This is a genomic window from Amycolatopsis sp. NPDC051102 (genome assembly GCF_040682815.1).
In the GTDB taxonomy this organism is placed as follows: Bacteria; Actinomycetota; Actinomycetes; order Mycobacteriales; family Pseudonocardiaceae; genus Amycolatopsis.
This window is the reverse complement of the sequence record NZ_JBFBBT010000010.1, coordinates 4,255-59,007: the sequence shown is the minus strand read 5'-3', so window position 1 is coordinate 59,007 and position 54,753 is coordinate 4,255. Positions and strand designations below refer to the sequence as shown.

59 protein-coding genes (1 of these 59 only partly in view) are annotated in these 54,753 nt (G+C 73.4%); 31 read left to right on the top strand and 28 right to left on the bottom strand.

From position 1 onward, the window contains the following. Positions 1-1,250, top strand: the 3' end of a protein-coding gene (locus AB0M93_RS26435; protein WP_364277266.1) for a hypothetical protein. 1,330 nt of this gene lie to the left of the window's left edge; only the last 1,250 of its 2,580 coding nucleotides appear in the window; its start codon lies off the left edge, out of view; it ends in the stop codon at positions 1,248-1,250. Between the two features lie 10 nt (positions 1,251-1,260). Next, positions 1,261-1,683: a hypothetical protein gene (locus tag AB0M93_RS26430; protein WP_364277263.1), complete on the top strand. Its 423-nt coding sequence runs from the start codon at positions 1,261-1,263 to the stop codon at positions 1,681-1,683. On the opposite strand, the gene AB0M93_RS26425 is transcribed toward AB0M93_RS26430, so the two are convergent. After that, entirely contained in the window at positions 1,665-3,110 is a 1,446-nt protein-coding gene (locus AB0M93_RS26425; protein WP_364277260.1) for a phenylacetate--CoA ligase family protein, read from the bottom strand. The two genes, AB0M93_RS26430 and AB0M93_RS26425, sit on opposite strands and share 19 nt — an antisense overlap. Positions 3,111-3,138: 28 nt before the next feature. Here AB0M93_RS26425 and AB0M93_RS26420 point away from each other — a divergent pair, with 28 nt between their 5' ends. The 9 genes from AB0M93_RS26420 (at position 3,139) to AB0M93_RS26380 (ending at position 12,296) form a co-directional block, all read left to right on the top strand. After that, positions 3,139-3,627, top strand: a complete 489-nt coding sequence (locus tag AB0M93_RS26420; RefSeq protein ID WP_364277258.1) for a MarR family transcriptional regulator — start codon at positions 3,139-3,141, stop codon at positions 3,625-3,627. A gap of 904 nt (positions 3,628-4,531) precedes the next feature. Beyond that, positions 4,532-5,227: a hypothetical protein gene (locus AB0M93_RS26415; RefSeq protein WP_364277255.1), complete on the top strand. Its 696-nt coding sequence runs from the start codon at positions 4,532-4,534 to the stop codon at positions 5,225-5,227. A gap of 96 nt (positions 5,228-5,323) precedes the next feature. Beyond that, positions 5,324-5,629 (top strand): DUF1883 domain-containing protein, encoded by a 306-nt coding sequence (locus tag AB0M93_RS26410; RefSeq protein ID WP_364277252.1) that lies wholly within the window; start codon positions 5,324-5,326, stop codon positions 5,627-5,629. A gap of 92 nt (positions 5,630-5,721) precedes the next feature. Continuing rightward, positions 5,722-6,198: an MSMEG_6728 family protein gene (locus tag AB0M93_RS26405; protein WP_364278014.1), complete on the top strand. Its 477-nt coding sequence runs from the start codon at positions 5,722-5,724 to the stop codon at positions 6,196-6,198. Between the two features lie 354 nt (positions 6,199-6,552). Beyond that, positions 6,553-9,087, top strand: coding sequence for a DUF5127 domain-containing protein (locus AB0M93_RS26400; protein ID WP_364277249.1), 2,535 nt, complete (start codon positions 6,553-6,555; stop codon positions 9,085-9,087). Positions 9,088-9,111: 24 nt separating this feature from the next. Continuing rightward, on the top strand, positions 9,112-10,260 hold the full coding sequence (locus AB0M93_RS26395; protein WP_364277246.1) for a type III PLP-dependent enzyme: 1,149 nt from the start codon (positions 9,112-9,114) through the stop codon (positions 10,258-10,260). Then, positions 10,253-10,612, top strand: a complete 360-nt coding sequence (speD, locus tag AB0M93_RS26390; RefSeq protein WP_364277243.1) for an adenosylmethionine decarboxylase — start codon at positions 10,253-10,255, stop codon at positions 10,610-10,612. The genes AB0M93_RS26395 and speD overlap by 8 nt, the downstream gene beginning before the upstream one ends. Further along, the gene (locus AB0M93_RS26385; RefSeq protein ID WP_364277240.1) at positions 10,612-11,484 is read left to right on the top strand and encodes a spermidine synthase; all 873 of its coding nucleotides are present in this window, start codon (positions 10,612-10,614) and stop codon (positions 11,482-11,484) included. The genes speD and AB0M93_RS26385 overlap by 1 nt, the downstream gene beginning before the upstream one ends. 185 nt (positions 11,485-11,669) lie before the next feature. Continuing rightward, the gene (locus AB0M93_RS26380; protein ID WP_364277237.1) at positions 11,670-12,296 is read left to right on the top strand and encodes a DUF4360 domain-containing protein; all 627 of its coding nucleotides are present in this window, start codon (positions 11,670-11,672) and stop codon (positions 12,294-12,296) included. A 67-nt stretch (positions 12,297-12,363) separates the two neighbouring features. Here AB0M93_RS26380 and AB0M93_RS26375 read toward each other — a convergent pair whose 3' ends face one another. The 3 genes from AB0M93_RS26375 to AB0M93_RS26365 form a co-directional block, all read right to left on the bottom strand. After that, a complete protein-coding gene (locus AB0M93_RS26375) occupies positions 12,364-12,789 on the bottom strand; it encodes a hypothetical protein (protein WP_364277235.1) in 426 nt (141 codons plus the stop codon). Between the two features lie 116 nt (positions 12,790-12,905). Beyond that, on the bottom strand, positions 12,906-13,028 hold the full coding sequence (locus AB0M93_RS26370) for a hypothetical protein (protein ID WP_364277232.1): 123 nt from the start codon (positions 13,026-13,028) through the stop codon (positions 12,906-12,908). 30 nt (positions 13,029-13,058) lie between these two features. Continuing rightward, positions 13,059-13,493 carry a MarR family transcriptional regulator gene (locus AB0M93_RS26365; RefSeq protein WP_364277229.1) on the bottom strand — a complete coding sequence of 145 codons (435 nt, stop codon included), beginning with the start codon at positions 13,491-13,493 and terminating at the stop codon, positions 13,059-13,061. A gap of 74 nt (positions 13,494-13,567) precedes the next feature. On the opposite strand from AB0M93_RS26365, the gene AB0M93_RS26360 reads away from it, so the two are divergent. After that, positions 13,568-15,631, top strand: coding sequence for an MMPL family transporter (locus AB0M93_RS26360; protein WP_364277227.1), 2,064 nt, complete (start codon positions 13,568-13,570; stop codon positions 15,629-15,631). 48 nt (positions 15,632-15,679) lie between these two features. Here the strand turns inward: AB0M93_RS26360 and AB0M93_RS26355 are convergent, their stop codons facing one another. From AB0M93_RS26355 to AB0M93_RS26325, 7 genes are all read right to left on the bottom strand, one after another. Then, a complete protein-coding gene (locus AB0M93_RS26355; RefSeq protein ID WP_364277224.1) occupies positions 15,680-16,033 on the bottom strand; it encodes an STAS domain-containing protein in 354 nt (117 codons plus the stop codon). Next, the gene (locus AB0M93_RS26350; protein ID WP_364277223.1) at positions 16,030-17,100 is read right to left on the bottom strand and encodes a cobalamin-dependent protein; all 1,071 of its coding nucleotides are present in this window, start codon (positions 17,098-17,100) and stop codon (positions 16,030-16,032) included. Before AB0M93_RS26350 ends, AB0M93_RS26355 begins: the two co-directional genes overlap by 4 nt. Then, a complete protein-coding gene (locus AB0M93_RS26345) occupies positions 17,097-18,725 on the bottom strand; it encodes a PP2C family protein-serine/threonine phosphatase (RefSeq protein WP_364277220.1) in 1,629 nt (542 codons plus the stop codon). The genes AB0M93_RS26350 and AB0M93_RS26345 overlap by 4 nt, the downstream gene beginning before the upstream one ends. Beyond that, complete coding sequence (locus tag AB0M93_RS26340; protein WP_364277217.1) at positions 18,718-19,116, bottom strand: ATP-binding protein; 399 nt, start codon at positions 19,114-19,116, stop codon at positions 18,718-18,720. Before AB0M93_RS26340 ends, AB0M93_RS26345 begins: the two co-directional genes overlap by 8 nt. Positions 19,117-19,208: 92 nt before the next feature. Further along, the gene (locus AB0M93_RS26335; RefSeq protein WP_364277214.1) at positions 19,209-19,592 is read right to left on the bottom strand and encodes an STAS domain-containing protein; all 384 of its coding nucleotides are present in this window, start codon (positions 19,590-19,592) and stop codon (positions 19,209-19,211) included. Between the two features lie 100 nt (positions 19,593-19,692). Then, positions 19,693-20,877, bottom strand: a complete 1,185-nt coding sequence (locus AB0M93_RS26330; protein ID WP_364277211.1) for a VanZ family protein — start codon at positions 20,875-20,877, stop codon at positions 19,693-19,695. Positions 20,878-20,952: 75 nt separating this feature from the next. After that, positions 20,953-21,147: an antitoxin gene (locus AB0M93_RS26325; RefSeq protein WP_364277208.1), complete on the bottom strand. Its 195-nt coding sequence runs from the start codon at positions 21,145-21,147 to the stop codon at positions 20,953-20,955. Between the two features lie 355 nt (positions 21,148-21,502). On the opposite strand from AB0M93_RS26325, the gene AB0M93_RS26320 reads away from it, so the two are divergent. From AB0M93_RS26320 to AB0M93_RS26305, 4 genes are all read left to right on the top strand, one after another. Next, on the top strand, positions 21,503-23,182 hold the full coding sequence (locus AB0M93_RS26320; RefSeq protein ID WP_364277205.1) for a sulfatase: 1,680 nt from the start codon (positions 21,503-21,505) through the stop codon (positions 23,180-23,182). A 129-nt stretch (positions 23,183-23,311) separates the two neighbouring features. Continuing rightward, complete coding sequence (locus AB0M93_RS26315; RefSeq protein WP_364277202.1) at positions 23,312-24,550, top strand: diguanylate cyclase; 1,239 nt, start codon at positions 23,312-23,314, stop codon at positions 24,548-24,550. 338 nt (positions 24,551-24,888) lie between these two features. After that, positions 24,889-26,016 (top strand): S1 family peptidase, encoded by a 1,128-nt coding sequence (locus tag AB0M93_RS26310; protein ID WP_364277200.1) that lies wholly within the window; start codon positions 24,889-24,891, stop codon positions 26,014-26,016. 98 nt (positions 26,017-26,114) lie between these two features. Then, on the top strand, positions 26,115-26,666 hold the full coding sequence (locus tag AB0M93_RS26305; RefSeq protein WP_364277197.1) for a dihydrofolate reductase family protein: 552 nt from the start codon (positions 26,115-26,117) through the stop codon (positions 26,664-26,666). A 3-nt stretch (positions 26,667-26,669) separates the two neighbouring features. On the opposite strand, the gene AB0M93_RS26300 is transcribed toward AB0M93_RS26305, so the two are convergent. Next, on the bottom strand, positions 26,670-27,944 hold the full coding sequence (locus AB0M93_RS26300) for a vanadium-dependent haloperoxidase (RefSeq protein WP_364277195.1): 1,275 nt from the start codon (positions 27,942-27,944) through the stop codon (positions 26,670-26,672). Between the two features lie 117 nt (positions 27,945-28,061). Between AB0M93_RS26300 and AB0M93_RS26295 the strand changes: the two genes are divergently transcribed. The 5 genes from AB0M93_RS26295 to AB0M93_RS26275 are packed head-to-tail and all read left to right on the top strand — an operon-like array spanning position 28,062 to position 31,078. Then, positions 28,062-28,658: a sigma-70 family RNA polymerase sigma factor gene (locus AB0M93_RS26295; RefSeq protein WP_364277192.1), complete on the top strand. Its 597-nt coding sequence runs from the start codon at positions 28,062-28,064 to the stop codon at positions 28,656-28,658. Beyond that, positions 28,655-29,338, top strand: coding sequence for a Rieske (2Fe-2S) protein (locus tag AB0M93_RS26290; protein ID WP_364277190.1), 684 nt, complete (start codon positions 28,655-28,657; stop codon positions 29,336-29,338). Before AB0M93_RS26295 ends, AB0M93_RS26290 begins: the two co-directional genes overlap by 4 nt. A 56-nt stretch (positions 29,339-29,394) precedes the next feature. After that, positions 29,395-29,775: a cupredoxin domain-containing protein gene (locus tag AB0M93_RS26285; RefSeq protein ID WP_364277187.1), complete on the top strand. Its 381-nt coding sequence runs from the start codon at positions 29,395-29,397 to the stop codon at positions 29,773-29,775. Then, positions 29,772-30,710: a metallophosphoesterase gene (locus tag AB0M93_RS26280; RefSeq protein ID WP_364277185.1), complete on the top strand. Its 939-nt coding sequence runs from the start codon at positions 29,772-29,774 to the stop codon at positions 30,708-30,710. The genes AB0M93_RS26285 and AB0M93_RS26280 overlap by 4 nt, the downstream gene beginning before the upstream one ends. Then, the gene (locus tag AB0M93_RS26275) at positions 30,707-31,078 is read left to right on the top strand and encodes a hypothetical protein (protein WP_364277182.1); all 372 of its coding nucleotides are present in this window, start codon (positions 30,707-30,709) and stop codon (positions 31,076-31,078) included. Before AB0M93_RS26280 ends, AB0M93_RS26275 begins: the two co-directional genes overlap by 4 nt. Positions 31,079-31,087: 9 nt before the next feature. Here the strand turns inward: AB0M93_RS26275 and AB0M93_RS26270 are convergent, their stop codons facing one another. Further along, the gene (locus AB0M93_RS26270) at positions 31,088-31,870 is read right to left on the bottom strand and encodes a crotonase/enoyl-CoA hydratase family protein (RefSeq protein WP_364277180.1); all 783 of its coding nucleotides are present in this window, start codon (positions 31,868-31,870) and stop codon (positions 31,088-31,090) included. A 119-nt stretch (positions 31,871-31,989) separates the two neighbouring features. Between AB0M93_RS26270 and AB0M93_RS26265 the strand changes: the two genes are divergently transcribed. Genes AB0M93_RS26265 through AB0M93_RS26255 form a run of 3 tightly spaced genes read left to right on the top strand, consistent with a single transcriptional unit; the run spans position 31,990 to position 33,931 of the window. Then, the gene (locus tag AB0M93_RS26265; protein ID WP_364277177.1) at positions 31,990-32,361 is read left to right on the top strand and encodes a GntR family transcriptional regulator; all 372 of its coding nucleotides are present in this window, start codon (positions 31,990-31,992) and stop codon (positions 32,359-32,361) included. After that, a complete protein-coding gene (locus AB0M93_RS26260) occupies positions 32,358-33,239 on the top strand; it encodes an ABC transporter ATP-binding protein (RefSeq protein WP_364277174.1) in 882 nt (293 codons plus the stop codon). The genes AB0M93_RS26265 and AB0M93_RS26260 overlap by 4 nt, the downstream gene beginning before the upstream one ends. Further along, positions 33,236-33,931, top strand: a complete 696-nt coding sequence (locus tag AB0M93_RS26255) for a hypothetical protein (RefSeq protein ID WP_364277171.1) — start codon at positions 33,236-33,238, stop codon at positions 33,929-33,931. The genes AB0M93_RS26260 and AB0M93_RS26255 overlap by 4 nt, the downstream gene beginning before the upstream one ends. A gap of 55 nt (positions 33,932-33,986) precedes the next feature. Here the strand turns inward: AB0M93_RS26255 and AB0M93_RS26250 are convergent, their stop codons facing one another. Further along, complete coding sequence (locus AB0M93_RS26250) at positions 33,987-34,529, bottom strand: CGNR zinc finger domain-containing protein (RefSeq protein WP_364277169.1); 543 nt, start codon at positions 34,527-34,529, stop codon at positions 33,987-33,989. Between the two features lie 146 nt (positions 34,530-34,675). Between AB0M93_RS26250 and AB0M93_RS26245 the strand changes: the two genes are divergently transcribed. The 3 genes from AB0M93_RS26245 (at position 34,676) to AB0M93_RS26235 (ending at position 37,194) form a co-directional block, all read left to right on the top strand. Continuing rightward, entirely contained in the window at positions 34,676-35,350 is a 675-nt protein-coding gene (locus AB0M93_RS26245; protein ID WP_364277166.1) for an AzlC family ABC transporter permease, read from the top strand. Next, the gene (locus AB0M93_RS26240) at positions 35,347-35,667 is read left to right on the top strand and encodes an AzlD domain-containing protein (RefSeq protein WP_364277163.1); all 321 of its coding nucleotides are present in this window, start codon (positions 35,347-35,349) and stop codon (positions 35,665-35,667) included. The genes AB0M93_RS26245 and AB0M93_RS26240 overlap by 4 nt, the downstream gene beginning before the upstream one ends. Positions 35,668-36,270: 603 nt before the next feature. Continuing rightward, entirely contained in the window at positions 36,271-37,194 is a 924-nt protein-coding gene (locus tag AB0M93_RS26235; RefSeq protein ID WP_364277160.1) for a LysR family transcriptional regulator, read from the top strand. 149 nt (positions 37,195-37,343) lie between these two features. Here the strand turns inward: AB0M93_RS26235 and AB0M93_RS26230 are convergent, their stop codons facing one another. From AB0M93_RS26230 to AB0M93_RS26165, 14 genes are read right to left on the bottom strand one after another with little or no spacing between them, the layout of a single operon-like run. After that, positions 37,344-37,856: a flavin reductase family protein gene (locus AB0M93_RS26230; protein WP_364277157.1), complete on the bottom strand. Its 513-nt coding sequence runs from the start codon at positions 37,854-37,856 to the stop codon at positions 37,344-37,346. A gap of 26 nt (positions 37,857-37,882) precedes the next feature. Then, positions 37,883-39,397 carry an AMP-binding protein gene (locus AB0M93_RS26225; RefSeq protein ID WP_364277155.1) on the bottom strand — a complete coding sequence of 505 codons (1,515 nt, stop codon included), beginning with the start codon at positions 39,395-39,397 and terminating at the stop codon, positions 37,883-37,885. 5 nt (positions 39,398-39,402) lie between these two features. Continuing rightward, entirely contained in the window at positions 39,403-40,335 is a 933-nt protein-coding gene (locus AB0M93_RS26220; protein WP_364277152.1) for a hypothetical protein, read from the bottom strand. Then, the gene (locus tag AB0M93_RS26215) at positions 40,308-40,988 is read right to left on the bottom strand and encodes a 4'-phosphopantetheinyl transferase superfamily protein (protein WP_364277149.1); all 681 of its coding nucleotides are present in this window, start codon (positions 40,986-40,988) and stop codon (positions 40,308-40,310) included. The genes AB0M93_RS26220 and AB0M93_RS26215 overlap by 28 nt, the downstream gene beginning before the upstream one ends. Further along, positions 40,985-42,079, bottom strand: a complete 1,095-nt coding sequence (locus AB0M93_RS26210; protein WP_364277146.1) for an acyl-CoA dehydrogenase family protein — start codon at positions 42,077-42,079, stop codon at positions 40,985-40,987. The genes AB0M93_RS26215 and AB0M93_RS26210 overlap by 4 nt, the downstream gene beginning before the upstream one ends. Beyond that, positions 42,072-43,223, bottom strand: a complete 1,152-nt coding sequence (locus AB0M93_RS26205) for an acyl-CoA dehydrogenase family protein (protein ID WP_364277143.1) — start codon at positions 43,221-43,223, stop codon at positions 42,072-42,074. Before AB0M93_RS26205 ends, AB0M93_RS26210 begins: the two co-directional genes overlap by 8 nt. Next, on the bottom strand, positions 43,220-43,459 hold the full coding sequence (locus tag AB0M93_RS26200; RefSeq protein ID WP_364277141.1) for a phosphopantetheine-binding protein: 240 nt from the start codon (positions 43,457-43,459) through the stop codon (positions 43,220-43,222). Before AB0M93_RS26200 ends, AB0M93_RS26205 begins: the two co-directional genes overlap by 4 nt. A 17-nt stretch (positions 43,460-43,476) precedes the next feature. Continuing rightward, the gene (locus tag AB0M93_RS26195; RefSeq protein WP_364277138.1) at positions 43,477-44,754 is read right to left on the bottom strand and encodes a type III PLP-dependent enzyme; all 1,278 of its coding nucleotides are present in this window, start codon (positions 44,752-44,754) and stop codon (positions 43,477-43,479) included. Beyond that, positions 44,738-46,240: a class I adenylate-forming enzyme family protein gene (locus AB0M93_RS26190; RefSeq protein WP_364277135.1), complete on the bottom strand. Its 1,503-nt coding sequence runs from the start codon at positions 46,238-46,240 to the stop codon at positions 44,738-44,740. The genes AB0M93_RS26195 and AB0M93_RS26190 overlap by 17 nt, the downstream gene beginning before the upstream one ends. Further along, positions 46,237-47,337: an acyl carrier protein gene (locus AB0M93_RS26185; protein WP_364277132.1), complete on the bottom strand. Its 1,101-nt coding sequence runs from the start codon at positions 47,335-47,337 to the stop codon at positions 46,237-46,239. The genes AB0M93_RS26190 and AB0M93_RS26185 overlap by 4 nt, the downstream gene beginning before the upstream one ends. Next, the gene (locus AB0M93_RS26180) at positions 47,330-48,682 is read right to left on the bottom strand and encodes a TrpB-like pyridoxal phosphate-dependent enzyme (protein WP_364277129.1); all 1,353 of its coding nucleotides are present in this window, start codon (positions 48,680-48,682) and stop codon (positions 47,330-47,332) included. Before AB0M93_RS26180 ends, AB0M93_RS26185 begins: the two co-directional genes overlap by 8 nt. After that, positions 48,679-48,966, bottom strand: coding sequence for an acyl carrier protein (locus AB0M93_RS26175; RefSeq protein WP_364277126.1), 288 nt, complete (start codon positions 48,964-48,966; stop codon positions 48,679-48,681). Before AB0M93_RS26175 ends, AB0M93_RS26180 begins: the two co-directional genes overlap by 4 nt. Then, positions 48,963-49,691 carry an alpha/beta fold hydrolase gene (locus AB0M93_RS26170; RefSeq protein WP_364277124.1) on the bottom strand — a complete coding sequence of 243 codons (729 nt, stop codon included), beginning with the start codon at positions 49,689-49,691 and terminating at the stop codon, positions 48,963-48,965. The genes AB0M93_RS26175 and AB0M93_RS26170 overlap by 4 nt, the downstream gene beginning before the upstream one ends. Then, positions 49,691-50,956 carry a glutamate-5-semialdehyde dehydrogenase gene (locus AB0M93_RS26165; RefSeq protein ID WP_364277121.1) on the bottom strand — a complete coding sequence of 422 codons (1,266 nt, stop codon included), beginning with the start codon at positions 50,954-50,956 and terminating at the stop codon, positions 49,691-49,693. Before AB0M93_RS26165 ends, AB0M93_RS26170 begins: the two co-directional genes overlap by 1 nt. Positions 50,957-51,139: 183 nt before the next feature. Here AB0M93_RS26165 and AB0M93_RS26160 point away from each other — a divergent pair, with 183 nt between their 5' ends. From AB0M93_RS26160 to AB0M93_RS26145, 4 genes are read left to right on the top strand one after another with little or no spacing between them, the layout of a single operon-like run. Next, a complete protein-coding gene (locus tag AB0M93_RS26160) occupies positions 51,140-52,141 on the top strand; it encodes an aldo/keto reductase family protein (protein WP_364277118.1) in 1,002 nt (333 codons plus the stop codon). Then, a complete protein-coding gene (locus tag AB0M93_RS26155) occupies positions 52,141-53,196 on the top strand; it encodes a fatty acid desaturase family protein (protein WP_364277116.1) in 1,056 nt (351 codons plus the stop codon). The genes AB0M93_RS26160 and AB0M93_RS26155 overlap by 1 nt, the downstream gene beginning before the upstream one ends. After that, positions 53,183-54,508, top strand: a complete 1,326-nt coding sequence (locus tag AB0M93_RS26150) for an O-acetylhomoserine aminocarboxypropyltransferase/cysteine synthase family protein (protein WP_364277113.1) — start codon at positions 53,183-53,185, stop codon at positions 54,506-54,508. The genes AB0M93_RS26155 and AB0M93_RS26150 overlap by 14 nt, the downstream gene beginning before the upstream one ends. Next, a complete protein-coding gene (locus AB0M93_RS26145) occupies positions 54,505-54,702 on the top strand; it encodes a hypothetical protein (protein ID WP_364277111.1) in 198 nt (65 codons plus the stop codon). Before AB0M93_RS26150 ends, AB0M93_RS26145 begins: the two co-directional genes overlap by 4 nt. Positions 54,703-54,753: the final 51 nt, after the last annotated feature.

Here is a 54,753-nt window from a genome sequence, read left to right as displayed (position 1 = left end):
ACCAGGCGACCCCGGCGCAGCTGGCCGAGTACAACCAGCGCGCCGCGGAGATGCGCTCGTACTTCTGCGCGCTGTCGCAGTACGAAATCGAGCGGCTCGTCGAGGACTACCGCCGCTTCGGCAGGCGCTGGCGGCGCAGCTGGCGGCAGCTGACCAACCGGGCGCTGGACCTTTCCCTGGTCTGGGCGGTGCTGCGGCGCGCGATGGCGGACGTCGAGCCGGAGACCGGGGCCGTGCCCGAGCCCCGGCCCGCCTACCCCGGCAGCCGGGTGCGGCTGGCCGACGTCTGCCCGGACCGCCACTGGCCGCCGGACCCGCGGGCGCTCGACGCCACCGTCGAAGCCGCCGGGCCGCGCCGGTCGTGGGAGGAGTGCTACAACGCGGCGAGCGTGTACGCCGTCGCGATGCTCGAAGTCGGCCCGCGCGGCGAACGCGACCTGCGCGACCGTGCCCGCAACCCCCGCCTCGAAGGCGAATCGCGGGACGAGGTGGCCCGCCGGGCGGTCCGCGAGCTGTACCACGCGGCGACGATCAGCCACAGCGGACGGCTGCCCGAGCGCCGGTCCTGGGTGATGGGGGAGGACCCCGACCTGGCCGCCCTGCGCGGCCACGAGCTGTTCCGCGTCTTCGAGATGGTGACGTTCTCGCCGGACCGCGCCGCACCGCTGCGCCCGCAGCGCGCCCACGTCTGGGAGCAGGTCAGCTACGTCCGCCGGCTCGTCGCCGAGATCGCGGGCTGCCGGGCGCACTTCTGGCGGGTCCGCGCGCTCGACACCGGGCCGCCGCCGGACGGCCGCACCCTCGACCGCTGGCGCGCGGCCGACCGCGACGCCTGGCGCCGGCTCGCGCGGCTGGCCGCGGGGAAACAGGACTGGTACACGCGTTACCAGGCGATCTGCGCGTTCCGCGAGTGGGCGGCCGAGTCCGGGTACCCGGGTTCGATCTCCGGATTCCCGTTGTACTGCGAGGAAAGCCTGCACGCCCAGCTGCGCGGGGCGGCGGGCCCGCGCGCGAAAACCGGCCTCGACGCCAACATCGTGGTCCGCGAGTACGTCCGGCTCTGCGACCGCCGCCTGGACCACCTGGTCGCCGACATCGGCGAACTCGAGCAGCTCCCGGTGCGGGCCGAGGACTTCACCGCCCGCGCCGAACTGTGGGCGGCGCTGTGTTCGTGGTTCGACGACGACATCGCCGACGGCTCGTCCGCCGACGAACGCCGGGAACGGTTCCGCAAGCTGGCCCGGCCGTAGGCTGGCCGGTGTGCGAAGGCGGTTGCGGACGTTGCGCGTCGGGGAACGGGACTACACCTGGCGGGCCACCATCGGCCACGTGGCCGGGGACGGCGACGAGGTCCACCGGTGCATCCGGGTGCGTGTCTGGGGCGCGGGCAAGAACAGCCGCGCGCTGGAGGCCGACCTGCTCTCGAAGGCCGTGGGCGACGGCTGGCCCGCGGTCGCGACCGACGGCTCCTACCCGGCGCCCGCGGATGTCCGGTGCCTCGTTGCGCACGCGTTGACCGCCGGCTGGGAGCCGGCCGCGCCCGGCGGGGTCTTCCGGCTCACCGAGGCGCACGGGCTGGAGCTCCCGGGCTTCCTGATCACCGATCGGGTGCGCGACCCGGCGGCGGCGGACCCGACCGGGCGGGTCATCCGGGCGTTCGGACGTCAGGACGGCCGCGTGTAGCGGTGCTTCACGCCCACCGGGAAGTACTCGGGATCGCCGGCCGGGCGCAGGACGACGTCGGGGAGCTGCCGCTCCGGCGGGACGTAGTGCGCGAACTCGCTGTTGAGCCGCACCAGCTGCGCCTGCACCGCCGCCGCGATCCGGCCGGCGTCGGCGGTCGTGCCCGGCGCCGTTTCGACGGTGATCCGCAGCCGCCGGTCCCGGTCGGCGTCCTCGATCGCCTCGATGACGAACTTGCCGGTCACGGTGTCGCTGATGCCGGGCTGTTCCAGGCCGACGGTGACGTTCTCCGGGTAGACGTTCGCGCCGAAGAACGACACCGTGAACAGCGACCGGCCGAAGACGTACACGAACGGCAGCTCGGGGCCGGGCGGGGGCGTGAAGCCGTGGCGGGCGCAGAAGGCGAGCAGCTCGGCGTGCGGCAGGATCCCGCCGTCGTCGGCGATGTGGTAGCGGATCAGCGGGATGCCGCCGTCGGCGGTGAAGACGAGCGTGCCCTCGTGCACCTCGAAGAACCGGCTGGCCGGGTCGTACTGCACCAGCGTCGGCAGCCGCGCGTCGCCGAACAGCTCACGCGCCAGGTCCGGGCGGCCGGCGAGGAACCGCCGGATGCCCGCCGACACCGGGGTTTCGGTGCCGAGCACGCCGGCATCGGCCGTGCCGTACAGCGACGCGATGTCGCGGACCGGGTCGGCGATCCCGGCGCGGCGGGCCACCAGGTCGCGCCACTGCTCGCTGAACACCTCGCCGGCCAGCACCAGCTTGAGCGCGTACGCGGGCCAGTCGGTGCCCGCGGCGAGCCCGGTGTCGACGACGTCCTTGACGAACGGCGGGTAGCCGAGCAGCACGACCTGGTCGAAGTGCGGCGCGAGCTCGGGCAGCACCCGCAGGATTTCGGCCTTGTTGTTGCCCGGCGCCACGACGGTGATCGGGCAGCCCTTGGCGGCGAGGTGGCGCACGCACGCGGTGGTGAACAGCCCGCCCACCCAGGTGCCGAGCGGGAAGCAGACGACGGCGAGCGTGCTGCGCCGTCCGGCGTCGAAGGCGTCCACGAGCACCTGCTCGAACCGCCGGGCCACGTGCAGTTCGTCCTCCAGCGACCGCGGCCACACGGTGGGGTGGCCGCTGGAGCCGGAGGAGACGGCGATCATGTCGTTGCCCGCGAAGGTGCCGCCGCGGCACAGCTCGGGCAGCGGGTACTTCCGGTGGTAGGACGCCTTGCCGGTGAGCGGGAGCTGCCGGAAGGCGGCCATCGTCGTGACGCCCGCCGGGTCGATCCCGTGCTCGCCGAGGAACTTCCGGTAGGCCGGAACGGTTTCCGCGGTGCGGTGGAAGAGCTCCAGGACGTGCTCGGGTTCCGGTGGCCGGGACGGGCCGAAGAAGGTGTCGAACGCCTGCCGCACGCGGGTCTGCCGGCCGAGGTCCATGATCGGAGCATAGCGGCCGGTCCGTGCCATGATGGGCGCCGTGAGCACCTCCGCGGAGCAGCAGGCCGCCGGCCCGCCGTTGACCCTGTACCTGGTCAAACGGCTCGAGCTGGTGATCAGGGCGCTGCTCGACGACGCGCTGCGGCCACTCGGGCTCACCACGCTGCAGTACACGGCGCTGACGGTGCTCGAAGCGAGCGGCGCGCTTTCTTCGGCGCAGCTGGCGCGCCGGTCGTTCCTGCGCCCGCAGACGATGCACGAAATGGTGCTGACGCTGGAAAAGCGCGGCCTGATCGCGCGGACCCCGAAGGCGGACAACAAGCGAGTCCTGCTGGCGGGCCTCACCGACGCGGGCCGTGAACTTCTGGCGGGCTGCGCCCCGGCGGTCACGGAGCTGGAGCACGCGCTGCTGGCGGACATGAGCCCGGGCCGGCGCGCGACGTTCCGCGAGGGCCTGCAACACGGCGTCACGGTTCTCGGCGCGTTGTCGGGTCAGAGACGTGCGCAGGAAGCCTGACGGCGGCGGAGGAACCGCGGATCGGACGACCGGTCCAGCGACCTCACCCGGCTGGAGCCTCGAGCGAGGCGCGAGAGTGGGAAATCGCTAGTCCGGACGAGTGGAAGCGCCGAGCGGCCCGTAGCAGGGGTGTCGCCGACGGCGTTGAGGGGTAAAGACCCAGTCCCGCAACATCAGGAGGTTCGCCGAAGTGACCAGGGCCGGCAAGGTGCGCGACGCAACCGTCGCAGCACGGCGGCTGCTGGTGCTGGCGGGAGCGGTGGCGGGCCTCTGGCTGGTGTCGTGGCTGCTGTCCGGAAACGCCGACGCGGCCCCGGCCCCACCGACCCTCCCGAACGGCGCACTGGCTTCGGCTCAGGCGGACGTGCCGTCGGTGCCGCACGAGGCGGCGAGCTTGGTGAAGAGCGCAACCCGGCCGGCGGTGGGATCGCGGAGTCCGGGGCCGGTGCCGATCGTGGCTGGTGTAGCGACGCGGGCGTTGGGTGCCGCAACGCCGATCGCCGAGCCGGTGGCTCGCGCGTCTGCGGCTGCTGTGTCCCCGGTGGTCGGAGGCGTTGGCGCGGTTGCGGGGCCGGTCTCGCGGACGGTTGCGGCGGCTGTGTCGCCGGTGGCCAGCGGCGCTTCCGCGGTGGTTGATCCGGTGTCGCGGGCGGTGGGGGCTGCCGCGTCGCCGGTGGCGCGGGCTGTTGGTGTCGTTGTGGAGCCGGTGTCGCCGGTGGCCAGGAGTGCCGCCGCGGTGGTCGAACCGGTGTCCCGGACGGCTGGAGCCGCCGCATCGCCGGTGGCCGGGAGCGTGGGCGCAGTTGCGACGTCGGTGGCGCGTGCCGCGGTGTCGCCGGTGGCCGGAAGCGCCGGGCTCGTTGTCGCGCCCGTGGCGCGGACCGTCGGGACCGTTGTGTCGCCCGTGACCCGAACCGCCGGTGCGGTGGTGGCGGCTCTGGGACCCGCCGTCTCGCCCGTGGCCCGGGCCGTCGGTGCGATGGCCGAGCCGGTCTCCCCGGTGGTTCGGGCGGTCGTGGCTCCGCTCACCGGGATCGCCGCCGCGGTGGTCGAACCCGTGTTGCGTCCCCTCGAACCGGTTGTCTCGGCCGTCACCCGGCCAGTGGACGGCATCGTCCGCCCGGTCACCGGCGTCGTGCAGCCCGTGACCGCTCCCATCCTCGGCGCTCCGCCACCCGTGCGCAGCACCCATCTCACCCTCGTCACCAGCCGTGCCGGGCAGCTCGTCCTCGCGGAAGTCTCCCAGGCCGTCGCCCTGCCCGTCGCCGAGCCCGGGAGCTCTTCCGGTCCGGCAGCGGCGCTGAGGCCGGAGTCCGCGGCGCCGCCGGGCCGTCCGGGCCACGCCTGTGCCGACGGCAAAGCCACCCCGCACCGAAGCGCCGTCCGCAGCGAAGTCCTGCCGCGTCGCGATGCTCCCGGGAACGCGCCGGCGCCGGTGCGGCCCGTGCCGTCCGATGTCGCGTCCGGGACCGGGTCCGGTGTTCCGGCCGCCTTCCTGGCCGGCGGGCACTGGATCCCCGGTTTCCGGGCGGCCACCTGGGCGCACGGGGACTTCGTGCCGCTGTGGCGGCCGTGCGAACCGGGTACCGGCCCGGGTTAGTTCCGTCCGATCTTCCGCCCGTCGTGTGCTCCGCGGCGTGTTCCGCGCTGCCCGCGACCGCTGAAACCGAAACTCCACGCGTGGAAGAGGGACGAAATGGAACCGAGCGTGTTCGACCTCGGGAAAGTGCGAAGAGACGCGGTGGTCACCGTCCGCCTGGACGCGATGGCCAACGTCAGGCTGCTGACCGCGGTCAACTTCCAGGCCTACCGGCGCCGGCAGTACTACCGGATGCACGGCGGGGTGGCCACCGCACCGATGTTCAAGATCCACATCCCGGCCAATGCCCACTGGTTCCTGGTGATCGACGTGGAGGGCCTGGAAGCCCGGCCCCTGCGCCCCCGGGTGAGCGTCGCACCGGAACCGGCTGTGACGGCCCGCGGGCACACCGGCCCCCGGTGACCCGCCGGCGGCCCCGGTCTCGTGGCCGGGGCCGCCGTGACGGTCCACTGTGGCCGGTGGTTTCCGGCGCCGCGGCGGGGTACCCGTCCGGGATGCAGACGTTCCTGCCGTGCGCGGACTTCACCGCCAGCGCCCGCGTCCTCGACCGCCGCCGGCTGGGCAAGCAGCGCGTGGAGGCGCTGCAGGTGCTGCGCGCGCTGGTGATCCCCGGCTACGGCTGGCGCCACCACCCGGCGGCGAAGATGTGGTGGGGCTACGAAGAGGCGTTGACGCGCTACGGCCTCGAGGTGTGCGCGGTGTGGTGCGCCCTGGGCGCGGCGGACACGTGCGCGGTCAAGCTGACCGGCGAGTTCGAGCAGTCGGTGGGCGCTTCGGTGGTCCGGACGCAGCCGGAGCTCGCGGCGGCGGGCGAGGTGCCGCCCTGGCTGGGGGACGAAGAGCTGCACCGCAGCCACCAGTCGGCCTTGGTGCGCAAGGACCCGGACCACTACGGCGCGCAGTTCCCGGGCGTGCCGCCGGACCTGCCGTACGTGTGGCCGCCCTCGGACCGGCCCAGCCGCACCGGCTGAGCGGGACGGCGCCGGGGGTCACGGCGGCGCGGGGTCCAGCCGCACAGGCTGAGCGCGACGGCGCCGGGGCTCTCGGCGTGCGCGGCGCGGGGTCCAGCCGCACAGGCTGAGCGCGACGGCGCCGGGGCTCTCGGCGTGCGCGGCGCGGGCAAGCCGGCCGCTCCCCGCCGCGCGCTCACCCGGGCGCCCATCCACCTCATCCCGCCGCCGAAAACCGCACCGGACCTGCGCCTCCACTGGTCCGCACCAGCACCATGCACCGACCTTCGGCGGATTTACAACGTTGTACCAACGATGTAAAACGGTCCCTGCGCTGTTCGCCGCTCGGCTCGCTCGCCGTGGAAGGGGCCACCGATGTCCTCCCGAGAACGCGATCACCTCACCCGCCGGGATCTGCTCCGGCTCGCCGGGGCCTCCGCGGCCGCCGTCGCCGCCGCTCTCTGGCTGCCCGGGACCGCCTCCGCCGCCGGGACCTTCAGCCCGATCCGGCCGCCCGCCACGCCGCTGATCGTGCGGTCGCCCTACCTGTCCACCTGGCAGGCCGCCGACAACCTGGCCGGTGCCTGGTCGAGCTTCTGGACCGGGCACATCACCGCCCTCTGCGGCATCGCCCGCGTCGACGGCGTCGCCTACCTCTTCGCCGGCGCGCCCGGCAGCCCCGCCCTGACGCCGATGACGCAGGTCAGCCTGCAGGTCACCGGCACCCGGTCGAGCTACGTCCTCACCGGGGGCGGCGTGAACCTCACCGTCACCTTCTTCTCACCCGTCGACCCCGCGAACCTGCAGCGCCAGTGCGTCCCGTTCGGGTACGTCACCATCCAGGCGGCCAGCGCCGACGGCCGCGCCCACGCCGTCGACCTGCACTTCGACACCTCCGCCGAATGGGTGCACGGCGACACCGCCGCGCCCGTCACCTGGACCCAGCAGCAGACGAACGGCTACACGCTCCTCAGCTGCACCCCGGCCAGTCCGGGCGTCCTGCAGGAGAACGGCGACCAGGCCAGCTGGGGTTCGCTCGTGCTCGCCGCGCCCGCGTCCGGGACCACCTGGCAGATCGGGCAGGACACCGTCGTGCGCGCCGCCTCGGCCGGCCAGGGCGCCCTGAACAACACCAGCGACACCGCGCAGCCGCGCGCCATCAACGACCGGTGGCCCGTCCTCGCCTTCAACAAGAACCTCGGCACCGTCCCGGCCGGTGGCTCCGCACCCGCCTTCACGCTCTCGATCGGGCACGTGCGCACCCCCGCGGTCCGCTACCTCGGCACCGAACTGCGGCCCTGGTGGACGCACTACTGGGGCAGCTGGCAGGACATGGCCGTGTGGTTCGGCAACGACTACGCCGCCGCGCTGTCGGCCGCCACTGCGATCGACCAGCGGCTGCACGACGACGCCGTCGCCGCGGCCGGGGGCGGCAGCACCGGCGAGCACTACGCCGGGATCTGCGCGCTCGCCCTGCGCCAGGCGTTCGGCGGCACCGAACTGGTCGACCGGGGCGGGGCGCCGTGGGTGTTCCTCAAGGAGATCTCCTCCAACGGCAACATGTCCACAGTGGACGTCACCTATCCGGCGTTTCCCGCCTACCTCTACCTTTCGCCCGCCTACCTCCGCCTGCTCCTGGAGCCGTTGCTCGACTACGCCGAGCGCGGCGGCTGGCCGATGCAGTTCGCCGAGCACGACCTCGGCACCCACTACCCGGACGCCACCGGGCACAACGACGGCAACGAAGAGAGCATGCCGGTCGAAGAATCGGCCAACCTGCTGATCATGGCCGCCGCGCTGGTGCAGCGGCTGCCGTCGGCCGAGGCGAGCGCGTTCGTCAGCGCCCACTACCGGATCCTGCGGCAGTGGGCCGAATACCTGATCGCCAACACCCTCGACCCCGGCTTCCAGAACCAGACCGACGACTTCACCGGCTTCATCGCCCACAGCGCGAACCTGGCGTTGAAGGGCATCATCGGCGTCGGCGCGATGGGCGTCATCGCGACCGCGGCCGGCAACGCGGCCGACGCCCAGCGGTACCGTTCGACCTCGCGCAGCTACGTCAGCCAGTGGGTGACCCTCGCCGAGGACGGCCAGCACCTGCGGCTCGCCTACGACCAGCCCGGGACGTGGAGCCTCAAGTACAACGGCTTCGCCGACCGCGTGCTCGGCCTCGACCTCGTCCCGCTCGGCGTCGCCGCGCAGGAAGCCGCCTGGTACCAGGCCCGCGCCGGCGCCCACGGCGTCGTGCTCGACCCGCGCAACAACTACACGAAGGCCGACTGGGAACTGTGGACCGCGGCCTGGCTCGCCGACCACCCGGACATCCGCACCACGCTGGTCGAAGGCGTCTACAGCTACGCGAACACGACGCCGCAGCGGGTGCCGTTCAGCGACTGGTACGTGGTCGCCGACGCCACCCAGCGCGGCTTCCAGGCCCGCCCGGTCGCCGGTGGCTACCTCGCGCTGCTGACCCGCCCCGCCGCGTCGACGACCGTGTGGCGGAAGCTGCAGAACCAGCGCTCGGGCAAGGTCCTGGCCGTCTCGGAAATGTCGCTGGCCGACATCGCGGAGGTCACCCAGTGGTCGGACAACGGCACCGCCGACCACCTCTGGGCCGTGGTGGACAACGGCGACGGCACCGTCCGGATCGTCAACCGCAACAGCGGGAAGGTCCTCGCCGTGCACGACCAGAGCCTCGACAACGGCGCCCACGTCCAGCAGTACCGGGACAACGGCACGCCCGACCACAACTGGCGGATCGTCGACGCCGGTGGCGGCTGGTCGAAGCTCGTCAACGTCCGCAGCGGCAAGGTGATGGCCGTCGACCAGCAGTCCACGGCGGACGGTGCCCAGGTCACCCAGTGGGACGACAACGGGACGCCGGACCACCTGTGGCGGTTCGTCTGACCCTCGTTTGCGACACTGGCGCCCGTGTGCGCCGACTTCACCCGGATCCGCCGGTTCCTCGACGAGCGGGACCCGCCGACGCCGTGCCTGGTCGTCGACACCGATGTCGTCGCGGCCCGGGCGCGGGAGTTCCGCGCGGCGTTCCCCGGCGCGCTGATCCGGTACGCGGTCAAGGCCAACCCGGCGCCGCCGGTGCTCGACGCGCTGGTGGCGGCCGGGATCGGCTTCGACGTCGCCGGGCCGGCCGAGGTCGAGCTGTGCCTCGGGCGCGGCGCCGACCCGGCTGACCTCGCCTACGGCAACCCGATCAAGAAGCCGCGCGACATCGCCTTCGCGTTCGGCCGCGGTGTCCGGGAATTCACCTCGGACGCCGCGGCCGACGTCGACCACCTGGGCCGGTACGCGCCGGACGCGGCCGTGTCGATCCGCGTCGTGCTCGACGCCCCGGACTCGGCGACGCCGTTCGGCCGGAAGTTCGGCTGCGCCCCGGCCGAAGCCCTCGACCTGGTGCTGCGGGCCGCCGAGCGGGGGCTGCGGCCCGGCATCGCCTTCCACGTCGGCTCGCAGCAGCCGGACATCACCGCGTGGGAGATCGGCATCGCGACGGCGGCCAAGCTGTTCGGCGAGGCCGCGGCGCAGGGGGTCGCGATGACGCGGCTCAACCTCGGTGGCGGCTTCGCCACCGCCCACCGCACCGCCGTCCCGCCGCTGGCCGCGTACGCGGCGACGATCGAGGCGGCGCTCGTCGCGGCCTTCCCGGCCGGGCGGCCGGAGCTGCTGCTGGAGCCGGGCCGGGTGCTCGTCGCGGACGCCGGCCTGCTGCGGACCGAGGTCGTGCTGGTCGCGCCCCGGGACCAGCGGCGCTGGGTGTACCTCGACATCGGCCGCTACAACGGGCTCGCCGAGGCCGAGAACGAGGCGATCGCCTACCGGTTCGAGCCGGTGGGGGCGCACGACGGCCCGGACGGCCCGGTGGTGCTCGCCGGGCCCACCTGCGACGGCGACGACGTGCTCTACCAGCGGACGCGGTACGAACTGCCCCTCGCGCTGCGGACCGGCGACCGGCTCGACCTGCCGGGCACCGGGGCCTACACCGCGAGCTACGCGTCGGTCGGGTTCAACGGGATCGAGCCGCTGCGCACGCACTGCATCGGGCGGTGGGGCGATGCCTGACGTCGGCCGGTTCACCGGGCGGCACGTGCTCGCCGAGCTCCACGGCGTCGACCCCGCCCTGCTCGACGACCCGGTCCGGCTGGGGGAGCTGCTGCGGGCCGCGGTGACGGAAGCGGGCGCGACGGTCCTCGACGTCGTGGCGCAGCGGTTCGCGCCCCAGGGCGTCACGGTGATCGCGCTGCTGGCCGAGTCGCACGCGTCCGTGCACACCTACCCCGAGCACGGGTCGCTCTTCGCCGACGTGTTCACCTGCGGGGACCGCGCCGATCCCGAGCACGCCCTGCGGCTGCTGGCCAAGTCCCTGCACGCCGCGCCGGTCCACCTGTCGGTCCTCCACCGGGGAGAGCGCTGATGCCCCTGATCCACGAACCGGTCGGCGACGGCCTCACCCGCGTCTGGACGGTCGGCGACGTGCGGTTCCACGAGCGCACGCCGTACCAGGAAGTGCTGATCGGGACGACCGCGCAAGGGGTTTCGCTGTTCTGCGACGGCGAACGGCAGAGCACCGAGGCGAGCCAGCTGGTCTACCACGAGGCCCTGATGCTGCCCGCCCTGCTGCTGGCGGAGCAGGTGCGGCGGGTGCTCGTCATCGGCTCGAGCGAGGGGGTCGCGAGCGGGCTGGCGGTCGCGACCGGCGCGTCGCTCGTCGACCACGTCGACATCGACGCCCAGACCGTCCGCGCCTGCGCCGAGCACCTGCCCTACGGCTACACCCCGGCGGAGCTGGCCCGGGCCGAGCGCGGGGAGGGCCCGATCCGGGTGTCCTATGCGGACGGCTGGGCGTTCCTGGCCGCGGCCGAAAGCCGGGGCGAGACCTACGACGTGGTCGTGATCGACCTGCCGGACGAGAACGCGGATCCGGACGCGCAGCACAACCGCCTGTACGGCACGGACTTCCTCGCCCGCTGCGCGCGGCTGCTGGCGCCCGGCGGGGTGGTGACCGGTCAGGCGGGCTGCCCGACGCTGTGGCGCAACGAGACGTTGCGCGCGTCGTGGCGGCGGTTCCGCGAGGTGTTCGGCACGGTGCTGTACTTCGGTTCGGACGAGCACGAGTGGGCCTTCCTGACCGGCCGCGCGGACCACGTCGGCGACCCGGGCGCGCTGGTGGCGCGGCGGTTCGCCGAGCGGGGGAGCCGGGCGGCGACGCTGGACGCCGAAGCGCTGCTCGGCGGCTGCACCCCGCCGTATTCCCTCCGGCGCCGCGTTGGTCCGGACCAGTCTTGACCTTCGATTCCCCGAATATCGCACCCCGCGAAAGGTGAAATGGCGGGAAATGGATTTCCCGTGCACTCGGGCCGGGCCGTGTTACTCCATTCAGTGGCCGTCGAAAAGGTTGCGATCGCGCTACGATCCTCTCCGCGCGCGATCATCATGACCACCAGGCACCGTGGCCCATTTGGAGGAGCGTCATGCTCGGTACGTCGGTCGTAGCCGCATTGATTCTGTCCGCCTTCGCCGCCCCCGTCACTTCCGGGGCCGACTCGGTTCCGGCCGAAAAGATCACGCTCGACATCAAGACCATCAACGGGTCCGGCTGCCCGGCAGGCACGGCCACCGCCTCGGCGGACGTGGCGTCGGACAACACGTCGTTCACGGTGCACTACAGCAACTTCACCGCGAAGGCCGGCGGTGGCGTGTCGGCCCTCGAAGGCCGCAAGAACTGCCAGATCAACGTGCTCGTCCATGTGCCGCAAGGATTCACGTACGCGATCGCCGAGGCGGACTACCGCGGCTTCGCCCACATCGAGAGCGGGGCCAGCGCGCTCGAACAAGCCAACTACTACTTCACCGGGACGGCGCCGACCGCTCGCGTGCGGCACACCTTCCCCGGTCCGTTCCACGGCGTGTGGCGGGCCGTCGACGCGACCGACGTCAGCGAACTGGTGTTCGCGCCGTGCGGTGAAAGCCGCAACCTGAACATCAATGCGGAACTGCGGGCGGACGCGGGCAGCTCGTCCGGCGGAAGTTTCATCGAAATGGATTCCGAACACGCGAGCGTGGACACGATTTACCACTTCGCGTGGAAGACCTGCTGAATTCCGTCGCCATTGTGGTGGCGAACCCGCTCACCGGAACCCCGGCCGGTGAGCGGGTTCGCCGCGTTCAGACGTGGGTGACCAGCAGGGTCACGCCCGCCTCGCCGCCGCAGTCGACGAACACGGGCCCGACGCCGTTGCCGATGGTGGCGGCCAGGTTCGCCTTGGCCACGAACCGGTCCGGGCCGGTTTCGAGGATGCGGATGTTCTCCAGTGCCGGGTGCTCGGGGAACCCGCCGAGCACCGACTTCAGCCCGGTGCCGCCGCCGCAGTTCCCGGTGATGGTCACTTCCTGGCCGCGGTGGGTGGTGGGGTTCGGGCTGACCTGCACGGTCGCCCGCGCCCCCTTCGGTGGTTGCTGCACGTTCGCCGTCCCCTCGGTGGTTCCGGGGTCGGCCGACGCGCCGCCGGCGATCCCGATGCTCGTCGCCGTGACCAGCCCGGCCGCGAGGGTCAAGCCGGTGACTGTGCGGGTTTTCCTGGTGCCGCGCATGTGTTTCTCCTCCCTTGAATCCGGACCGCTTGCGCCGGATCTGTTCCGTCAGTCGACGGCGAGGGGGGCCGAGGTTCTCGGCCGAGGAGAATGAGACGTGGATCACACGGGCAGGCTCAGGCCCGGACCCGGGACCGTTTGGCCTCGGCGCCGGGCACCAGACGGCATCGTCGCTCGAACCGCTCCATCAGGACGGTAGCGATCAGCACGGCCACGGGGGTGCTCAGCGCGATCCACATGTAAGAAGAGCTACCCAGCCGCGCCGGCGGTCAATCGCCCGCGGACAGCCGGGTGATCAGATCCAGCAGGCCGGCGCGGAACGCGTCGTTTTCCCCGAGGCCGCCGAGCAGGGCGGGTTCGGCGCGCACGGCCTCCTCGTGCACCGCCCGGCCGCGTTCGGTCAGCCGGGTCAGGTGGCGGCGGCCGTCGGCCGGGTCCGCCGTCCGGGTGACGAACCCGGCCCGGGCCAGGCGGTCGAGCGTGCGGCTCATCGTCTGGTCGGTGACCTGGCAGCGCTGGGCCAGCGTCCGCTGGGGGAGCGGCCCGTCGCGCAGGATGTGCAGGGCGATCAGCCCCGCGTGGGTGAGCCCCATGCCGTCGAGCACGGCCACCCAGCGTTGTTCCACCAGCCGGGCGGCGACGGCCAGCAACCGCCCGGTGGGCCAAGTGCTCCAGTCGGGTTCGGGGGCTGTGCTCACCGTCACTCCGGGTCGTCGTGCAGAATGTTCAGCTTGCTGAACAATTGGTCGTGTTCGCGCTCGAAAGGACCTTAGCGACCATGAACGAGACCCCGCGCCGGCTCCGGTGGCTGATCCCCGCGCTCCTGGTGGTGGCCTGGCTCGCGCTGGGCGGGTTCGGCGGCCCGTTCGCCGGGAAGCTCAGCGAGGTCGCCAAGAACGACAACGCGGCCTTCCTGCCCCGCGCGGCCGAAGCCACGGAGGTCTCCGACGAGCAGAAGGCGTTCACCCAGCGCCAGGTGCTGCCCGCGACGGTCGTCGCGGAGCGCACGAGCGGCCTGACCGCGGGCGACCGGCAGTTCCTCGACACCAAGGCACGGGAGCTCGGCAGCGTGCCCGGTGTCGCCGGCCCGCTCGGCAAGCCGCAGCCGGCCCCGCGCGACGACCAGGCCGTGCAGCTGTCCGTACCGGTCTTCGCCGACGGCAACCCCGCCGACGTCGTCAAGGAGGTCCGGGCCCAGCTCACCGGCGCCCCCGCAGGGCTGACCGTGCTGGTCACCGGCCCGGCCGGGCAGATCGCCGACCTGGTGAAGGCGTTCGGCGGCATCGACGGCATCCTGCTGCTCGTCGCCGGCGGCGTGGTCGCGCTGATCCTCGTCGTGGTCTACCGCAGCCCGCTGCTGCCGTTCCTGGTGCTGCTGTCGGCCGTGTTCGCGCTCGGGCTCGCCAGCCTCGTCGTCTACCTGCTGGCCGAGAACGACGTCCTCGCGCTCAACGGCCAGAGCCAGGGCATCCTTTCGATCCTCGTCTTCGGCGCGGCGACCGACTACGCGCTCCTGCTGGTCGCGCGGTTCCGGGAACAGCTGCGCGACACCCCGAGCCGGTTCGACGCGCTGAAGCTCGCCTGGCGCGCGACGCTCGAACCGATCACGGCGTCGGCGGGCACCGTCGTGCTCGGCGTGCTGTGCCTGCTGTTCAGCGACCTCAACTCGAACAAGGGCCTCGGCCCGGTCGCGGCGATCGGCATCGGCGCGGCGCTGCTGGCGTCCACGACGTTCCTGCCCGCGGCGCTGGCGTTGTGCGGGCGCGGCGCGTTCTGGCCGTTCAAGCCCGCGCTGGGCTCGCCGCACCCGGAGACCGCGGGGATCTGGGGCCGCGTGTCACGCCTGGTCGGCCGCCGCCCGCGCGCGGTGTGGGTGGTGACGGCGCTGGTGCTCGGCGTCGGCGTAGCGTTTCTGCCGCAGCTGAAGGCGTCCGGCACCGCGCAGTCCGACGTCTTCCTGACCCAGGTCGAATCCGGGACGGGACAGGAGATCCTCGGCCGGCACTTCCCGGGCGGCCTGGGGGCGCCCGCGATCACGATCGCCGACGTGGGTGCGCTGCCCGCCGTGCTCAAGGCGTCCACAATGGACGGAGTGGCGCAGTCGATCCCGTTGCCGGGTCCCGACGGCCGCCCCAAGGTGGTCGGCGGCCGGGTGCAGATCCTGTCGGTGCTGACCGACCCGGCGGACTCGGAAGCGGCCGTCACCACCGTCGCCCGGCTGCGCGACGCGGTGCACGCGGTGCCCGGCGCGAACGCGAAGGTGGGCGGCCCGACCGCGATCCAGCTGGACACGCAGCAGACGTCCAAGCGCGACCGCGCGCTGATCATCCCGATCGTGCTGCTGGTGATCTTCCTGGTGCTGGCCCTGCTGCTGCGCTCGTTGCTGGCGCCGCTGCTGCTGATCGCGACGGTGGTCCTGTCGTTCGCGGCGACGATGGGCGTGTCGGCGCTGGTGTTCAACCACCTGCTGGACTTCCCCGGCGCGGACCCGGTGGTGCCGTTGTTCGGCTTCGTCTTCCTGGTGGCGCTGGGCATCGACTACAACATCTTCCTGATGACCCGGGTCCGGGAGGAGGCGCTGACGCGGGGAACGCGGGACGGCACGCTGCGCGGGCTGTCCCTGACCGGCGGCGTGATCACCTCGGCCGGCGTCGTGCTCGCGGCGACGTTCTCGGCGCTCGCGGTGATCCCGATCCTGTTCCTGGCCCAGATCGCGTTCATCGTCGCGTTCGGGGTGCTGCTGGACACGCTACTGGTGCGGTCCCTGCTGGTCCCGGCCCTGACGGTCGACGTCGGGCGGCGGATCTGGTGGCCGTCGAAGCTGGCGCGCCGGGAGGGGTAGGGCGCTCGGGGCCCACGGTTCTCGCCGGCTGCCGGCGCAGCTGCCGCCCTAGGAGTCGCGCCGGGCGCGGGCGTCCGCGGTTTCGCCGGTCAGGTACCCGGCCGTACCGGTCAGGGTGAGCAGGCGGTCGAACGCGGGCTGCCGGTTGTCCAGGCGGAGGCGGGCGCCCGCGCCGGTGACGACGCGGTACACCTGCATCAGCTCCGACAGCCCGGACGAGTCGCAGAAGCCGAGGGCGCCGCAGTCCAGCCGGACCTCGCGGACGCCGGGGTGGCCGGCCAGCCGGTCGGTGACCAGCTGCAGCAGCAGCCCGGCCGTGGCGAACTCGAGGTCGCCCGCGATCACCACCCGGGCGGTGGTCTCCTCCGGCGTGTGCCACGTGCAGGTCAGGGCGTTGGTCATGCCGGCAGCTCCGATCCGGTGGCCTGCCCCGCCAAGTCCGTTTTCGCGGTGCGGAGCAGGTCGGTGGCCCGCGGGAAGTCCCGCAGCTCGGTCTCGAGCAGTTCCAGGGCGGGCACCAGGGAGGCGGCCGGAACGCCGCGGGCGGTGAGGATCCCGGCGGTCCAGTTCAGGAACCCGGTGAACAGCTCGGCGTCGCCGACGTAGAGGGCCGTCGCCAGGAACTCGACGATGTGCGCGAGGTCCTCGGCGGTGTACTGGCGCTGCAGGTCGGTGTAGGACCGCATCGCCGGGATCCGCTCCTCCAGGCCGGCCAGGACCGCCTTCACCAGCCGGCCCGAGCTGCGCGTGACCAGCGTGTACTCCTGGTCGGCCAGGTGCGGCAGGTCGTCGAGCGGCTGGTGGGCGGTGTGCGGCCGGGGGAGCGGGCGGGCCAGCCGGTCGGCGGCCGACCGGGCGTCCGGTGCCCACGCCTCGGCACCCAGCAGCCGGGCGTACCGGCCGTCGGGCCCGAAGGCGGCGCCGCCAGCGATGACCGGGGTCGCCGCGGCCTGGCACGCGGTGATCGTCGCGTGCGCGGTCGGCAGCCGGGTGGCGAGCGACCCGGACAGCGCGACCGCGTCCGGGCCGGTCCGGTGCAGGTGGGCCACCAGGTGCGGGGCCGGCACCTGCGCGCCGAGGTAGTCGACCTGGAACCCGCGCAGGCGCAGCACTTCCGACAGCAGCCGGGCCGGCATCGCGTGCCACTCGCCGTCGACGCAGGCGACCGTGATCCGGCCGAGGTGCGGCTCTGGCCGGCGCAGCACGTAACCGAAGGTGGCGATGACCCGGTCGTTGATCGCGGTCGCCGCGTGCTCCTGGGCGACGGTGAGCCGGTTCGCGGCCCACTCCCGGCCGACCCGCCGCTGCACCGCGCCGATCACGTCGAGCAGCACGCTCTCCGGGTCCGTCCCGTCGCCGAGGGCCTGGACCACGACGTCGCCGGCGGCGTACTCGTCGCCGGTCGTCACGGCGGCCCAGAGCCGTTCGGCCTGCTCGGCCACCCCGGTGCTGCGGGTAGCGGTGCTCAAGCGGTGTACCTCCCGCGTCCGTGGCCGCCGACCGCGGCCAGGTGCTGCCCGCGCGGCGCGATGATCGCCAGCACGGCCATGTCGTCGTGGGTGCCGCGCCCGATCCACTGCGAGGCGAGCATCTGCACGCGCTCGACAACGGCGTCGGCCGGCATGTTCGCGCACTCGGTGACGGCCTGCTTGAGCCGCTCTTCGCCGAACATGGCGTCGCCGAGCGGGCCGCCCCGCGCTTCGATGATCCCGTCGGTGTAGAGCAGGCAGGTCTCGCCGGGGCGCAGGGTGATGTCGGCGCTCACCGACTCGATCTCGGGCAGCACGCCGATCAGGCTGCCCTGGCTCTCGGCCTCTTCGACCCGGCCGTCGGCGCGCACGATCAGCGGCGGCGGGTGCCCCGCACAGGTCACGCGCAGCCGGACGTCCGCGCCTTCGCGCCGCGCCGAGGCCAGCACCAGGGTGACGTACCGGGCGTCGTTGTTGTCGCCGAGCGTGCGGTTCAGCAGGTCCAGCAGCCGGTGGTGGTCGCCGGCCATCGGCAGCAGCGCCCGTAGCGTGGTGCGGATCTTCCCGGTCAGCACGGCCGCGTCCAGCCCCTTGCCGCAGACGTCGCCGAGCACGGCGAGCGACTCGTCGCCGTCGGCGGTGATCGCCGAGTGGACGTCGTAGAAGTCGCCGCCGATCCGCTCGCCGTCGCGGGCCGGGCGGTACCGGCCGGCGAACTCGACGCCGCCGAGCTGCTCGAGGGTGGGCGGGAGGAGCTCGCGCATGAGCGTGTCGGTGATCGACGCCTGCAGCGCGAACACCCGCGCCGCCGACATCGCCGCGCCCGCCCGGGCGGCGAACAACCGGGCGAAAAGTTCTTCCTGGTCGGTGAAGGACGCCCGGTCGCCGCGGCGCAGGAGCACCAGCGCGCCGGCGGGGACGCCGTGGCCGGGCAGGGGCGTCACGACGATCGAGCCGACCGGCCCGAAGCCCGCCGGCAGCACCCAGCGGGGCGCGGCGTCCGGGTCGAGCCAGCGCGACGGCACCGGCGGGAAGCCCTGCAGCGCCTCGCCGAGCCCGGGCAGCTCGTCCGGGTCGATCTCCAGCCGGGCCCGGGCCGGCTCGCCGCCGCGCACGCAGGAAACGGCCGGGAAGGTCCCGCTCGTGGTGGGCGCCAGGACGAGCGCGGCGTCGGCGAGGTGCTGCGCGGCCAGCCGGGCGGCGACTTCCATGCAGCGGTCCAGGTTGAGCGAGCCCAGCAGCGCCGCGGACGCGTCGCTGAGGAACGTGGTCCGCTCCTGCTCGCGGGCCAGCGCGTCGCGGGCCGAGCGGGCGTCGGTCTCGTCGAGGAGCCACCACGTCACGGCGTCGCCGTGCGGGATCGGGTGCGCCGCGAAGGCCCGCTCGCCGACCTCGCCGCGGACGACCGTCGCCGAACCGCGTTCGTGGGCGCCGGCCAGCCAGTCCGCCACCGTGCCCGCGATCGGGCGGCCGGGGGCGGCGGCGGGGAAGAGCAGGCGGGCGGCCTCGTTCAGGGACCGGATCACCCCGGCGTCGTCGGCCACCAGGGCGGCGACGGGCGCGTCGGCCCAGCCGGGGGTGCCGTCGACCGCGACGGCGGGCGCGGTGCGCGCCGGATCAGCCACGGGCCGCGGCCGGGTCCGGGTCGGTGGCCAGTTCCGCCCACAGTGTCTTGCCGCTGGGCCGGCGCAGCTGCCCCCAGGCGGCGGCGCAGCGTTCGACCAGCAGGAGCCCGCGCCCGCCGTGGTCGGACGGCGCCCGGCGGCGGGCAGGCTCCCCGCCGCTGTCGTCGACCTCGATGCGCAGCTTCGCGGCCCCGGGCAGCAGCCGGACGTGATAGGGCGCGCGGCCGTGGCGCAGGGCGTTCGACGTCAGCTCGTCGACCACCATGACCGCGGTGCTGACGAAGTTCGCCGGGAAGCCGCACAGAACCGTGCGGACCCAGTGGCGGACCCGCGCCAGTTCGGCGAGCTCGGGGGAAATGCCGAGTTCGTGCCGGACAGATCGGAGTTTCACGTCCGCCTCCTTCGCCGTACCTGACCCCCCGGAGAGGCTCTCTCCTTCTTCATGCCCGAAACCGGGCCCGCCGACACGGGTATCCGAGGACGTCATGCCGCACCCCAGGAGGTTTCGACCGCTTCGAGGGCGGGGTGCACCGGCATGACGTCGCCGAGACCCAGCAGGGTGATGGGCCGGGACACGGCGTAGGACGTCGTCACGACGGCGAACCGGCCGCCCGCCGCGTGCAGCCGCCGGGCCAGCCGGAGCAGGACCTGCAGGCAGCTGGAGTCGCAGTAGCCGACCTCGGTCATGTCGACGACGACCCGCGTGGCGGCGTCGCCCGGCGTGAGCAGGCCGGCGAGCTTCGGCGAGACCGCGAAGTCGAACTCTCCACGCAGGGTGAACACGGCCGGGTCGCCGGCGCCGTCCGCTTCGAGCGACCAGCCGGCACCGGAGAACCGCTGCCGGGGCCGCGCTGCGTCGGAGGTCATGAACAAGCTCCAGGATGGGGATCGGGACGCGGGCTGGCGGCTCAACCCCTTCGGAACGCAATCTACCAGCGCTGTCGATCCCGGGCAGCGCGGTGTCCCGTCACTGTCCTTTAAGGACTTTTTCCGGGCGGCCGGGCTCGGCGGCCGGATCGGGCGCCGGCGCCGGTTCCGCGACGGCCGGCGGGACCACGGCGGTGTTGACGGTGCGGGTCAGCCGTTCGTAGGGCGCCCGGTGCTCGTCGTCGAGCAGGACGGCCAGCGGCGTCCAGATCCCGACCACGAACACCGACGCGGCCAGCGCGACGGGCAGCAGCAGCCGTTCCGGGTGGTTCCCGAGGTCCCAGTGGTCCAGGTCCAGCACCAGCCACGCGAGCCACAGCGGCGAGAGCAGGACGCCGTTGCGGACCAGCAGCGCGATCGGCCCGGCCCGGCGGCCGCCCCGGCGTGTCACCCGCAGCAGCATGGCCCGCTTGCCGGGTGTCGACCCGGTCACCGCGGGCAGCACCACGAACCAGACCAAGGCGAGGATGACCACCGGCGTGTCGCGGTGGCGCAGGTCCTCGCCGAACAGCGTCAGCAGGCCGAAGAGGAACCCGAGCAGCGCGGCGAACCCGAGCAGGTCGGTGGCCAGCGCGAACAGCCGCCGGGTGAAGGTGACCTTCGCGGCGTACCGGCGCCGGTCGTGCTCGGGAGCCGGCGACGGCAGCAGCCGGCCGAGCGGCCCGGCCAGCAGCCAGCCCGCGACGACGCCCGCGGTGTTGAGGATCAGGTCGTCGACGCTGAACAGCCGGTACGGGCACGGGTAGACGAACCACAGCCCGGTCAGCTGCGTCAGCTCGAAGAACAGCGACACGCCGAAGCCCACCAGCGTGGCGGGCAGCAGCCGCATCCGCTGCGCGTACCGCAGGTAGAAGCCGAACGGCGCCAGCATCACGACGTTGAGCGCCGTGGTCCAGACCGCCGGGTTGTGCAGCAGCGCGCCGGGGCTCCAGTGGCCGCGGGCCCGCTGGGACACCACTTCGACGAAGTAGAACGGCCGCAGCTGCGGGGAGCTGGCGTAGCTGTGCCCGGCGCAGTAGGCGGAGTCGGCCGGCAGCGGCAGGACCGTCTGCATGGCGATCGCCAGCAGGTAGAACAGGAACGCGTAGAAGACGAACGTCGGCCAGCCGCCCGCCCGCCCGCGGCGGCGGTAGCTGACGAACGCGGCCGGCAGCATGACGGCCAGCGCGACGAACGGGAAGAGGAGCAGGGCGGTGCGGACGGGGACGAGGTAGGTGGCGACCACGGAGCCGGTGGTACCCAGCCGCGGGAGGGGTGAAGCGTGGTTCCCCCGGACGGCTGGGCGATCACCGCCGGCGGCCTACTGCGGGGGCGCGTCCTGCTGCCCGCCGCCCTGCTTGTGCAGGAACTCCTTCGCCTTCTCCGAGCCCTGGTCGATCTTGTCGGCGTGGTCGCCGAAGCGCTGCTTGGCGGCCTCGGCCGCCTTGTCGACACCCTGGTCGGCCTGGTCCGGGTGCTGGCCCAGCGCTTCCTTCGCCTTGTCGAACAGATTCATCGGTTCGCCTCCGTCCGGAATCGATCTTCGGTCACCCCGAGGAGAACACCGGCGGCCCTGGCCCGCAACGCTCCCTCACCTGTCCCGGGGATTCCCGGCGCTTTCGCGGGTGAAAGGCGGCGCACGGGGTTTGCGAGGGGCGGACGGGGGTAGCGGTGATTCCTTTCGGCGCCGCCGCGCGGAACGCACGCCTCGGGGAGGCCTGCGGCCGGTTGCCCCGATCGTCCCCGCGGTACCTCGCCCGCGGGCGGGCGCGTGAACCGCCGGGGGCCGTGGCCCGTATACCGGGTGAGGATCGCCGGCCCGGCCGCACGGGCCGCGCGGTCGCCGCCGCGAACGACTACGTGAGGCCCGCATGCTCCGACGAACCGGTCCGACCACCCCGGCCGTGCCCCTGCCCGACTTCGGCCTGCCGCGGCTGGCGCGGCGGCACGTCGTCGCGAGCCGGGTGCTCACCGGGCTCGCCGCGCTGCTCGTGCTGTTCGCCCTGCTCGCGCCGGACGACCTCACCTCCTTCTCGGCCGAGGCCCTCGTGCGGGTGCCCGTCGAGGGCCTGCTCGCCGCCGCGTTCGTGCTGGTCCTGCCGCCGCGGCCGCGGCGGGTCGTCGCCGTCGCCGTCGGGCTGGTGCTCGGGCTGCTCGTCGTGCTGAAGGCCCTCGACACCGGGTTCTACGCCACCCTCGAGAAGCCGTTCGACCCGATCTACGACTGGAGCTTCTTCCGGGCCGGGGTCGAGTTCCTCGCCGGGCAGATCGGGGACGCGGCCGCCGTCGCCGTGCTCGTCGGCGCCGTGGTCCTCGCGGTGGCTGTCGTGGTGCTCATGGTGCTCGCGATGCTGCGGCTGAGCCGGGTCGCCGCCGGACGGCGGACCGGGGCCACCCGGGTCCTGGCCGTGCTCGGGGTGATCTGGATCGTCTGCTCGGTCTTCGGCGTGGAGATCGCGCCGGGCCAGCCCGTCGCCGCGCAGAGCGCCGCGGCGCTGGCCTACGGCGACCTCCGGCAGGTGGGCGCCGATCTGCGGGATCAGCGGCCCTTCGGCGAGCTGGCCGCGGAAGACGCGTTCCGGGCCACGCCGGGTCCGCAGCTGCTGAACGGGCTGCGCGGCAAGAACGTCGTGCTCACCTTCGTCGAGAGCTACGGCCGGATCGCGCTGGACGACCCGGGTTTCGCGCCGAAGATCGGCGCCACGCTCGACGCGGGCACCGCCGAACTGCGGGCGGCGGGCATCGGCGCGCGCAGCGCTTTCCTGTCGTCCTCGACGTTCGGGGGCGGCAGCTGGCTGGCGCATTCGACCGTGCAGTCGGGGATGTGGATCGACAACCAGCAGCGCTACAACGACCTGCTCGCCAGCGACCGGCTGACGCTCGGCGGGGCGTTCCAGCGGGCGGGCTGGCGGACCGTCTGGGACGTGCCCGCGCACACGAAGGACTGGCCGGAAGGGCAGCGGTTCTACCACCCGGACGCCTACTACGACGCCCACCACGTCGGCTACCAGGGCCCGGGATTCGCCTACGCCACCATGCCCGACCAGTTCACGTTCTCGATGCTGCAGCGCACCGAACTCGCCAAGGCGGCGCGGCAGCCGGTGATGGCCGAGGTCGACCTCGTCTCCAGTCACGCGCCGTGGTCGCCGCGGCCCTGGCTGGTCGACTGGAACCAGGTCGGGGACGGCTCGGTCTTCGCGCCGATGCCCGGGGCGGGCGAGGCGCCGGAGTCGGTCTGGAAGGACCCCGCGAAGATCCGGGACGCCTACCGCGACGCCACCGACTACTCCCTGAAAACGCTGATTTCGTTCGTGCAGCACTACGGCGGTGACGATCTCGTGCTGGTGTTCCTCGGCGACCACCAGCCGCCGGTGGTCACCCCGCAGGGTGCGGTGCACGACGTGCCGATCACCATCGTGGCCAAGGACCCGAAGGTGCTGGACCGGATCGCCGGCTGGGGCTGGACGGACGGCCTGCACCCGGCCGCGCAGGCGCCGGTCTGGAAAATGGACTCCTTCCGCGACCGGTTCCTGACCGCGTTCGCCCGCTGACCGTCCACTTCGGACACCCGTAGTCTCCGCGGCCGCCCGTGCCCCGGGCTTCCGCCTGCCGCCCGGGGCGCCTATCGTTGGGGGTGCCGGGCGGGGGAGCCCGGCCGATCCACGGACACGGGAGGGTAAGTGGATCAGCAGGGGGAGTTCGCCGCCGTACACCCGTCGGGAGGCACCCGGCTGCGCACCGCGCCGCCCGGTGTCCTGCCGTACTACCTGGCGGTGGAGGCCGCCGCCGTCGTGCTGCCGTTCCTCGTGCCGTCGACGGCGCCGACGAGCCGGGAATGGCTTTTCTTCGCGATTCTGCTGGGTTCGGCGCTCGCGCAGGCGGAACTGTCGGCCCAGGCCGAGCGGATGCAGCGGTTCCTGGCGCGGAACCCGCACGTCAGCCTGAGCTCGGTCTGGATCTTCGCCGCGGCGCTGGTGATGCCGCCCGGGCTCGCCGCCGTGCTGACCGTGCTGATCTACGGGCACGCGTGGGTGCGGACGGCGGACGTGCCGGGCGTGCGGCCGTACCGGGTGACCTGCTCGGTGGCGACGTGCGTGGTGACCGCGTTCGCCGCCTGGGCCGTCGCCGGCCTCTTCGGCACCGGGCCGGGGGCGCCGGGGGTGGCCGCGACGTTCGCCGCCGGGCTGACGTTCTTCGTGGTCAACACGCTGCTGGTGATGATCGGGTTCAAGCTCCACGAGCCGGCCCGGCCGTGGCTCTCGCTCGCCGGGTCGGTGCCGGAGAACGTGCTCGACGCGGCCACGCTGTGCTTCGGGGCGGTCGCCGCGGTCCTGCTCACCGCGCGGCCGTGGCTGGTGCCGCTGCTGGTGCTGCCGCTGGTGCTGCTGCGCCGCGGTGAGCTCGGCCGGCAGCTGGCGCTGCGGACGCGCGACCACACGACCGGGCTGCTCACCATCGCGGAGTGGCGGGCGCGGGCGGAGGCCGAGCTGGAGCGGGCGCGGCGCACCGGTGGCGCGTGCGGGATCCTGATGATCGACCTGGACCACTTCAAGCGCGTCAACGACACCCACGGCCACCTGGCGGGCGACGACGTGCTGCGCGCGGTCGCCCGGGCCGTCCGCGGCGAGGTGCGGATCTACGACGCGGTCGGCCGGTTCGGCGGCGAGGAGTTCGTCGTGCTGCTGCCGGGCATCGGGCAGGCCCACTCGGCGGCGGTCGCCGAACGGATCCGCGACGCGGTGGCGAGCCTGGTCGTCGAGACGGCCGACGGGCGGCGGATCGACGGGGTGTCGGTGTCGATCGGGGTGGCGGTGCACCCGGCGGCGGGCAACGTCGTCGACCAGGTGCTCGGCGCCGCGGACAAGGCCGTGTACGAGGCGAAGAACACCGGCCGGAACCGGGTCTGCGTGCGCCGGTGAAGCACGCGCGGCCCGCGGGGGGACGGACGGGCACGTCCGCTGCCCGGCAGACTCCCGTCCGGCTCGCCGCGCGCGGGCCCGTGTTGTACTTGGTCCAGACCTTTGGCAACGCTGCCCGGGAAGGGGCGGCGGCACGGCGCGGGTGAGCCGGGTGCGGCCCGCGCTCCTGGCGTGCGCGCGGAAACGCCTGCGCCTCAAGGGTTTCTGTCAAAACCTCCACAATGGACAACCGGGTCGGGCTTCCGGACAGAATACCGGACAAACCTGGACCAGCCGGGATTCCGCCCGCACACTCGGCGGACGGTGTGTTTCTTTCCCCCGGCCTTGGAGGAGTTCCCATGCGTCGAAGAATCGCCCTGGCCCTCGGCGGTGCCGCCGTCCTCACGGCGTCCCTCGCCTCCGCGTCCCTCAGCCCCGCCGCCGCGCAGGCGTCACCCGGCCTGATCGCCGCCATGCAGCGGGACTTCGGGCTGACCGCCGCACAGGCGTCGACCCGGCTGACCCAGGAAATGAGCGCCACCAGGGTGCTGCCGGCCGCGCAGCGCGCCGCCGGCGCGGCCTTCGGCGGCGCGTGGTTCGACCCGGCGCTCGGCAAGCTCGTCGTCGGCGTGACCGACCCGGCCGCGGCCGACGCCGTCCGGCAGGCCGGCGCCGAACCCACGGCCGCCCGGATCAGTGCGGCCAAGCTCGACGCCGCGAAGGCCGCCATCGACGCCTCGGCCAAGGCGGCCCCCGCGCCGGCGGCCGTCAGCGGCTGGCGCGCCGACCCGCGGGCCGGCAGCGTCGTGGTCACCGTGGCGCCGGGCGCGCACGGCGCCGATGTCGACGCCTTCCTGGCCCGCGCGGCGAAGGCCGGCCCGGTCACGGTGGCGACCGCCCCGGCCGCCGAGCCGTTCTCGGCCGGCACCGTCGGCGGCGACCCGTACTACATCAACGGGAACGTCCGCTGCTCGATCGGCTTCTCCGTGCAGGGCGGGTTCGTCAGCGCCGGGCACTGCGGCGGCGCCGGCAGCTCGGTCGCCGGCTGGGACGGCTCGTGGATGGGCACCTTCGCCGGATCTTCCTTCCCGGGCAACGACTACTCGTTCATCCGCATCGGCGGCGGCTGGTGGACCGCGCCGGTCGTGCTCGGCTGGGGCACGGTGAGCGACGCGCTCGTCCGCGGGTCCTGGGTCGCGCCGGTCGGCACGTCCGTGTGCCGCTCGGGCTCGACCTCGCACTGGCACTGCGGCACGGTGGAGGGCCAGAACGAGACGGTCAACTACGCCCAGGGCGCGGTCTACGAGATGACCCGCACGAACGTCTGCGCCGAGCCCGGCGACTCCGGCGGCTCGTTCATCACCGGTGACCAGGCACAGGGCGTCACCTCCGGCGGGTGGGGCAACTGCAGCTCCGGCGGGGAGACGTGGTTCCAGCCGGTGAACGAGATCCTGCAGACCTACGGCCTCTCGCTCGTCACGGCGTGAGGCGATCCGGCGGCGGCCGATGAATCCGGCGGCCGCCGCCGGTAGGTACCGGTGAGGCCGCGCCACCGGGGCGCGGTGCGCAGACACCGGGAGCAGTCATGAGCGTGATCGTGATCGAGTTCGTCACCCTGGACGGCGTCGTGGACGACCCCGACGGGCGTGCCGGAACGCCCACCGGCGGGTGGGCGTTCCGGCACGGGCCGGATGCCGTCGGCGCGGACAAGTTCCGGCTCGGGTCCCTGCTGGAGACCGGAACCCTGCTGTTCGGCCGGACCACGTGGGAGCTGTTCGCGAAGCTGTGGCCCGGCCGGACGGGGGAGTTCGCCGACCGGCTGAACAAGATGCCGAAGCTGGTCGCTTCGCGAACCCTCGCCGACGTCGGCGCCTGGCAGAACTCGGCGTTGCTGCAGGGCGAGCTCACCGAGGCGGTGGCGCGCGAAACGGGGGACCTCATCGTCATCGGCTCGATCGGGGTGGTGCGGACGCTGGCCCGGCACGACCTGGTCGACGAGTACCGCCTGCTCGTGTTCCCGAGCGTCGTCGGCGAAGGCCGCAGGCTCTTCGACGGCATGGCCGCCGACCTGGAGCTCGTGTCGAACACGCAGGTCGGGGCCGCGGTGCTGAACACCTACCGGACGCGCCGGGCGTAGCCGTCACGACCGCAGGACGAACGCGGCCACGTCGTGGCCGAGCTGCCGGCCGGCTTCGTGGTCGAGCCGGGTGTGGACGCCGGCCACGATCCGGCTCAGGCCGGCTTCGTCGGCGGCGCCCTGGAACGTCGGGAACCGCCGGACCACGCCCGGCAGCGCGTCGGAGCCGACTTCCAGGGGCCACCGCGGTCCGTACTCCTGCCGCAGGACCAGCGCGCCCGCCTGCGAGATGACGCTGTGCGCGCCGGGATAGGCCGGGTCGGCCGGGGTGGTCGCGAGGCTCGACCAGTCCGGGACGGCGCCGGTGGCCGGGTTCCCGTCCTCGCCGGCGAGCCGGATCGCGGTGACCGGCCGCCAGATCCGGTAGTGGTACTTGGCGTCGTAGAAGGCGATGACGGCGTCGGCGAAGCTCAGGTTGAGCCGCGCGAACACCCGGGCCGCGACCAGCAGGCCGCTGTGTGACCCGCCGACCACCGACTGCGCGATTTCGTTCCAGTAGTTCCAGATCGGCGCGGCCCAGAACCGCGCCTGCACGGTTTCGTCGGCGGTGCGGGTGGCGCTGGTGTCGCGTCCGGCCGCGGCCACCTCGTGCAGCGCGTCCGCGTACCGCGCGCCGCTCAGCGCGGGGTACGGCCCGGGCCGGAACCGGTCGGCCCGGTCGAGCACGAACGGCGTCACCGCGGCCCAGTGGGTGAACGCGGCCGGAGCGAACGCGGGCGGCGCCGGCCGGTACTGCCCGGGTGCGGTGCCCGGCGGCAGCAGGGGCGGGGTCGCGGCCGAGCCGTCGCCGGCCCGCAGGCCCAGCAGCAGCCGGGCGACCAGCCGCCCGGCCCGGACGCCGGCGTCCCGCGCGGCCGGGGGCCTCACCCCGGCGAGCTGCCCGGCCAGCAGGCTCGCGAGCGCGTCGGCCCGGGTGGGGTAGAGGGCGGCCAGCACGTCGTGCGCGGCCTGCGCCGCGGCCGCCTCCGGCGCCGCCCGGCCCGGGACGTCGACGGTGAACAGGTAGGGCCGCCCGGTGCCGGTCGTCGCGACAACGGCGTCGTGGATCGCCGCGTGCAGCAGCGCGAAGCTGCGGGTGGGGTGCACGGTCGCCGGCTGCAGCCCGGCCGTGCGCACGATGGCCAGCAGCTCCCGGTTCCACGCGAGGACGACGTCCGCCCCGCCCGGCCGGACGGGCGCCACGGCCGCGGCGGGACCGGGCAGGCCGGTCGTGGCGAGCACGGCGGCGGCCGCCCCGCCGGTGACGAGCAGCGTCCGGCGCGACATCGATGTGGTCATTTCGCTCCCCAGGTCGTCGGAGGGTCTGCCTGCCGATACGGTCACCGGTTACAGGCATTCGTAACCCGGGCGCGTATCCCTCAGTGGCGGGAAGAGTCGGTGGGGAGAAGGCGGGCGGTGCCGGTGGCACAGCGGTTCCGGCGCAGGCGCGCCGAACAGGACGAAGCGGGCGCGGCACCGCGACCGCGGCTGCACGCGGTCGGGGCGGACGTGTACCCGGACTGGGAGGCGGTCTACCGCGACAACGTCGACCGCGTGTACCGGCTGATGTTCTCGAAGGTGGGCAACCGGCCCGACGCGGAGGACCTCACCACCGAGGTCTTCCTGACCGCGCTGCGGCCCCTGCGCGTCTCGGCGAGCGTGGGCGAGGTGCGGGCGTACCTGCTGGCCACCACGCGGACCGTGCTGGCCGGGCACTGGCGGCGCACGCTCGGCCGGGAGATCACCACCCTGGACGAGGAGCACGACGTCGCCAGTTTTGAAGCAGGCACAGTCGAAGCCGGCACCGTCGACCCGGGCACGCTCGCCCGCGCCGAAGCGATCCTCGCGCTCCTGCCGGAGCGCTACGGGCGGATCCTGCGGCTGCGCTTCTTGCAGGCTTGTTCGCTGAAGGAAGCGGCGGAACAGCTGGGCACCACCGTCGGCAACGCGAAGGTGCTGCAGCACCGGGCGTTGCGCCAGGCGGCCCAGCTGGCGGAAGGGATGGAGACGTGAGCACTCGAGGCGTCCGCCGGTTCGTCAAGGACCTCCTGCGGCGGCGACGGCCGCGCCCGTTCGCGGCCGGCCCGGACGACGAGGCCGAGCTGCGGACCGCGGTGCTGCTGCGCGCGGCCCGGCCCGGCGGCGGCGCGGCGAGCGAGGAGTTCGTCGCCGGGCTGCACCGGCGGCTCGCCCAGGAACTCGGGGAACCGGCGCCGGCGGGTGGCAACCGCCGCCGGTTCATCCAGGTGTCCTCGGCCGCCGCGGTGGCGGCCGCCGCGGGCGCGGGTGTCGAGTACCTGGCGACGTCGGGGGCCGAATCGGCCGCGGTGCCGCCGCCTCCGCAGGAGACGACGCTGCAGCCGGAAAACGGCCGGTGGCGGGCCGTCGTCGCGGCGCACGACCTGCCCGAGGGCGGGGTGCTGCCGTTCGACTTCGGGGCGGTGGCGGGGTTCGTGCACCGGTCCGGCGGGCAGGTGCGGGCGGTTTCGGCGACCTGCACGCACCTCGGGTGCCGGCTGAACCTGGACGCGCCGGCCCGGCGGCTGAACTGCCCGTGCCACCGGACGTCGTTCGCCGTGGACGGCGTGGTTCTGATGCACCAGCTGCCGGTGACGCCGCCGCCGTTGCCGCACCTGGTGGTGCGGGAGGCCGGGGGAGTGGTCGAGGTGCTGGTGCCGCCCGAAGGGGCGTAACCCCCGCGCGTATTCCTGGCATGAGGATTTCCGTTGGGGTGAAACACTTCCTGCTCGTGAGCGCGGCGGCGCTGGCGCTCACGGCCTGTACCGCGCAACAGCCGCCCGCGGCGGCGCCGCCGTCGATGCCCGGCATGACGAGCATGGCGCCGGCGTCGCCGCCGGTGGCCCAGAACGCCACCACGAACACCGTGGCCATCAAGGACTTCGCGTTCGCACCCGCGTCGACGACGGTGAAGAAGGGCACCACCGTCACCTGGACCAATCAGGACCAGGACGCGCACACGGTCACCAGCACCGGTTCCGGCGGCCCACTGCGGTCGCCGACCCTCCAAACCAGACAGTCCTATCAGTACACCTTCAGCGCGCCGGGCACGTTCGAGTACCTGTGCACGATCCATCCGTTCATGACCGCCACCGTGACGGTGACGCCGTGACCGAGGACGACCACAGTCCCGAAGGCATGACCCGGCGCCAGCTGCTGCGCCACACCGCGTGGTTCGGCGCCGCGGTGGTGCTGACGGTCAGCGGCGGTGAGGTGATCAGCCGGATCGCCGCCCCGGGCGACGCCGTCGCCGCCGACGACCCGAACGCGCTGCGGTTCGTCCAGATCAGCGACAGCCACCTCGGATTCACGGGCTCCGCGAACACCGCCGTCGAGGAGTCGTTCTCCCATGCGCTCACGCAGATCAACGGCCTGGGCTACCGGCCCGACTTCGTGATGCACACCGGCGACCTGACCCACCTGTCCACGCCGGCGCAGTTCGACCAGGTCAAGCAGATGATGGGCACGCTGAACACCGGGCACGTGTCCACCGTCCCGGGCGAGCACGACTCGGTCGACGACGCCGGCCAGAAGTACCGGCAGGCGTTCGGGGCCGGCACCGCGGGCGACGGCTGGTACAGCTTCGACCTCAAGGGCGTCCACTTCATCGCCCTGGTGAACACGCTCAGCCTGGAGAAGCTCGGCCACCTCGGGCCGGACCAGCTGGAGTTCGTCCGCAAGGACGTCGCGAAGCTCGGCTCGGACACCCCGATCGTGGTGTTCAGCCACATCCCGCTGTTCGCGATGTACCCGGCGTGGGGGTGGGGCACCGACGACGCGGCCCAGGCGCTGTCGTACCTGCGGCGGTTCTCGTCGGTGACCTGCCTCAACGGGCACGTGCACCAGCTGTTCACGAAGACCGAAGGGAACATCACCTTCCACAGCGCGACGACGACGGCCTACCCGTTGCCGCAGCCGGGTACCCGGCCGGCGCCGACCCCGGTGACGCTGCCCGCCGGCAAGCTCGCCGACGCGCTGGGCATCCGCGAGGTGTCCTACCGGCCGGGGCAGCCGGGCCTGGCGGTGAAGGACGTGAAGCTGGCATGAACCTCGTCCTCCGGATCGCGACGGCGGTCTGCCTCGCGCTCAGCGGCTTCCTCCACGCGCAGCTCTACGTCGCCGGGTACCGGGTGATCCCGGTGATCGGCCCGGCGTTCCTGGTGCAGGCGGCGGAATCGATGGCGGTGGCGCTCCTGCTGCTGGCGGGCGGCCCGGTGCTGCTGCGGCTCGCGGCGGCGGGCCTGGCGGCCGGTGCGCTGGCGGGCTTCGCGCTGTCGCGGACGACCGGCTTGTTCGGCTTTTCCGAGCGGGGTTTCCAGCCCGCGCCCCAGGCGTTGCTCAGCGTCCTGGCCGAGGGGGCGGTGCTGGTCCTGGTCGCCGTCGTGCTGTACCGGTTGCGGCAGGCGCGACGCTGACCCTCGGCGTCAAGCGGGGTCTTCGAACCGCCCGTGCCGGCCGGCGCCGGCGGCGAACCGGGCCGCGCCGGCAACGCCCTCGCGTTCGACGATCGGCACCCCGGCCGCGCCCTCGGCGCGCAACGCCTCGGCCAGCGGGAGGTCGAGGCCGGCGTAGGTCGACGCCCGGTCGGCCAGCACGCACTCGAAGGGGAACGCGGCGATCTGCGCGGCGAGCTCCAGCGCGGCGGGCACGGCCTGGCCGGGCTCGACCACCCGGTTGGCCAGGCCGATCGCCAGTGCCTCGTCGGCGGTGACCGGCCGGCCGGTGAGGATCAGGTCCAGGGCCCGGCCCAGGCCGACCACCCGGGGCAGCCGGACCGTGCCGCCGTCGATCAGCGGCACGCCCCACCGGCGGCAGAACACCCCGAACACCGCGTCCCGCTCGACCACGCGCAGGTCCGCGAGCAGGGCGAGCTCCAGGCCGCCCGCGACGGCGTGGCCGCCGACGGCCGCGATCAGCGGCTTGCTCAGCTGCAGCCGGGTCGGCCCCATCGGGCCGGCCCCGCTGCCGTCGCGGGTCAGCTCGTTGCGGCGGTCCGGATCGCCGGCCGCGGTCAGGTCCGCCCCGGCGCAGAAGGTGCGGCCCGCCCCCGCGAGCACGGCGACGCGCTGGCCGGGATCGGCTTCGAACGCCAGGAAGGCGTCCCGGAGTTCGGCGGCCATCCGCCCGTCGACGGCGTTGCGCCGGTCCGGGCGGTTCAGCCAGACCACCGTGGTGGTCCCGGCCGTCTCGACACGCACGTCGTCCATCGGTCCTCCGCAGCTCGGGTCCTGAAGGCGAACGTAGCGTGCGCTCCGCGGTTGACAAGCTCCGGCCGAGCCTCCATGGTTAGTTACATGAGTAATGAACCGACGAACCGCGGCGTGCGGTGGTCGGCGTGAAGGACGACGGACGGCCGCTGTTCCTCCGGATCGCCGAGCAGATCGAGAACTCGATCGTCGACGGGAGCCTCGCCGCGGACACGCAGGTGCCCTCCACCAACGAGCTCGCGGCCTTCCACCGGATCAACCCGGCGACCGCGGCCAAGGGCATCAACCAGCTCGTCGCGGACGGGATCCTCTACAAGAGAAGGGGAATCGGCATGTTCGTCGCCACGGACGCCCGCGCGCAGCTGCTGGAGCGGCGCCGCCGGGACTTCACGCGGCAGTTCGTCGCCCCGCTGATGGCGGAGGCGGCCAAGCTCGGCATGGACGCCGAGGAGATCAAGAAGCTGATCGACGTCTGGGAGCCGCAGGCATGAACGTAGTGCGCACAAGGGGCTTGACCAGGCACTACGGGCCGCTCGCCGCGCTCGACGGGGTGAGTGTGGAGCTCGCGGAGAACACGATCCACGGCCTGCTGGGCCGCAACGGCGCCGGCAAGACCACGCTGATGAAGATCCTGACCGGGCAGGACCGCGAAACCGGCGGCACGGTCGAGGTCTTCGGGCGGCACCCGTACGAGAACGCCGACGTGCTTTCGCGGACCTGCTTCGTCAAGGAAAGCCAGCACTACCCGGAGAAGTTCCGGGCGAAGCACGCGCTGCGGGCCGCGGAACTGCTCTACCCGAACTGGGACACCGCGTATGCCACGGCGCTACTGGCGGACTTCGCCGTCCCGCCCGGTCAGCTGCTCGGCAAACTCTCGCGTGGCCAGCTTTCGGCGGTCGGGGTCACCATCGGGCTGGCTTCGCGGGCGCCGCTGACCCTGTTCGACGAGCCCTACCTCGGCCTCGACGCCGTCGCGCGCCGGCTGTTCTACGACCGGCTGCTCGCCGACTACGCCGAACACCCGCGCACGATCGTGCTGTCCACGCACCTGATCGACGAGGTCGGCGACCTGCTCGAACACGTCGTGCTGCTCGACCGCGGCCGGGTGCTCATCGACGCCGACGCCGAGTCCCTGCGGGGTGACGCGGTCGCGGTCACCGGGCCCGCCGACGCCGTGGAACGCTTCGCCGCCGGACACGAGGAACTGCACCGCGAACGCCTCGGCGGCTCGCTGCGCGTCACCCTCACCGGCGCCCCGGACCGCCTCGAACCCGGGCTGGACTTCGAGCCGGTTTCGCTGCAGCAGCTGGTCGTCCGCACCACCCAACGGCACGGCGGCGCGGTCGCCGCCGGGAAGGAAGCCCGATGACACGCGTGCGCGACGTCGCGCGGATCCAGCTGGTCAACTGGCCGGCGCTGCTGGCCTACCCGCTCGCCTTCGTGGTCGCGATGCCCCTGCTGGGCCTGGGCATCGACGTCTCCAACGGCGAGACCGCCACCGGCCCGCACGAGATCTACCTGCTGCCGGCGCTGTGGGGCATGGCCGCGACCGGGCACCTGCAGTCGATGACCCAGGTTTTCCCCTTCACCCTCGGGCTCGGCGTGACCCGCCGGAAGTTCGCCGCGGCCACGGCGCTGGTCGTCACGGCGCAGGCGTTGCTGCTCGGGCTGGTGCTGGTGGCCTTCGGCGCTGTCGAACGGAGCACCGGCGGCTGGGGGCGGGAAGCCCGCCTCTTCGGGCTCGGCGCGTGGCGCCAGGACGACCCGGTCACGCAGTGGCTGGCCTACAGCGGGCCGATCGTCGCGGCGTCGGCGATCTGCGTGCTGGCCGGCGTGGTGTTCCAGCGCTGGCGGCAGACGGGGCTCTACCTGGCGGTCTTCGGCAGCGCGGCCGTGCTGGCGGGCTTCGGCGCGCTGGCCACGACGCGGCGCTGGTGGCCGGCGATCGGCGGCTTCCTCGGCGGCCAGCCGTCGCTGACGCTGTTCACCGCGGGCCCGCTCGTGTTCGCGGTGCTCCTGGGCGGAGCCGCGTGGCTGGTCCTGCGGCGCGCGACGGCGTGAGCGGCCAGGCGCGGCGCTGGTGCGGCACGCCGCTCCGGCGTCGCCGGGCAGCGGGCTACGCCGTGGCGCCGGCCGCCTGGCGGGCGCGGTAGGCGCGCATCTTGTGCCGGGCGCCGCAGACCGACGTCTCGCACCAGCGGCTCACCACGTTGGGGGAGCGGTCGTAGAACGCCCACCGGCAGTCCTCCGCCGCGCAGGTCTTCAGCCGGCGCAGGGAGCCGTCGAGGCTGGTGGTGATCACTGCCGCCAGCACCCGGGTGATCGCCGCGTCCAGGGCCGTCGTTTCGTCGCCCGTGAACTCCACCTGCGGTCCCGGCTGCAGCAGCGGGCGGGTGCCGGTCCGGGCCAGCTCGCCGTTCAGGGCGCTCACGGCGCCGGCAGCGCCGCCCAGCAGCTGCCGCAGTGCCTCCCGGAACCTGCGTACGCGGGTCAGGTCCGCCTGCGTCGGGCGGGCCGGGCACGGCAGGCCCTCGGCTTCCGCCCACGCCAGCAGGCCCGCCGGGGTGGTCAGGTCGTCCCGGTCCTCCAGCAGCTCGCTGGTGTTGACCAGGCTTTGGACCACGGCGAGCGGAGGGGGTGCTGCCGGACGGGGAGCCATGCCGCCCACGTTACCAGTAACGCCGTCTGCTGGTAACTGCGCCGAGGTTTCGGGGTTTAGGTCAAGAAATCGTGGGGTACCGCCGCGAAGCCGGGTTACCAGCAACCGCCAGTGTTGGTAACGTCGAGCTCGAGGAGGTGGACATCGTGACCGAAACCACCGCTGAGCCGGTCCGGACCCTGCGTCCGGTGCTGCCGGTGGCCGCCGCCGACCTGGCCGACGGGATGGCGTTCGGCGCGCTCGCGGCCTCGGTCGGGATGGGCGTGCTGGCCCCGGTGGCCATGTCGCTGCTGGTGTTCTCCGGCAGCGCCCAGTACGGCGCCGTCGCCGTCATCGCCCAGCACGGCTCGGTCTGGGCCGTCGTCGGCGCGGCGGCCGCGCTCAACGCGCGCTACCTGCTGATGGGCACCACGATCGCCCCCGCGCTGACCGGGTCCGCCTGGTCGCGGGCGGGAACGGCGATGCTGATCACCGACGGCTCGTGGGCGGTCGCCCACCGCGGTGACGGGCGGTACGACCTGCGGACCCTGCGGCTGGCCGGTGCCCTGTGCCTGTGCGGCTGGACCGCGGGAACGGCCCTGGGTGCCGTGCTCGGCGACGCCATCGGCGATCCGGGACGGCTGGGGCTGGACGCCGCCTACCCGGTGTTCTTCCTCGGCCTGCTGCGTTCGCACCTGAAGGACGCGCGTGCGTGGGGTCTTGCGGTGCTCGGTGTCGTCACCGCGGCCGCGCTGGTCTTCTGGGCGCCGCCAGGCATCCCCGTGCTGGTGGCCGGGGCGGCTGGTGCCGTGACCGGGGCGGTCCTGGGGGTGCGGCGATGAGCTACCAGTGGACGATCGTGCTGGCCCTCGGCGTCACCGCGCTCACGTTGCGGGTCGTGGTGCCGCTGGCCGCGGGCGGGCGGGAACTGCCCACCTGGCTGCGCAACGCGCTCACGTGCGCGACCCCGGCGCTCATCGCCGGGCTGGTGGTCACCCTGCTGTGGCCGGCCTCGGGTGCGGTGTCTTCGTTGCGGACGGTCACCGCGTTGGCGGGCGTCGGCGTGGGGATCGCCCTGTTGGCCGGTAAGCGCTCCATCCTGACGGCGATGGTCGGCGCCGCGGTCGTGACCGCCCTGCTGCGGCTGGTGCTCGGCTGATTTCGCCGTGCCGGGCAGGAACCTGATCGGAAAACGCAGGACTGGATCACTCTGATACGGAAATGGGTGCTCCTGCTGCGGAAAGCGTAAATCCGGTGCCGACGGCGACGGATGGTCTTTCGGAGTGACGGGCAACCACGGCCGGTGAACCAGAAAACGGTTACCCGCCGCCCGATGGGCGTAGTTTGTCGGCCGGGAACGGGTGGTAATTCGCAAGAGAGCCACCCTTTCGGGGGATAAGCGTCAGAGTGATTCGCCGCACGAACGAGTTCCGGCCGAGTGGGCCGGCGGAAACGAGCGATCCATCCGCAGCCGGGAACGGGCTGTGGGTGCCGATTGGGGGAAGGACGTCGTGAAAGGTGCCGTGCCGGCCGTGAGCAGCCGGCCGCTGGGAGGTTTCGTGTCCGGGACCGAGGTGGGCCACCACCGCGGAAAAGCGGCCGCTACGGCTGTTCGGAGAGCCCGCCCGCGGACCGGCCGGAACCACGGTGTGCGCGCGGAGAACGTCCCGCGACGATTCACCCCGCTCAGTGAAAGGAACACCCGCCCCGGTGCGGGGGCTCGCCCCCGCACCGCCCGCCCGGCCCGGCGGTGATCCGAGCCGTGGACACCGCAGCCCTCACCACCTTCCTCAGCGTGGCCGAGCAGTCGAGCTTCACGAAGGCCGCGAACGACCTGAGCGTGGCCCAGCCGACGGTCACCGCGCGGATCAAGAAACTGGAACGCGACCTCGCCTGCGACCTGTTCAACCGCACCGGCGCGCTCGTCCGGCTGACCACCGCCGGCCAGCGGTTCCGCCGCTACGCGCACAAGATCGTGAAGCTGAGCCGGCTGGCGGAGGAGACCGTGCTCGCCGGCACCACGCCCGGCGACGCGCTGATCGTCAGCGCCGACAGCGGGCTCACCTCCTACCGGCTGGTGCCGATCGTCGAGTACCTGTACCGCCGCCACCCCGACCTCGCGCTGGAGATCCGGCCGCTGGAAGAGGACCCGTGGAGCCGGATCGGGGATTCCGACGTCGACTGCGCGTTCTTCATCGACGTCTGCGAGTCCTCGCCGAAGGCCGATTCGACGTTGCTGTGCCCCGAGCCGCTCGTGGTGGTGGCCGGCCCGGACGGCCCGCTCGGCCCGGAGCCGGTGCCGACGCCGCGGCTGGCGAGGTACCCGCTGCTCTGCGCCCACCGCGGCAGCGGCTACCAGCGCCTGTTCGAGCAGACACTGGACGGCGCGGGCGACACCCGGATCCGCGCGTTGTCCTTCGGCTCGATCGACGCGGTGAAGCGCGCGCTGACCGCGGGCCTGGGCATTTCGCTGCTGCCCCGGCTCAGCGTCGCCACCGAGCTGGCCGAGGGCCGCCTGATCGAGGTGCCGTGGACGGCACCGTTCCAGGTCTACACCCAGCTGGCCTGGCACCGCGAGATCCGCACCGACCCCCGGTTTTCGGTCCTCCTCGACGCGGCGGCCCGAGCGACCGCCGAGCAGGTCGCGGACGCGGGATCGCGTCCGGGCCGCCGTTCTGTCCTCTGACTTCCGCTCGCGGGAAACGCCCGGGCCGCCAGGATCGGCGGGCCGGGCGTTGGCGTTTCTCGAGCTCTGAATGGATACGCGCCTTCTGACTTCCGCTCACGGAAAACGCCCGGCTCGCCAGGTTCGGCGAGCCGGGCGCTAATCGTTTCTCAAGCCCCGAGCGGGTACTGCTCCCGTCCATACAGGACAGTCGGCGCCGCGTTCGTGTCGCGCAGCCAGACGACCTGACCGACGACCACAGTGTGGTCCAACAGGGTCGCGGTGTCGCCGACTTCGCAGACCAGCGCCACCCCCGCCGCGGACAGCACCGGGATCCGGCGCTCGGGCCGCCACGGCACTCCGGCGAAGCGCTCGGCCGGGCTGCCGACGGCGAACTTGCGGGTCAGGGCCCGCTGCGCCCACGACAGCGTGTTGACCGCGAAACGCCCGGTGGCGAGGATCGCCGCGAGGGTGCGGCTGTGGCTGCCCAGTGACACCAGGACGCTCGGGGTGTCGGCCGACAGCGACATCACCGCGTTGGCCGTGCACCCGACCGGGTCGTCGCCGGCGACGGTGGTGAGGACCGTTACTCCCGTCGGCAGCTTGGCGATGGCCTGGCGGAAGCCGTCCGGGGGCACGAGCCCGGCCGTCGGGGGCGGTGCGGTGACTTCGGTGGTTGCCATGGTCTTTCCTTCCGGGGCGGCGGCGGTCATCCGCGCTGCCCGATCGCGTCCGCGGTGAGCGCCGAACGGTCGATCTTGCCGTTGACGTTGAGGGGCAGCTCGTCCAGCACGCCGAGCCGCCGGGGCACCATGTACCCGGGCAGCCGGTCGGCGACGGCGGTGAGCAGCCGGTCGGGGTCGAGTCCCTGGCCCGTGCACACCGCTTCCAGCTCGGTGGTGCCGCCGCTGCCGGGCAGCGCGAGCACGATCGCGTCGCGCACCGCCTCCTGATCCCGCAGCACCGCCTCGATTTCGCCGAGCTCGACGCGGTAGCCCTGCACCTTCACCTGCTGGTCGGACCGTCCCAAGTGGACCAGTGAACCGTCCTGCCAGCACACCCGGTCCCCGGTGCGGTACCAGGCGGTGTCGTCGAGGTCGTCGCCCGCGCGGTGCAGCCGCGCGGTCTCGTCGCCCGGGCCGAAGTGGTAGAAGCGGCCTTCGTTCGCCGCCGGGTCGAGGTAGCCGGGGAACCGCTGGGGTCCCCGCGCGCAGAGCTCCCCTTCGACCGCCGGGCGGCCCTCGTCGTTGAGCACGACGTGGCTGACGCTCGGGTACAGGTCCCCGATCGGCACGGTCCCGTTGGGCGTGGCCGGCCAGTCCGCCGGGTCGGCAGGCAGCCGGAACTGGGCGCAGCTGATGGTCAGTTCCGTGGGGCCGTAGAGGTTCTCGACGACCCCGCCCGGCGCGGCCTGCTGCCAGGCCCTGGCCTGCTGCGTGGTCAGCGGTTCGCCGCAGAACAGGCTCCAGCGCAGCGAAGGCATGCTGCCCGGCCGCAGGCTGCGCAGCCGCTGGGCGTAGGACACCATCGACGGCACCGCGAACCAGTGCGTGAGCTGCTTCTCCGCGACGAACCGCACCGGCGCCAGCAGGTCTTCGCGGCTGGGGACGACGAGCGTCGCGCCGCCGCTCCAGGCGGTGAACATGTCGAACACCGACAGGTCGAACGTCAGGTCGAAGGTCTGGGAGACGCGGCTGCCCGGTGCCATGCCGTAGCGCGGCACCACGTGGGCGAGGTAGGCGCAGACGTTGCGGTGCCGGATCGGGACGCCCTTGGGCTTCCCGGTCGAGCCCGAGGTGAACAGGATGTAGGCCAGGTCACCGGGATCCGGTGCCGGCGGCGTGCCTGGGACGCCGCCGGCGGGTTCGGTCATGACGAGCTCCGGCACGCCGAGGCCGGCGGGGCCTTCGGTGAGCACCAGGTCCAGGCCGGCCGCCTCGGCGATCATCCGGTTGCGGCTGCCGGGGAACGCGGGGTTGAGCGGCACGACGGTGCTGCCGAGCCGGTGCGCGGCGAGGTATCCGGCGTAGGTGAGCACGCTGCGTTCGGCGAGCACGCCGATCCGGGCCGGCACGGCGCCCAGCGCGGCGACGGCCTCGGCGGCGAGGTGCCCGGCGAGGTCCCGCAGCTCGGTGTAGGTGAGGGTGCGCGCGCCGACTTCGAGCGCGGGTGCGTCGGCGTGCTTGCCCGCCGACGCCTCGAACCACTGATACAGGGTTTCCATCGTTCTCAGGCCTCCCATTCCGGGCCGGTGGTCGTCTTGTCGTTGGTGCGCAGCAGGTCTTCGAAAGTCCGCTGCAGCAGGCCGCTGCGGGGTTTGCCCCGGGCGGCGGACGCCGCGGCGAACCGGACGACCTTGGGCAGTTCGCTCCAGCTCACCGTGGCCGCCGCGGCTTCTTCGGCGCCGATCTCGCCGTTCGCGGCGAGCACCTCGAGCCGGTAGGTGTAGTGCCGGCTCGCCGCCCACAGGTCGTCGCCGTAGCGGGCGGCGGCGGTCTCGTCCTCGGTCAGCACCCCGCTGACGCGCTCGATCACCTCGGGCAGGACGCAGGTCCAGTCACCCGGATCGGCCGGTGCGTCGGAGGTGGTGCGCGCCAGCCAGCGGAACAGGTTCGCGGGCACCGGCTCGACGGCGGCGCCGAGGGCGTACCGGTCGCGGTTGGCGATCTCCGCCGGCCACGGGGTGTGCGGGGCCAGCGCGAGCTCCAGCGCGGTGTCGTCCAGCCAGCCGAGGAACGGTTCCTGCGCGCCGAGCGGCGTCAGCGCGCAGAAGTGGTCGGCCACCAGCCACCGGTCGTCGCGCCGGCCGAGCAGCAGCAGCCAGTGCGGCGAGTGCGCGGTCTCGTACGCGGGCGACCAGGGCAGCCGGAAGGTGTCGGCGACGGCCAGCACCCGCCCCGAGCGGGCGAGTTCGGCATCGAGCTCGCCGGCGGCCCGCGCCCAGTTCGGGGCACCGCGGTAGCCGAGCGGATCGTGCGCGGCGATGTCGTCGACGCGGGCGTGCTGGGAGAAGACGAGGTCCCCGTCGAGCCGGACGGCCAGCCGCACGGCGTGCGCCAGGCGCGTCTTCACGCCGGGGTCGTCGGGTTCGAGGTAGGCCACCAGGTTGGTGGTGTAGCAGCTGAGCTCCGGGACTACGTCCGGAGCGTTGATGAGATGCACGTCGGCCTCCGTCGTCGTGGTCGGTCCGGGGGGTGGAAGGCGCAGCTCAGCGGCACCGAGGAGCGGGTGCGCAGGCTCAGCCAGGTGAAGCGGCCCCAGCGCCCGGACACGGCGCCGGGCGGCACGTCGATCGCCCACGGCCGCCCGGCCAACCCGGTGCCGTCGGCCTTGACGCACGCCTCCTGCACGGTCCACACCCAGGCGAACTCCCGGGCCCGCCGCGCCCGCGGCAGGGCGGCGACGACCGGGGCGTGCGCGCCGAGACACCGGCGCACGGTCGAGTCGGCCAGCCGCGCGGGGGGCAGCTGGACGTCGACGCCGATGTCCCCGTGCGCGCACACGGCGGCCGCGAGCTGGTCCCCGTCGTGGGAGATGGTGATGCCGGGCAGCGCGAGATCTTCTTCGCCGCCGGGGGCCAGCCGGGGTTTCCCGGCCGGGTCGGTGCGGATGGGGAGGTCCGCGAGGTCGGGCCGGACGCGCCGCAGCAGCCGCCGGAGCAGGTGCCGCCCGGCGAGGAACTCGGCGCGGCGCCAGGCCGGCCGGCTGCCGGCGTCGGCGAGGTCGGTGAGGATGGCGGGGGAACCGGCGAGGTCGGTCCGGGTGGCGGACACGACCCAGACGCCGGGGGCGATTTCGGTGCCGGCGGTGTTCATGCGCGCAGCTCCGCCAGCAGCGTGTCGGCGCCGTCGGCGACCGCGCCGAGCATCAGCTCGGTCACGCCGCCGCCGATGCCGAACACCGCGGCCTCCGCGCGCAGCAGCTGGAGGCCGTCGTCGGCGAACCCGTCCGCTCCCTGCCAGCGCGCGCAGCGCGCCAGCACGTCGTCGGCCGTGAGACCGACCGCGGCCTTCAGCACCGACGCGCTCGTCAGGTCGTGCTCCTCCACCACCCGCTCGCCCAGCGCCTCGGTCAGCGCCCGCAGTTCGCGCACCCGCACCAGGCAGCCCGCGAACTCCTGCCGGACCGCGTCGTTGTCCCAGAGCGCGCGCCCGTCGATTTCCCGCCGGCTCAGCGCGGTCCTGGTCTGCGCCAGTACCCGGCTGGTGAGCGCGGTGGCCCACTGCGCGCCGGCGAGCCGTTCGGTGCCCATGTGCCGGGCGAACAGGGCCAGCCCGCGGCCCGGCCTGCCGAGCACCGCCGACGCCGGCAGGCGCACGCCGGAGAACTCGACGTGGCCGATCCCGGCGCCCGCGAGCAGGGTCGTGGCCGCCGGCGTGACCCGCACGCCCGCCGCGTCCGCCGGGACCAGCACCCACGTGAAGGCGGTGAAGTGGCGGCCGGGCCGGTGCCGGGCCAGCACCAGGAAGTACGCCGCGCGGGTCGCCGTCGTCACCCAGCGCTTCGCGCCCTCGAGCCGGACGACGTCGTCGTCGAGCTCCACCTCCGTGCCCAGCCCGGTGAGGTCGGAGCCGGGCGCCGCCGCGTCCGTGGCGGCCAGTGCCACTTCGCACTCGCCGCCGGCGACGCGGTCGAACGCCGGGCCGGGCGCGGTGGCCAGGATCGGCAGCGCGCTCGCCGACTGCACCAGCACGCTCAACGTGACGCCGTTGTCGCCGCGGGCGTCGACCGCGCGCAGGGTGGCGCCGAGCCGCCCGGGGTCGGCGACCAGTCCGGTCGCGGTGCGCCGCCGGTACTGCTCCCGCAGCACCCCGGCCTCGCCGAGCCGCTGCCACACCCGCCCGCCGGGCGCGTCCGGGTCCACAGTGGACAGCGGGGCGCCGTCCAGGAGGGCTGCCTCAGGCAAAACGCACCTCCTGGTCCAGGAGGGTGAGCCGGCCGTCGGCCAGGTGCAGCCGGTCGTTGCTGTAGTTCAGCACCGCCGACCGCAGGTCCCGCAGCGACTGCTCCAGCCGCGTGGGGGAGTCGCGCAGGTAGCCGTGGCGCATCCCGACGGCGTCGACCAGCTCGTCGACGGCGCGGTAGCACTCCTCGGCGGCGGTGATCTTCACGGCGTTGATCAGCAGCTGCACCTTGGGTGCACTGAGGTCCGCGGTGGTCTCGACCACCTCGCGGGCGTGCCCGATCAGCGCGTGCACGGTGTCCAGCCGCTGGCGCGACCGCGAAAGCCGGGTCAGCAGCAGTTCCGAGCTCAGGTCGGTCCGGCCGCGGTTGCCCCGCAACGCGCGGATGACGCGGGACAGCGCCCCGGCCGCCGTGCCGAGCCAGCAGGACGCCCAGCCGAGGTGGGCCAGCGGGCCGAAGACCGTCGTGACGATGGTGTGGAAGTCCCCGTGCCGCCCGACGACCTGGTGGGCGGGCAGCCGCCCGCGCAGGCGCAGGGCGCCGCTGTCGCTGGCGCGCATGCCCAGCGGGTCCCAGCCGCCCGCCGCCTCGATCTCCAGCTGCCCGCGGTGGGCGTAGACGAGCGAGACCTGGTTGTCGGCCTCGGCGTCGGGTGCGCGCATGGTGATCAGGAACCCGTCGGCGTGCTTGCCCCCGGTGACGATCGGGGCGAAGCGGTCGACGAGCAGCTCGCCGTCGCGCCAGGCCGCGGTGGATTCCGCGGTCAGCAGGTGCCCGCCCTTGCCCGCCTCGGTGGTGACCGAGCCGAGGTAGAGCCGGCCCGCGGCGATCTCGGGCAGCAGTTCCGCGCGCAGCCGGCCTTCGGCGTGCGCGAGCACGGCGGCGACCTGCTGGCAGTGCATGGCGAAGATCATCGCCAGGGACATGTCGACGCGGCCCAGCTCGGTGCTGATCTCGAGCACGTCGGCCAGCGATCCGCCGAGCCCGCCGTCTTCGGCGGGCACCAGCAGGCCCAGCAGGCCGGTGGCGCGCAGTTCGTCCAGCGCCTGCACCGGGAACTCGGCAGCGGAGTCGGCCGTGCGGACGTCCTCCTCGGCGACCTTGGTGACGCGCCCGGCGAGTTCGGCGAGGGTCGCGGCGGTCACGACGACACCCCCTCGCGCTCCAGCTGGGCGCGCACCGCGTTCCACAGCGTGGCGCCGGTGGCGAAGGTGGCGTCGGTGATGTCCTCGTCCGGCAGCGAGATGCCGAACACGTCCTCGATCTCGAACAGCACGTTGATCGACTGCATCGAGTCGAGACCGCGCTCGCGCAGCGAGTCGTCCGGGCCGAGCTCGCGGCCGTTGAGGAACTTGAGGTACGGGGTGAGCAGTTCGGTCATGCGGGGGTCCATCGGTTTCACTCCTCGGTTGCGGGGTCGGTGGTCCTGACCAGTTCCACGCGGGAGGTCCGCGCGGGGGTGCCGGGGCGGTCGCCGTCGACGACGACTTCGGCCGGCAGGGGGTGTCCCAGGAAGGCGACGAGGCTGGCGCACAGCCCGTAGGCGCCGACGTTCGGCACCGCCACCAGGTCGCCGGGGCTCAGCTCGGGCAGCTGCGCGTTGCGGGTCCAGGTGTCCAGCGGGGTGCACAGCGGGCCGGCGACGAGCGCGTCCAGCGCGGGCGGGCCGGCCGGGCCGAGCACGTGCGGCGAGAGCGGGGGCAGCCGCCGCATCCCCGACATGCCGCCGAGGTGGTTGATGCCGGATTCGAGCACGACGATGTCCTTGCCCTGTGAACGCTTGACGTCCAGCACCGCGGTGACGAGGGTGCCCGCGGTGCCGACCAGGTACCGGCCGGACTCGAACACCACTTCGAGGTCCCGCTCGCGCCAGCCGGGCAGCTGCTCGGCGAGCAGCTCTTCGAGCCCCTCGCGCAGGCCGGGCAGCTCGCCCGCGGTGCCTTCCTTCGCGAACGGGGCACCGAAACCGCCGCCGAGGTCGAAGGTCCGGAGGCGGACGCCGTACGGGGCCAGGGCGTCCCGCAGCCGGGTGGCGGTGTTCAGCGCGCGGCCGAACTGCCCGAGCAGGTCGTCGACCGCGGTGAGGTTGGTGCCCATGTACAGGTGCAGCCCGGACGCCTCGGCGTGCTCGCCCCCGGCGAACCGCTCGGGCTCGGCGAGGATCCAGCCGGTGTCGGCGCCGAACTGCGACGGCACGCCGGTCATCGCCAGGCCCTGGCCCGGCACCGGCTGGTCGTCGTTGACGCGCAGCAGGTAGCGGGCCCGGACGCCGGCCTCGCCGGCGAGCCGGTCGAGCTGGGCGACGGCGTGCGGGGAGTCCACGGAGAACTCGCGCACCCCGGCCCGCAGCGCGGCCGCGATCTCGGCGTCGCGCTTGGCCGGGCCGGTGTAGAGCACCTGGGCGCCGGGCCAGCCGGCGTCGAGCGCGGCCCGCAGCTCGCCGGAGGAGCAGACCTCCGGGCGTGCCCCGGCTTCGCGCAGCGCACCCAGCACGTCCGGGTGCGGGTTGGCCTTGAGCGAGTACAGCAGCCCGGTGCCCGGGGGCAGCGCGGCGTCGAGCCGCCGGTGGTTGCGGCGGACCTCGGCCAGGTCGTAGACGTAGGCGGGGGTGGGCAGCCCGGTGAGGTCGCCGGGCAGGTCCGCGGTGGCCGCGGGACGCTCAGCGAGCAGTGCCACTGGAGACCTCCTCCGCCAGGGAGGCCAGTGCCTTGCGGTCGACCTTCCCGTTACCTGTCAGCGGAAGCGCCTCCACGCGCAGGCAGCTCGCCGGGATCTTGAACTCCTCGATCCGGGTGCGCATCCCGTCGAGCACGCCCTCGGCGGCCAGCTCGCCGGTGACGAACAGCCACGCCGGGCGGGTGTCCTTCGGCACCAGCACCGCGGCTTCGCGGACTCCGGGCACCCCGCGGGCGGCGGTCTCGACTTCCGTGGCGCTGACCCGGAAGCCGCGCTCCTTGTAGATGTCGTCGCGGCGGCCGTCGAAGTAGAGGTAGCCCTCCTCGTCGAGCCGGCCGTAGTCGCCGGTGCGCAGTTCCGGGAACAGCCCGTCCACGCGCGGGAACTTCTGCGCGGTCAGCTCCGGGCGGCGCCAGTACCCGGCCATCACGTTCGGGCCGCGGACCACGATCTCGCCGATCTCGCCGGCCGGCAGCCGCTCGCCGGCTTCGTCGATGACGAACACCTCCGTGCCGGGCAGCGCGCGGCCGCTGGAGCCGGGCCGCTCGAGGTCGCCGTCGACCGGCATGATGGTGGCGCGCTTGCACTCGGTGAGCCCGAACATCAGCTGCACCCGCAGGCCGGGGATGGCCTCGCGCAGGGATTCCAGCGTGCCGGTGGGCATCGCCGCGCCGGTGTTGGTGAGCAGCCGCAGGGCGGGGGCGGGCTTCGGGCGCCGCCGCAGCAGCGCGCTGAGCGCCTCGGCGACGGCCGGGACGGCGGGCAGCACGGTCGCGTTCGCGCGGACCAGGTTGCGCACCAGCGACGGCCCCACCTCGGTGGGCGCGCCCAGCACCAGGTTCGATCCCGCCGTGACCGACAGGAACACCTGGTACAGGCCGTAGTCGAAGGACAGCGGCAGCGGGCTGTAGACGACGTCCTCGGTGCGGTACACCAGCACCGACGCGATCGCCGCGGTGGCGAACAGCAGCTGCTGGTGGGTGCTGACCACGGCCTTGGGCAGGGACGTCGTGCCCGAGGTGTAGATCAGGCACACCGGGTCGACCGGCAGCGGGGGAGCGGGCAGCGTGACGTCTTCGCCGGGCCCGGCGGCGAGGTCCTCGACCGAGGCCGAAGGCACGCCGGCCGCGTCGGCCGAGCGTCGCACGTCTTCGTCGGCGGTCACCACCAGCACCGGCTCGGAGTCGGCCAGCACGTGGTCGAGACTGCTGCCGCGAACCTGTTCGTGCAGCAGGGAAAACGCGACACCGGCGCGGGCGGCGCCGAAGACGACGGCGGGCAGCAGCGGGCTCGCCGGGGCGTTGACCAGCAGCCGGTCGCCGCGGCGGGCGCCGCGGGCGGTGAGCGACTCGGCGACGCGCCGCGCGGCGGCGGCGAGTTCGCCGTAGGTCACCGAGGTGTCCCGGCAGGTCATGGCGGTCCGGTTCGGCCACAGCCGGGCGGCGTGGTCGAGCAGTTCGTGGAGCACGCGGGGCGAGTAGGTCATCGTGATCCTCCTGCGTCCAGGACGGCGCGGCAGAGGCCGTCGACGTGGGTGAGTTTTTCCGGGACCAGGTCCTCGGCGGCGAATTCGACGCCCAGATCGCTTTCCAGCCGCTCGACGATCTCCATCATGCGGAAGGAGCTGAAGCCGGGGATGTCGCCGAGCGTGCGGTCGCCGGCCGCGGGCCCGGCGCCCAGGACGGTCCGGATCACCGCGGAGACGGACTCGCGCACCTCCGGCGGCACCTCGCCCGAGTCCACTGTGGACTCCGTGGGGGCGACGACGGTGTCGAACGCCGTGTGGTCGGCGGCGAGGCAGTCGGCGAGCCTGCCGAACAGCGCGCGCGGCTCCTCCCGGCCCGCGCTGACCCGGCGGCTCGCCAGGTAGACCTGCTTGGCGAGGGTGTCCCACTCGGCCAGGTGCGCCCGGACCGCCTCGGTGGTGGTGCCCATCGCGGCGGCGTGCAGCCGGCGGCTGCGGGTGAGCAGCCAGGTCTGCAGCGTCAGGTCCCGCAACGCCCGCACCCGGTCCGGGAAGTCGGCGTACGCCGCGACGTACCTGTCCGCGTCGGCCAGCTGCACGAGCGGCGTCCGCTCGGCCGGGCGGTCGCCGGCGGTGAGTTCGTACGTCAGCGCGCCTTCGGGCAGGGCTTCGGCGAGTTCCGCGCGGCCGAGCGTCCACCGGCCCGGCCGGGCCGCACCCCACTGCGTGTCGTTGTGGTAGCCGTCGACGACCGTGACGCCGTCGCCGTCCGGCTCCACCAGGAAGCTGTGCTGCAGGTGTTCCTTGCGGTGGTAGGGGACCCAGGGCAGGTGGTAGGCGTCCGCCACGGCGTAGCAGCCGGGGCCGGGTTCGAGCTCGTCCGCGGCGGCGATCCGCGCCCGCCGGGTGACGCGCAGGCCCAGCAGGTCGGCGCATTCGGCGACCTGCGAGTCGACCTGCGGCTCGACGGTGGGCAGCCCGTCCGCGCCCGGCCGGGGCCAGAAGCGCAGGACGCGGCCCATCGCCAGGTGCGTGCCGGCGCCGTGCAGACGGTCGGCGAGTTCGGCCAGGTTCACCTGGACGCAGTCGAACAGGCGGTGATCCAGCGCCTCAGACATGACGACCACTCCCCGCGACCGCCAGCCCGGGCACCGGCTGCAGCCGGTCCATCGCCGTCACCAGCGCCTCTTCGACCGGCGGCTCGCTGCTGAGCTCGCCGTCGAGCAGCTGCTGGTAGGCGGCCAGGTCCAGGTAGCCGTGCCCGCTCACGCAGGCGACGACGCCGCGGGTGGATCCGCCGCCGGCGGCCAGCCGGGCGGCGACGGCCAGCGCGTGCCCGGACTCCGGTGCCGGCAGCACCATCTCCGAGCGGGTGAACGCCTGCCCGGCTTCCAGGGCCTCGACCTGCCCGACGGCCTGGGCGGCCACCTGGTCCCGGTGCCGCAGGGCGGAGATGAGCTTCGCGGCGCCGTGGAAGCGCAGGCCGGCGGAGTGCGAGTCGGGGATCGGGTAGGAGCTGCCGATCGTGTACATCGCCTCCATCGGGCTGACGCCGGTGGCGTCGGTCTTGTCGTAGGCGTAGACACCGCGGGTGAGCTTCGGGGTGGTGCTGGATTCCGCGGCCACCAGCTGCGGGCACTCGGTCCCGGTCGCGGCGGCCTCGGCGAAGAACGGCAGCGCGATCCCGCCGAAGTTCGAGCCGGCACCGACGCAGCCGACCACACTGTCCACAGTGGCCTCCAGCCCGGCGAGCTGCTCGATGGCCTCCAGGCCGATCACGGACTGGTGCAGGATGCTGTAGGTTTCGCCGCTGCCGATGCAGAACGCGGCCCCTTCGGTGCGCCCGGCGTACTCGACGGCTTCGCCGATGGCCAGCGCGAGGCTGTTCACCCCGCCGCCGGTGTGGGCGGCGACGTCGGTCAGGTCGCTCGGGCTGGCGTGCACGGTGGCGCCGAGGGCCCGCATCAGCGTGCCCCGGTACGGCTTCTTCTGCAGGCTCGTGCCGACCATGAACACCCGGCAGCGCAGCCCGAACATGGCGCAGGCGGCGGCGAGCGCGGTGCCCCACTGCCCGGCCCCGGTACCGGTGACCAGTTCCTTCACCCCGGCCTTGGCGTAGTAGTATGCCTGCGCCAGCGCGGTGTTCAGCTTGTGGCTGCCGGAGATGTTGCCGCCCTCGTACTTGACGTAGATCGGCACCCGGGCGCCGACGGCGTCCTCGAACCGGCGTGCCCGCCACAGCGGGGTGGGCCGGAAGCTGCGGTAGGTGTCGAGCACCTCGGCGGGGATGTCCCAGAACTCGCGGTTCTGGGTGGACTGGCGCACCAGGGCGAACGGCAGGTTGACCGACACGCCGGAGTCCGAGCCGCCGGCGGCGACCTCGGGGCTGCGGTCGGGCGGCAGCGGCTCGTCCAGGTGCGGCAGCACGCTGCGCCAGCTCGTGGGCAGGGAAACGGTGCTCATCGCGTCTCCTCCGTTTCGCCGGCGCCTTCGGCGACGACGTCGACGAGGTCGTCGACCGTCCGGAAGGTGCGGCCGACGAACAGGTCGTCGGGCAGGGTGACGTCGAGGGCGTCCTCCAGGTGCACGAGCATGCCGACGAAGCCGAGCGAGTTGATGCGCAGCAGGTCGCCGTTGAGCGGCTCGCTGCCGGGGATCTCCTCCGGCGTCAGGGAAAGCCGGGATTCGGCGATCACCACGCGCTTGACCGAGTCGGAGACCGTGGGGCGATCTGGTCCGGTCGTCATCGTTTCCCTCCAAGGGGTTTCGGGGTTCGGTTCAGGAACTCGTCGAGGTGGGCCAGCACGGCCGGAAGCGCTTTCCGGCCGAACACGTCGAAGTGGCCGCAGTCCAGTTCGCGGGTGTGCAGCCGGGCGGACAGCCGGCTCCAGCGCTCGACCTGGGTGCGCCGGTGCGGGCTCGCGCAGGCCATCAGCAGCGCGGGGCCGGGGTGGGCGGTGGTCACCCGGTGCCGGCCGGACGCGGTGACGTGGGCGTGCGCGGTGGCTTCGGCCCACGGCTGGTCGCGGCGGGCGACCCTGGCGTGCACCGACCGCATGATCCGGTCGACGACGGCGTCCCGCTGGGCCGCGGAGCGGAACTCGTCGCGGCGGGTGAAGCTGTCGATCATCACCACCGCCGGGGCCGGCCCGGTCGCGGCGAGCCGCGCCCCGAGCTCCCAGGCGAGCACCCCGCCCATGGACCAGCCCACCAGCAGGTCCGGGCGGCGCGGCAGGCCGGCCAGCAGCGGCAGGTACCGCTGCGCCATGACGTCGATCGCCGCGTCGGGCCGCTCGCCGGCGAACAGGCCGCGGGCGCGGATCCCGCTCACCCCGCCGCGGCGGGCCAGCCGCACGGCCAGCGGCGTGTATGGGCTCAGGCCGCCACCGCCGGGGTGCACGAGCACCGCCTGCGGAGCCTGCGGACGCCGGCTGAGCGGGATCAGCAGCGGCGGCCGTGCGGGGGCGGTCATCAGCTCGCCTCGCGCAGCCGGCCGTGCGCCTCGACCACCCAGCAGTGGTTCACCAGCGCGGCGAGCGTGATCGGCCCGCGGGCGTGCAGCCTGCTGGTGCTAATCGCGATCTCCGAGCCCAGTTCGAGGGTGGGGCCGTCGTTGAGCCGCAGCGATCCGTTGACGACGATGGTGGCCGCGTCGACCCGGCCGGTGAACGCGGCCGTGACCGCCGGGTCGGTGGCGGCGATCGCCTCGCTGTGCCCGGAGCCGTACCGCTGGATGAACGCCACCGCCTCCTCGGGCGAGTCGACGGCCACCACGCCGATCGTGCTGTCGAGGAACTCCCGGCCGTAGTCGTGCTCGCCCAGGGCTTCCACCCGCCACTGCCCGGTGGTCTCCGGCTGCCGGATGCCTTCGCCGACCCGCACGGTCAGCGGCCGCCCGTCGCGGCGGGCCCCTTCGAGCAGCCCGGCGACGAACTCGTCGGCGACCGGCCGGTCGACCAGCGCGATCTCCAGCGACGTGCACCCGGCCGGGGCGGGAAGCTTGCTGTCCAGCGCGATCGCGACCGCCTGGGCCAGGTCGGCGCTCGAGTGCACGTACAGGTGGTTGACGCCGCCGCCGCTGGCCAGCACCGGGATCGTGCTCGCCCGGTGGCAGTAGTCGACCAGCGACGGGCTGCCGCGGGGGATGAGCACGTCGATCGCGTCGGGACGGCGCAGCAGTTCCCGCAGCAACGCGCGGCTGGGGTCGTCCAGCACGGTGACCAGGCCCGTGGGCAGCCCGGCGTCCTCCAGCGCGGCGGTGACGGCGGCGCCGAGTTCGGTGTTGGTCCGCGCGATTTCCTTGCCACCACGCAGAAGCACGGCGTTGCCGGCGGCGACGTTGAGCAGTGCGCCCTCGACGGTGACCGTCGGGCGGGCTTCGAAGATCATCAGGACCACGCCCAGCGGCCGCGGTACCCGGTGCCGCACACCCCAGTCGCCGATCGGCGTGCCCGGCGGGCGGTCGGTGAGCTCCCGCATTTCCCCGGCGACCGTCGAGGTCAGCGTCACCAGGTCGGTGAGGTGGTCCTCGGTCAGCCGGAGCCGCTCGACGAGCACGTCCGGAAGTCCTTGTTCCCGCGCCCGGCCGACGTCGGTGTCGTTCGCCGCGCGGATCCGCGGCCACGCCGCGGAAAGCCGGCGCGCCAGTGCGGTGCAGAACCGCCCGTACGCCTCGTCGCCGAGCGGCGGTGCCGCCACGGTCGCCGCACGAGCGGCGTCGATGAGCTTGTCGGTCATTGTTGTCCCCGTCTCGATTTCCCCCGGCAGATACCTCACGCTCTCAGCGGAAAATGATCGTGGCAAACGTGATCATGGCCGAGTTGATCGGCTCATCAACACTTTCTATGACCTCATCGACGGCCCCTTGTTTCGCGATTCCAAACATTGACTGTGCGGAAATTTCCTTGGAGGGTCGGGGACATGGAACATCGTCGATTGGGCCGCAGCGGCCTCTCAGTCAGCAGGATTTCCTACGGGAACTGGATCACCCACGGGTCCCAGGTGGCCGAGGAACAAGCGAAGAAATGCGTGGAAGCGGCGCTGGACGCCGGGATCACCACGTTCGACACCGCCGACATGTACGCGAACACCCGCGCCGAAGAGGTGCTGGGCCGCGCGCTGGCGGGCCTTCGCCGGGAGAGCCTGGAGATCTGCACCAAGGTGTACTGGCCGACCGGCCCGGGCGGGCCGAACGACCAGGGCCTCGGCCGCAAGCACATCATGGAGTCCGCGCACGGTTCCCTGCGCCGGCTCGGGACCGACTACCTCGACCTCTACCAGGCCCACCAGTTCGACCCGACGGTCGAGCTGGAGGAGACCATGCTGGCCTTCGCCGACCTGGTGCGCCAGGGCAAGGTGCTCTACGTCGGGGTGTCGGAGTGGACCGCCGAGCAGATCACCCGCGGCGCCGCGCTGGCCCGGGAGCTGCGCGTGCCGCTGATCTCCAGCCAGACGCAGTATTCGATGCTGTGGCGGGTCATCGAGGCCCAGGTCATCCCGGCCTGCGAGCGCGAAGGCATGGGCCAGCTCGTCTGGTCGCCGATGGCCCAGGGCGTGCTGACCGGGAAGTACCTGCCCGGCAAGCAGCCGCCGGCCGGCTCCCGCGCCACCGACGGCGAGGGCAGCGGTTACATGGTCCGCTGGCTGCAGGACGACGTGCTGCGCCGCGTGCAGGAACTGCGCCCGATCGCCGAGCAGCTCGGCCTGACCATGGCGCAGCTGGCGCTGGCCTGGGTGCTGCAGAACCCCAACGTCGCCACCGCGATCACCGGGGCGTCGCGGCCCGAGCAGCTCACCGACAACATCAAGGCGGCCGACGTCGTGCTCGAACCCGCCGTGCTGGGCAAGATCGACGAGCTGCTGGACGGCGTCAGCCGGTTCGACCCGACCCTGATCGGCGTGCCGCTGACCGCCCTCGTCTGATGCCGGGCGAAGAGTGGGCCTACGACGGGAAGCGGTACCGGACGCACCGCTTCCCGGCCGAAGTCCGGGCCGGGATGAAACCCCTCAACCGCAGCGACAACTGGCACGCCGGGCTGGCCTGGCTCGAGGACGTCGCCTGGATCGCGGCGTGCGTGACGCTGTGCGTCGCGGTTTCGTGGTGGTGCTACCCGCTGGCGGTGCTGGTGATCGGCGCCCGCCAGCGGGGGCTGTCCACGATCCTGCACGACTGCGCCCACGGCGTCGGCGCGGCCGACCACCGGCTGCGGATGCTGCTGGGCACCGTGCTGACCGCGTACCCGATCTTCCAGCAGCACTACGCGTACAAGGTTTCGCACGTGTTCACCCACCACCCGCGGCTGGGCGATCCGGACCGCGACCCGGACCTGCGGTTCTTCATCGAGCAGGGCGCCTACCGGGCCGCCTCGCCGCGGGCCTACGTCCGCCGGGTGGTGCTGGTGCCGCTGCTCGGCAGCCAGACCTGGGCCTACCTGCGGTACCTGGTGCGCAACCGGTACCAGGTGCTGCGCGGCGGCCGTGACCGCGAATCGCCGCCGGTCCGGCGCGGCAGGCGGGCGCTCGACCGCGCCGGGTTCTGGCTGTTCTGGGCCGCTGTCTTCGGCGTGTGCTGGTCGCAGGGCTGGCTGGCGGAGCTGCTGCTGTGCTGGTTCGTGCCCTACCTGACCAGCTTCCAGATCCTGGGCTGGTACATCGAGCTGTCCGAGCACACCCCGCTCGTCCGGGACGCCCGCGTCGACCTGCACATGACGCGCAACCGCAAGAGCCGCGGCTGGGAGAAGTTCCTCACCGGCATCCACAACGACAACTACCACCTGGAACACCACCTCGACCCGCGCACGCCGTTCTGGAACCTCGGGAAGGCGCGGCGGGTGCGGCTGGCCGATCCGGACTACGCCGCGGTCGACGCCGTGCTCGGCGGGCTGTTCACGCGCGGGCCGCAGGGCCAGCCCAGCGCCGTCAGCGCGATCGTCACGTCCATGTCGGAACCGAGGGAGCACGCTCATGCCGGCCAGTGACCGACCCGCGCCGAAGGAGTACCGGCGCCCGGAGTCCGCGGTGCTGCACGCGGGCGCCGAACTGCGCACCGGGCCGACCGCCCCGGTGGTCACGCCGATCTTCCAGACCGCCGCCTACGAACTGCCCGGCACCGCGACCGCGGCGGCCATCTTCGACCTCACCGAGGACGGCCACGCCTACACCCGCCTCAACAACCCCACTTGCGACGTCCTCGAAGCGCGGATCGCCGCGGTGGACGGCGCCCCGGCGGCGCTGGCCGTCGCCTCCGGCCAGGCCGCGATCACCATCGCGCTGCTCAACCTGTGCCAGGCCGGGGACAACATCGTCAGCTCCGACGAGCTCTACGGCGGCACGTGGAACCTGCTGGCCAACACCTTCGCCCGGTTCGGCATCGAGACGCGGTTCGTCAGCCCGGAGGACCCGAAGAACTTCGCCACCGCCAGCGACGACCGCACCCGCTGCTGGTTCGGCGAGACGCTGCCGAACCCGAAGCTGCGGATCTTCCCGATCGAGGACGTCGCCGGGCTCGCGCACCAGGCCGGGATCCCGCTGGTGCTGGACAACACGCTGCTCCCGATGGTCTGCCGGCCGCTGGAGTTCGGCGCGGACATCCTGGTGTACTCGGCGACGAAGTACATCGGCGGCCACGGCAGCGCCCTCGGCGGGCTCATCGTGGACGGCGGCAGGTTCGACTGGACGCGCCACGCGGCGCGGCACCCGCTGCTGACCGAACCCGATCCCGCGCACGGCGGCGTCGTCTGGACCGAGGCCGGCGGCGGGCTCGGCAGCGCGCTGGGCCGCAGCCCGTACCTGCTGAAGGCGCGGGAGACGCTGCTGCGCGACCTCGGGTCGTGCCTGAGCCCGTTCAACGCCTTCCTGCTCATCCAGGGCATCGAGACGCTGCCGCTGCGGATGCGGGCCCACGGGGAGAACGCGGGCACGGTGGCGCGGTTCCTCGCCACGCACCCGGCGGTGGCCTCGGTCAGCCACCCGAGCCTGGCCGGGCAGGAGGAGCTGCTGTGGCGCTACCTCGGCGGCAACGGCGGGCCGCTGGTGCAGTTCGAGCTCACCGGCGGGCAGGCGGCGGGCCGCCGGTTCATCGAAGCCCTCCGCCTGTTCGCGCACGTGACGAACATCGGCGACGTCCGGTCCCTGGCGACGCACCCGGCGTCGACCACGCACGCCCAGCTGCCGGAGGCCGACCAGCGCGCGGCGGGCGTCACCCCGGGCTCGATCCGGTTGTCACTGGGCCTGGAACACCCCGGCGACCTGCTCGAAGATCTCGCCCAGGCGCTGGAGCGGGCCCGGTGAGCGCCCGGCCGCTGGTCGCGCTGGCCGCGTCGGCCGAACCGCTCGACGACGTGTCGCACATCGCCGTGCGCGAGGTCTACGTCCGGGCGCTGGAACGGATTTCCGGCTGTGCGGTGGCGGTGGTCGGCGGTCCGGCACCGTACCTGACGGACCTGCTCGAAGATCTCGCCCAGGCGCTGGAGCGGGCCCGGTGAGCGCCCGGCCGCTGGTCGCGCTGGCCGCGTCGGCCGAACCGCTCGACGACG

Bases quoted from the DNA above. Each gene is read 5' to 3' on its own strand.
- AB0M93_RS26240 (WP_364277163.1), top strand. From the start codon at position 35,347: ATGAGCTACCAGTGGACGATCGTGCTGGCCCTCGGCGTCACCGCGCTC.
- AB0M93_RS26170 (WP_364277124.1), bottom strand. From the start codon at position 49,691: ATGACCGCCCCCGCACGGCCGCCGCTGCTGATCCCGCTCAGCCGGCGT.
- AB0M93_RS26150 (WP_364277113.1), top strand. From the start codon at position 53,183: ATGCCGGCCAGTGACCGACCCGCGCCGAAGGAGTACCGGCGCCCGGAG.
- AB0M93_RS26180 (WP_364277129.1), bottom strand. From the start codon at position 48,682: ATGAGCACCGTTTCCCTGCCCACGAGCTGGCGCAGCGTGCTGCCGCAC.
- AB0M93_RS26300 (WP_364277195.1), bottom strand. From the start codon at position 27,944: ATGACCACATCGATGTCGCGCCGGACGCTGCTCGTCACCGGCGGGGCG.
- AB0M93_RS26160 (WP_364277118.1), top strand. From the start codon at position 51,140: ATGGAACATCGTCGATTGGGCCGCAGCGGCCTCTCAGTCAGCAGGATT.
- AB0M93_RS26425 (WP_364277260.1), bottom strand. From the start codon at position 3,110: ATGGACCTCGGCCGGCAGACCCGCGTGCGGCAGGCGTTCGACACCTTC.
- AB0M93_RS26400 (WP_364277249.1), top strand. From the start codon at position 6,553: ATGTCCTCCCGAGAACGCGATCACCTCACCCGCCGGGATCTGCTCCGG.
- AB0M93_RS26215 (WP_364277149.1), bottom strand. From the start codon at position 40,988: ATGAACACCGCCGGCACCGAAATCGCCCCCGGCGTCTGGGTCGTGTCC.
- AB0M93_RS26270 (WP_364277180.1), bottom strand. From the start codon at position 31,870: ATGGACGACGTGCGTGTCGAGACGGCCGGGACCACCACGGTGGTCTGG.
- AB0M93_RS26175 (WP_364277126.1), bottom strand. From the start codon at position 48,966: ATGACGACCGGACCAGATCGCCCCACGGTCTCCGACTCGGTCAAGCGC.
- AB0M93_RS26190 (WP_364277135.1), bottom strand. From the start codon at position 46,240: ATGACCTACTCGCCCCGCGTGCTCCACGAACTGCTCGACCACGCCGCC.
- AB0M93_RS26420 (WP_364277258.1), top strand. From the start codon at position 3,139: ATGATGGGCGCCGTGAGCACCTCCGCGGAGCAGCAGGCCGCCGGCCCG.
- AB0M93_RS26375 (WP_364277235.1), bottom strand. From the start codon at position 12,789: ATGCGCGGCACCAGGAAAACCCGCACAGTCACCGGCTTGACCCTCGCG.
- AB0M93_RS26200 (WP_364277141.1), bottom strand. From the start codon at position 43,459: ATGACCGAACTGCTCACCCCGTACCTCAAGTTCCTCAACGGCCGCGAG.
- AB0M93_RS26155 (WP_364277116.1), top strand. From the start codon at position 52,141: ATGCCGGGCGAAGAGTGGGCCTACGACGGGAAGCGGTACCGGACGCAC.
- AB0M93_RS26325 (WP_364277208.1), bottom strand. From the start codon at position 21,147: ATGAATCTGTTCGACAAGGCGAAGGAAGCGCTGGGCCAGCACCCGGAC.
- AB0M93_RS26380 (WP_364277237.1), top strand. From the start codon at position 11,670: ATGCTCGGTACGTCGGTCGTAGCCGCATTGATTCTGTCCGCCTTCGCC.
- AB0M93_RS26260 (WP_364277174.1), top strand. From the start codon at position 32,358: ATGAACGTAGTGCGCACAAGGGGCTTGACCAGGCACTACGGGCCGCTC.
- AB0M93_RS26355 (WP_364277224.1), bottom strand. From the start codon at position 16,033: ATGACCAACGCCCTGACCTGCACGTGGCACACGCCGGAGGAGACCACC.
- AB0M93_RS26255 (WP_364277171.1), top strand. From the start codon at position 33,236: ATGACACGCGTGCGCGACGTCGCGCGGATCCAGCTGGTCAACTGGCCG.
- AB0M93_RS26335 (WP_364277214.1), bottom strand. From the start codon at position 19,592: ATGACCTCCGACGCAGCGCGGCCCCGGCAGCGGTTCTCCGGTGCCGGC.
- AB0M93_RS26405 (WP_364278014.1), top strand. From the start codon at position 5,722: ATGCAGACGTTCCTGCCGTGCGCGGACTTCACCGCCAGCGCCCGCGTC.
- AB0M93_RS26165 (WP_364277121.1), bottom strand. From the start codon at position 50,956: ATGACCGACAAGCTCATCGACGCCGCTCGTGCGGCGACCGTGGCGGCA.
- AB0M93_RS26410 (WP_364277252.1), top strand. From the start codon at position 5,324: ATGGAACCGAGCGTGTTCGACCTCGGGAAAGTGCGAAGAGACGCGGTG.
- speD (WP_364277243.1), top strand. From the start codon at position 10,253: ATGCCTGACGTCGGCCGGTTCACCGGGCGGCACGTGCTCGCCGAGCTC.
- AB0M93_RS26275 (WP_364277182.1), top strand. From the start codon at position 30,707: ATGAACCTCGTCCTCCGGATCGCGACGGCGGTCTGCCTCGCGCTCAGC.
- AB0M93_RS26370 (WP_364277232.1), bottom strand. From the start codon at position 13,028: ATGTGGATCGCGCTGAGCACCCCCGTGGCCGTGCTGATCGCTACCGTC.
- AB0M93_RS26225 (WP_364277155.1), bottom strand. From the start codon at position 39,397: ATGGAAACCCTGTATCAGTGGTTCGAGGCGTCGGCGGGCAAGCACGCC.
- AB0M93_RS26310 (WP_364277200.1), top strand. From the start codon at position 24,889: ATGCGTCGAAGAATCGCCCTGGCCCTCGGCGGTGCCGCCGTCCTCACG.
- AB0M93_RS26320 (WP_364277205.1), top strand. From the start codon at position 21,503: ATGCTCCGACGAACCGGTCCGACCACCCCGGCCGTGCCCCTGCCCGAC.
- AB0M93_RS26360 (WP_364277227.1), top strand. From the start codon at position 13,568: ATGAACGAGACCCCGCGCCGGCTCCGGTGGCTGATCCCCGCGCTCCTG.
- AB0M93_RS26385 (WP_364277240.1), top strand. From the start codon at position 10,612: ATGCCCCTGATCCACGAACCGGTCGGCGACGGCCTCACCCGCGTCTGG.
- AB0M93_RS26230 (WP_364277157.1), bottom strand. From the start codon at position 37,856: ATGGCAACCACCGAAGTCACCGCACCGCCCCCGACGGCCGGGCTCGTG.
- AB0M93_RS26305 (WP_364277197.1), top strand. From the start codon at position 26,115: ATGAGCGTGATCGTGATCGAGTTCGTCACCCTGGACGGCGTCGTGGAC.
- AB0M93_RS26185 (WP_364277132.1), bottom strand. From the start codon at position 47,337: ATGTCTGAGGCGCTGGATCACCGCCTGTTCGACTGCGTCCAGGTGAAC.
- AB0M93_RS26250 (WP_364277169.1), bottom strand. From the start codon at position 34,529: ATGGCTCCCCGTCCGGCAGCACCCCCTCCGCTCGCCGTGGTCCAAAGC.